Here is a 57,212-nt window from a genome sequence, read left to right on the forward strand (position 1 = left end):
ACCCGCCTGAAGCCCCGCCCCGACGGCTCGTACACCCTGACCGGCACCAAGAACTACGCCACCGGCGCCCTGTTCGCCCACTGGATCCCGGTCTTCGCCCTCGCCCCGGACGACAGCCTCACCGCGGCGTTCGTCCCGTACGACGCCCCCGGGGTCACGGTCGTCGACGACTGGGACGGCATCGGGCAGCGCGGCACCGCGAGCGGGACCGTGCGCTTCACGGACGTGCATGTTCCGGCCGACCGGGTGGTGCCCCATCACCTCACCTTCGAACGGCCCGAGGTCTTCGGCGCCTTCGGCCAGTTCATCCACGCTGCCGTCGACACCGGCATCGCCCGCGGGGCCCTGGAGGAGGGCGGCGAGCTGATCCGGGACATCGCCCGGCCGTGGGGCGAGTCGGGCGCCGACCGGGCGAACGAAGAACCACTGGTGATCAACAAGTTCGGCGAGCTGGCCCTGGTCGTACGCGCCGCCGAGGCCCTCCTCGACCGGGCCGGAGCCGCCCTCGACGCCGCTCGTGGTGCCCCCGGCGACGCGGGCCTCGCGGCCGAGGCCTCCGTGGCCGTGGCCGCCGCCCGCGCCCAGGCCGACACCGCCGCGCTGACCGTGGCGAACGACGTCTTCGCGCTCATCGGCACCCGGTCCGTGACCGGTGGCCGGGGCCTGGACCGGCACTGGCGCAACGCCCGCACCCACACCCTGCACGACCCGCGCCGCTGGAAGATCCAGCACCTCGGCAACCACGCCCTGAACGGGGTCGCCCCGCCCGCCAACGGAATCGTCTGAGGACCCCATGACCACGACCGACTGGATCGCGACCGCCCGCGCCGTGGCCGCCGACCTCGCCCAGGACGCCGCCCAGCGCGACAAGGCCAACAAGCCGCCCTTCGAGGAGGCCGAACGGCTGCGTGCCGCCGGGCTGCTGACGCTGCTGGTCCCCGCCGAGTACGGCGGTGGGGGAGCGGACTGGCGCACCGCCTACGCCGTCATCCGCGAGATCGCCGCCGGGGACGGCTCGATCGGGCAACTCCTCGGCTACCACTACCTGCTGTCCTGGAACCCGCGCTTCTTCGGAGAGCCCGCCACCGCCGAGCGGCTGGAGCGCGCGGCGGCCGAGGGGCAGTGGCTGTGGGGCGGGGCGTTCAACCCCCGGGACCCGGACGTCACCCTGACCCCCGAGGGCGACGGCTTCCGGCTCGACGGGCGCAAGAGCTTCGCGACCGGCGCCCGCGTGGCCGACCGGCTCGTAGCCGGTGCCACCAGCACCGACACCGGAGAACCCGTAGTCGTCTTCGTCGACCCGGCCCACCCCGGAGTCGTACGCCACGACGACTGGGACAACTTCGGGCAGCGGCTCTCGGCCAGCGGCAGCGTGGAGTTCCACGCCGTGCCGGTGGCGGCGGACGACATCATCGGGTCCCTCTCCGAGGAGGCCGGCACCCTCACCCCGTTCGCCACCCTCGTCACCCCCGCGATCCAGCTGGTCTTCGTCCACTTCTACCTGGGCATCGCCGAGGGCGCGCTCGCCGCGGCCGCCGACTACACCCGCGACACCACCCGCCCCTGGCCGCTGTCGGGCGTCGACTCCGCCACCCAGGACCCCTACACCCTGGCCACCTACGGCGAACTCGCCGTGTCCGCACGCTCGGTGCGGCTCCTCGCCGACCACGCCGCCGAAGCCGTCCAGCGCGGCATCGACCGCGGCCAGGACCTCACCGCCGAGGAGCGCGGCGAGATCGCCGTCACCGTCGCCGCCGCCAAGGTCGCCTCGACCAAGGCCGCCCTCGACATCACCGCCCGGATCCTCGAGGTCACCGGCGCGAGGGCGACGGCGTCCGCGCACGGCTTCGACCGCTTCTGGCGCAACGTGCGCACCCACACCCTGCACGACCCCGTCGCCTACAAGCTCCGCGAGGTCGGCGACCACTTCCTGAACGGCGCCCACGCGCCTTTCACCCTCTACACCTGAGAACTCTCTCCACCCAAGAGCAGGTAAGAAGAAGCCAGGAGAACCACCCCATGACCCCGCCCCCGCGCCTCCCGCGTTCCCCGCTCTCCCGCAGACACCTGCTGCGCGCCGCCGGCGGTGCGGCGGCCCTCGCCGCGGCCGGCCCGCTCCTGACCGCCTGCGGCTCCTCCGAGGCCGCCGCGCTCGACCCGACCGCCAAGCCCGACCTCGACGGGGTCACCCTCAAGATCCTCGCCAACCAGCCGAACGCCCTGTCGTTCAAGTACCTGAGCAAGCCCTTCGAGGAGGCCACCGGCGCCAAGCTGTCGGTGACACCCGTGCCGTACGACAAGCTCACGGCGAAGGCCGTGCTCGACGTGCAGTCCGGGGCGGGCCAGTTCGACGTCTTCATGTACTGGTACGCGGCCGTCGGCACCCTCGCCGAGGGCGGCGTCATCGAGGACCTCACCGCGTACATCAAGGCGCACAAGGACATCGAGGAGAGCGACTTCCTGCCGTCCCTGTACGACACCTACACCCGCTACGACGGCAAGCGCTGGGGCCTGCCCTACGACGGCGACACCCACATCCTCTTCTACAACACCGAGATCTTCGAACGGCACAAGGTCGAGGCACCCCGCACCTGGGCGGAGTACAACGACATCGCCGCGAAGATCACCAAGGACGCCAAGGGCAAGTACTACGGCACCATCATCGAGGCCCAGCAGGTCCCCGTGATCCTCGGCTGCGCCTTCGCCAACCGCCTCGCCGGGTACGGCGGTTCGTTCCTCGACGCGTCGGGCGCGCCCACCCTCGACACCCCGGAGGCGATCGAGGCCGCGCAGGTGCTGTTCGACGCCGCGCCCAGCGCGCTGCCCACCCCGCTGCAGATCGGCTTCGACCAGGCGCTGCCCGCCTTCCTCGACGGCAAGGGCGCCATGCTCGACTTCTGGACCGACTTCGCCAAGCGCGCCCAGGACCCGGGGCAGTCGAAGGTCGTCGACAAGTGGGCCGTCACCACGCTCCCGGTCGGCGGCGACAACACCAAGCCCCGTACCTCGCTCGACGCGGGCTTCGGACTGGCGGTGTCCACGGCGTCGAAGCAGAAGGAGGCCGCCGCCGCCTTCATCAAGTGGGCCACCGCCGCACAGCAGAACCTCCTCGTGCTCGCCCGGCCCGACGCGGGCGCCGACCCGATCCGCACCAGCACCCTCAGCTCCTCGGCGTTCCGCAAGAACTCGCCCGACTCCTACGAGGCCGTCCGCACCGGCCTCGCGGGCGACCCGCTGCCCTGGCCGACCGTACCCAAGGCACCCGACGTGCTCCAGACCCTCGTGGACGAACTCGCGCTCGGCCTGCAGGGCAAGCAGAGCGCGAAGACCGCCCTGGGGAACACGCAGCGCGCCTGGGCCAAGGAACTCAAGGGAGCGTCCGGATGACAGCCAGGCCGGCCGCCCGGGTCCCCGGGGCGCTCGCCGCGCCGTCCGTGGTCTTCCTCGCGGTCTTCGCCGCCTACCCGCTCGTCTACGTCATCGGCCTGGCCTTCACCGACTCCACCCTCGCCCGGCCCCTGCGACGCTGGACCGGGTTCGACAACTTCCGTACCGCGCTGGAGAGCCAGTCGTTCACCGGATCGCTGTGGCGGTCGGTGCTCTTCGCGGTGCTCGCCGCCGCCGTGCAACTGGTGCTGGGCACCGCCCTCGCGCTCCTGCTGCGCGCCCGGGCCACCCGCCCCGGCTTGCTGGGCACCCTTCTGCTGCTGCCGCTGGTCACGCCGCCCGTCATGGTCGGCGTGGCGTGGAAGCTGCTGCTGGCCCCGGTCGGCGGCGCCCTCAACGGCGTCCTGCACGCGCTGGGACTGCCCGGCGTGAACCCGCTCGGCACCAGTACGGGAGCCTTCACCACCCTCGTCGTCATCGACAGCTGGCAGTGGACACCCTTCGTGATGCTGCTCGTGTACGCCGCCCTCCTCGGCGTACCGGACGAGCTGCGCGAGGCCGCCGCCCTCGACGGCGCCGGCCGCTCGCGCACCCTCCGCTCGATCGTCCTGCCGTACATCGAACCGACCCTGCTGTCCGTCCTGCTGCTCAAACTCGTGATCGGCTTCAAGGTCTTCGACATCGTCTACGTCGTGACGGCCGGCGGCCCCGGCTTCTCGACCACCACGAGCACGTACGACATCCAGCGCACCGCGCTGCAGGAGTTCGACGTCGGCGGCGCGGCAGCCGCGACCGTGCTGTTCTCCCTGCTGATCGGCCTGGTCACCAGCCTGGTGGCGATACGCCGCGAGAAGTACGAGGAGGTGGCGGTGTGACCACACTCGAAGCCGTACGGGAAGAGGTGGCGGCCGAACCCGCGCCCCAGAAGCCCCCGCGCCGCACCACCGGACTCACCGCGCTGCTCACGGTGATCGCCCTGCTCATGGCCGTACCGCTGCTGTACGTCGCCTCACTCTCCGTCCGCTCCCGCGACGACGTCCTCAACGGCGGACTGCTGCCCTCCCGCCTGTTCTGGCGGAACTGGCCCGACACCTTCCGGGCCGTCGAGGTCGGCCACTACATCGTCAACTCCTGGACGGTCGCGGCCGGTTCCGTCGTGCTCACGCTGCTGATCGCCGTGCCGGGCGCGTACTTCACCGCGCGGGCCGGACGCCGTGGGGGCCGCCTCGCGACCCTGGTGCTGTCCAGCTACTGCGCGCCGCCCGTCGTGGCCGTCCTGCCGCTGTTCTACCTGCTGCGGAACCTGGAGCTGAACAACACCGTCACCGGGCTCGCCCTGGTGGACGGTCTGGCGAACGTGCCGGTGGCGATCTGGCTGCTGGACGGCTTCGTACGGAAGGTGCCGAAGGAGATCGAGGAGGCCGCCTGGCTCGACGGACTCGGCCCTTGGGCGAGCCTCAGGCGCGTCGTCCTGCCGCTCATCGCGCCGGGTGTCGCGGCCGCCGCGCTGATCTGCTTCTTCCTCAGCTACAACGAGTTCCTCTTCGCCCTCAGCTTCGCCCAGGACAGCAGCGCGCAGACCCTGCCCGTGCTGCTCTCCCTCTTCCAGGGCGACAAGAACGTCGAGTTCGGCCAGCAGGCCGTCGTCTCCCTCATCGGCATCGCGCCCGTCTACGTCCTGGCCGTGGCCGCCCAGCGCCGGCTCGTCGCCGGTCTGTCCTCCGGAGCCCTGAAATGACCCGCCGCATCCATCTGAACGCCTTCGACATGGCCTGCGTCGGCCACCAGTCGCCCGGCCTGTGGCGGCACCCCGACGACCAGGCCCACCGCTACACCGACCTCGCCTACTGGACCGGCCTGGCACGGCTGCTGGAGCGCGGCGGCTTCGACTCGCTCTTCATCGCCGACGTGCTCGGCGCGTACGACGTCTATCAGGGCTCGCGTGACGCCGCTGTCCGCCAAGGCGCGCAGATCCCGCTGTCCGACCCGCTGCCCGCCGTCTCCGCCATGGCCGCGGTGACCGAGCGTCTGGGCTTCGGTGTCACCGTGTCCCTCACCTACGAGCAGCCGTACAAGCTCGCCCGCACCCTCACCACTCTCGATCACCTGACCAAGGGCCGGATCGCGTGGAACGTCGTCACCTCCTACCTCGAGAGCGCCGCCCGCAACCTGGGGCTCGGTGAACAGGTCGGGCACGACGACCGCTACGAGGTCGCCGAGGAGTTCCTCGAGGTCTGCTACAAGCTGTGGGAGTACTCCTGGGACGACGACGCGGTCGTCCGCGACCGGGAACGGGGCGTCTTCACCGACCCCGCCCGCATCCGGGACATCGCCCACAAGGGCCGCCACTTCACCGTGCCGGGCGTGTTCCTGTCCGAGCCGTCCCCGCAGCGCACCCCGGTCGTCTTCCAGGCCGGCGCCTCCCCGCGCGGCCGGGCCTTCGCCGCCCGGCACGGCGAGGGCGTCTTCATCAACGCCGTCAATCCGCAGGCGACCCGCCGCGTCGTCGACGACATCCGGGCCAAGGCCGCCGCCGAGGGCCGCGACCCGTACAGCGTCAAGATCTTCATCCTGCTCACCGCGATCACCGCCCCCACCGACGAGGAGGCCCAGGCCAAGTACGCCGACCTGATCTCCTACGCCTCCTACGAGGGCGCCCTCGCGCTCTACGGCGGCTGGAGCGGCCTCGACCTGTCCGAACTCGCGCCGGACCAGCCCTTGGAGTACGTCGACACCGACGCCGTCCGCTCCGCACTCGCGATCTTCTCCACCGCCGATCCGACCCGTCGCTGGACCCCCGACGACGTAGCCCGCTACCTGGGGATCGGCGGTATCGGCCCGGTGGTGGTGGGGTCCCCGGCCACGGTCGCCGATGAACTGGAACGCTGGGTGGAGGAGGCGGACATCGACGGCTTCAACCTCGCCTACGCCGTGACGCCCGGCACCTTCGCCGACTTCGTCGACCTGGTCGTGCCCGAGCTGCGCGAACGCGGCCGGCTCCCGGACACGCCCACCGGCACCACGCTGCGCGAACGCCTGCACGGCCCGGGCGGCGGACCTCGTGTCCGGGCCGACCACCCGGCGGCCGAGTACCGCGAACTGGCCGCCCGGGAGCGGGAGTCGGCCGCGACCCGCCGGGATTGACGGGTGGTCAGAGGGCCTTGCCGGGGTTGAGGACGTGGTGCGGGTCGAAGGCCGCCTTGACGCGTCGCTGCAGCGCGTGCTGCTCGGCGCCGAGTTCCTGGGCGAGCCAGCGCCGCTTGAGCGTCCCCACTCCGTGCTCGCCGGTGAGCGTGCCGCCCAGGCGCAGCGCGGTGGCGAAGATGTCGCTCGCCGCCTGCCAGGCCGCCTCCGGGACGTCGGGGGAGTCGGGGTCGAGGACGAGGATGGGGTGGAGATTGCCGTCGGCGGCGTGGGCGAAGGTGAAGATCCGTACGTCGTGACGCTCGGCGATGGCCGCGATCTCCCGGACCGCCGGGGCGAGTTGTGCCCTGGGTACCGCGATGTCCTCGATCAGCACCCGGCCCAGGCGTTCCAGGGAGGGCAGGACGAGCCTGCGGGCGGTGAGGAGCCGGTCCGCCTCCACCGGGTCGGTGGTGGTCTCGACGGACGCCGCATGCTTCCGCAGCAGCCGTACCGCCGCCTCAGCCTCCGCTTCCGCGGCCCGCCCGTCGCACTGCAGAAGCAGCAGCGCACCGCCCCGCGACCGCAGGTCCGTGCCCTGGGCCGCGTCCACGGCCGCCAGGACCGGACCGTCCAGCAGCTCGGCCATCGCGGGCTCGACGTGGGCGGCGGTGAGCGCGGACACGGCCTCGGCACCCTCGGCGAAGGTGTCGAAGTACGCGGCGACGGTGGCGGTCGACTCCGGTACCGGCCGCAGCCGTACCGTCGCGGCGGTGATCACACCCAGGGTGCCCTCGGAGCCGGTGAGCAGCGCCGTCAGGTCGTAGCCGGTGACTCCCTTGACGGTGCGCCGACCGGTCCGTATCAGCGTCCCGTCGGCGAGCACCGCGTCCAGCCCGAGGACGGCGTCCCGGGTCACCCCGTACTTGGCGCAGCGCAGCCCGCCCGCGTTGGTCGCGATGTTCCCGCCCACCGTGGAGATCGCCGCGCTCGCCGGGTCGGGCGCGTAGCGCAGTCCAAATTCGCCCGCCGCACGGTCCAGTTCGGCGGTGATGACGCCCGGCTCCACGACGGCGGTCTGTTCCTCGGGGCTCAGTTCGAGGATCCGGTTCATCCGCGACAGGTCGACGACGACACTGCCCGCCCCCGCGTTCGCCCCGCCGGACAGCCCGGTGCCCGCCCCGCGCGGCACGACCGGCACCCGCATCTCGTGCGCGTGCCGCAGCGCGGTCTGTACGTGCTCGGCCCGGGTGGCGTGCACGACCGCCAGCGGCTCCCCGTCCGGGCGGCTGCCCGAGCGGTCGGCGGCGTACGGCGCGGTGGCCTCGGGCCCGATGCCGAGCGCACCCTCGGGCAGTTCGCGGCGGAGCACGGCGAGGAGCCGCGCGGCCGAGGGACCGGTGTGGGGAAGTGGCATGAAACCGTTCTCTCTGCGTACGAGGTGAGGGGCGCCTAGGAGTGGCCGGACCGGCCCGTTTCCAGTGCCCGCGCTCCGATGGCGAGCAGGGCCGTGTCCTCCTGCGGGGCGTGCACCGGGGCGCACTGGACATCCCTGAAGTGGCGCTCCAGGGGGTTGTCGCGGGTCAGCCCCGGGTTGCCGAGCAGCCGCACGGCCAGGGCGACGGCCTCGGTGGCGTGCCGGTCGGCCAGGACGCGGGCGCCCAGGGCCTGTTCGGGCGTATAGGTGTCGTCGGCCGCCTCCACCCGCTCGGCACCGGCGAACACCAGCTGTTCGGCGGAGTCGAGCCGCAGCGCGATCTCGCCCGCGGCGCGACGGAAGCGCTCCGTGCGGGCCACCGGGTGGCCGAGATTGGCGGGGACCCGTTCGTGCGCGAACCGGTGGAAACACTTCTGCGCGGCCCGGGCCACGCCCAGGTAGAGGGCGGCGAGCGGGAGATGGAGGGCGGCGCCGGCCCGGTTGTCCTGCTCCGCGCCCGCTCCGTGCGGGGCGATCTCCACCACGTTCCCGGCCGGGATTTCCACGTCGTGCAGCGTGATGTCGTGGCTGCCGCTGGCCCGCAGCCCCAGATGGTCCCAGCGGTGGGTGATCTCGACGCCGGGGGCCGTGCCGGGCACGGCGAACGTGCCCACGCGCGGGGTGGGTTCGTCCGTGGTCGCCCAGACCAGCAGCCAGTCCAGCCCTTCCACACCGGTGGCGAAGCGTTTGCGGCCGGTGAGGGACCAGCCGGTGGCCGTGCGCCGGGCCACCGTCGCGGGCAGCCCGCCGCGCGCGGGAGAGCCGAGCTCGGGCTCCACCCGTACGTGGTTGAGGAGCACCGGGCGGTGAGCCGCCTCGGACAGCACCTGCCCGTACAGCTCCTCCGGCCAGTGCGGCCGTACGGCCTGGCGGTGGTGGACGGTGAGGCTCATCGCGGCGATCAGCGCCACCGACGGGTCGCCCTCGCCGAGCGCGTGCAGGATCCGGGCAGTGTCCGGGACTCCAAGCCCCGGCCCGCCGTACCGGGCGCCGACGGTGGCCGTGAGGAGCCCCGCCTCGTACGCGGCGCGGATCCCCTCGGCGGGGAAGGTGCCGCCGCGGTCGTGAGCGGCGGCGGTGGCGGCGAGCCGTTCCGTGACCTCGGGCAGGGCTCCCAGGTCGGGGGCGCGGAGCAGCAGACCGGTGGTCATCGGGCGAGCTCCTTCCGCAGCGGGGCGTTCAGCCGGTCGCTCCAGAAGCCGCTCACCTTCAGCCCCTGCTTGAGCGCGCCGAGGTCCAGGAAGGCGTCGGCGACCACCTGCTGGGAGGCGGTGGCCCGGGCACTCACCGGCCGCACCTCGGTCTTCCGCTGCGCCTGCCCCTCGCTGTACTCCTCCAGCGCCTGGTCCACCGGCTGGTGGGTCGCGGTGGCGACGACCTTCGCGTACTCCTTCTCACGCCCGTCGCGGACATACGCGTTCGCCTGGTCGAGCCGGGCGAGCAGATCGGTCAGCGCCTCGCGCTCGGCCTTGTCGCCGAGGGTGTCGTCGGAGGCCGTCCACAGGAAGTTGCCGGAGAGGACGCCCTTGCCGGAGCCGATCGTGCGCGCGCCCTGCTGCCGGGCGGCGATGATCGAGTTCCCGTATCCGGCGAAGGCATCGACGGAGCCGCCGTTGAGTGCGGCGAGCGCCTTGTCCGGCTCCAGCGGGGCGGCGGTGATGTCGTCCCAGCCGAGTCCGGCCCGTTTCAGCAGCTCGTACAGGAAGTAGTGGGCGGTGGTGTTCTTGACGTAGCCGACCTTCTTCCCCTTCAGCTGCGCGATCGAGGTGACCTCGGAGCCCTTGGGAGCCACCACCTCCTGGTTGAGGGTGTTGCCGCGCTGTACGGCGACGACCTTGAAGTTGGGCTTCCCGTCGGCCGCCGCGAAGACCGGCGGGATCTCGCTCGAGCTGGCCACGTCCAGCGCTCCCGCCCGTACGGCCTCCAACTGCTTGTCACCGCCCTGGAACAGGCTCCACTGCACCTCGTACGGCGTGTCGTCCAGGCCGGCGAACCTCAGCAGGGCCTCCTCGCCCTTCCAGCCCGTCGCGCCGACGCGCAGGGTGACGGAGGACCCCTGCCCGTTGCCCTCCGCTCCCGCCGAGCCGCCGCAGCCGGTCAGGGCGGTCACGGACAGGACGACGGTGGCGAGGGCGAGCGCGCGCCCCGCCCGCCTCACGCGGCCGCTCCCGAGACGGCCCGGTGCGCCAGCTCCTGGCGGACCAGCGGAAGGACGTGCCGGGCGTAGTCGATCGCGTCGTTGAGCGGGTCGTAGCCACGGATGGACAGCAGCTCGCAGCCGATGTCGACGTAGTCGAGCAGCGCCTTGGCGACCGTCTCGGGGGAGCCGACCAGTGCCGTGGAGGCGCCGGCGGCGTTGGTGGCCGTGGCCGGCGCGGTCCACAGGCAGCGGTCGTGGACCTCGCCGCGTTCGGCGACGGCCAGCAGCCGCTGCGAACCCACGTTGGCCGGGGTGCCCTGGCCGAGGGCCGGATAGTGGCGCCGCTTGGCCCGCTCCTCGTGGTTCGTGGTGATCGTGCCGAGGACGCGGTGCGCCTTCTCCCACGCCAGCTCGTCGGTGGGCGCGATGATCGGGCGGAAGGAGACCCAGATGCGCGGGCGGGGCCGGCCGGCGGCGTCGGCGTAGGTGTTCACCGCCGCGATCTGCTCGGCGGTCTCCTTCAGCGGCTCGCCCCACAGCCCGAAGATGTCGCCCTGCTGCCCGCCCACCCGGTAGGCGTCCTCCGAGGAGCCGCCCACCGAGATGGGGATCGTGCCGTGGTACGGGGTGACATCGGAGCGGAAGCCCTCGAAGCGGTAGTACGGGCCCTCGTGCGAGACGGGCCCGTCGGCCGCCCACACCTCGCGCAGGATCCGGATGTACTCGTCGGAACGCGCGTACCGCTCGCTCTTGTTCAGGTAGTCGCCCTCGCGGCGCTGCTCCTCGTCGTTGCCGCCGGAGATGATGTGCACCGCCAGACGGCCCTTGCTGATCCGGTCCAGGGTGGCCAGGGCACGGGCCGCGTGGGTCGGGAAGACCACGCCGGGGCGGTGGGCGAGGACGGGCTTGATGCGCTCGGTGTGGTTCGCCACGAACTGCGCCAGCTGCAGCGCGTCGGGCGAGGCCGAGTGGTAGGTGACGAGGGTGTAGTCGAAGCCGCCGTCGTCCAGGGCGCGGGCGTAGCGGCGGGCGTAGTCGACGTCGATGCCCGTGCCCGCGGTGGGGTCGCCCTCGGTGGCGGGGTTGGGGTGGACGGCGCTGATGAACTCGACGGGCATGGCGGGGCTCATTCCTTGACGAGGCTGGAGTCGACGTGGTCGGCGACGGTCGGGTTCGGGGTGAGGACACCGATGCCGTGCATGGTGTCGCCGACCTTCTGCACGGCGTCGACGACCTGCGAATTCACCGGCAGCAGCTCGCCGTTGGCCTGGCTCACCAGCGTCTTCGCGATCGCGGGGGAGGCCCCGTTGTTGCGCTGGATCGCCTTGGCGTAGTCGTCCGGGTGCTTCCGCGACCAGGCCAGGGCCTTGTCGAGGCGACGCAGGTAGTCGGCGATGGCGGCCTTCTTGCCCTTGTCGGCCAGGGCCTTCTCGGAGGCGCCGATGAAGCCGTAGCCGCTCACCCGCCCGTCGGCGCCGTTGACCAGGAGGCGGCCGCCCTGCTGCTCGGCGACGGCCTTGTAGACCCCGAAGGTCGCCCAGGCCTCGATCTTGCCGGAGGTGAACGCGGCCTGGGCGTCGGTCGGCAGCAGGTACTGCACCTTGACGTCGGAGTACTTCAGCCCGGCCTGCTGCAGCACGTGCGCGAGCAGGTACTCGGCGATGGACCCCTTGGCCGAGGAGACCACGACCTTCTTGCCCTTGAGGTCCTTGACGCTCTTCACCGACGAGTTCCCGCGGACCACGATCCCGGTGTGCGTGCCGTCGTTGCGCAGCGCGCCCACCGCCTTCACCGGCACACCCCCCGACAGCGCCTGGAGCGTGGGCAGATCGGCGGCGTACGAGGTGTCGGCGGCCCCGGCCTGCACGGCCTGGAAGAGCGGCGCTGCCCCCTCGAACTCGGCCCACTTGACCTTGTACGACGTCCCTTCGAGGGCGCCGGAGGCGTTGAACAGGGTCTGCAGGTTCTTGGCCTGGTCGCCGATGGTGAGGGTCTGCGAGCCGCTCCCGTCGGAGGCGGCCTCACTGTTGCCGCCGCAGGCGGTGGTGGCGAGCAGGGCGGTCAGGGAGAGGGCGGCGCCGAGGGCGCGGCGTGTGATCGTGCGGGTCATGAGGTGGGTGCCGTTCCTGTCGGTCATGTCGTGGCCTCTTCGCGAGGCGCCGAGGCGTCGTGGACGCCGAGCCGGTGCAGCAGTTCGCCGCGCAGCCGTACGAAGTCAGGGGAACCGAGCGCGCGGGGCCGCTCCAGGCCGACCTCGGCCTCGTAGGCGATCCGCCCGCCGTCCATCACCAGGACCCGGTCGGCCAGCAGCAGCGCCTCCTCCACGTCGTGGGTGACCAGCAGCACCGAGCAGCCGTGCCGCTGCCACAGGTCGGCCACCAGCCGCTGCGCCCGGCCGCGGGTGAGGGCGTCCAGGGCGCCGAACGGCTCGTCCAGCAGGAGCAGTTCGGGCTCGCGGACCAGCGCCCGGGCCAGCGACACGCGCTGCGCCTGCCCGCCGGAGAGGGTCTTGGGCCAGCGGCCCGCGTACTCCTCGATGCCGACCTCGGCCAGATAGCGCTCGGCGAGCGACCGGTCCTTGGAGCGGGGCAGGCCGAGCACCACGTTGCGCCACACCCGCAGCCAGGGCATCAGCCGCGGCGACTGGAAGGCCACCGAGCGGCGTTCGGGCACGGTCACCTCGCCCTCGGTCTCGCTGTCCAGCCCGGCGAGGATCTTCAGCAGGGTCGACTTCCCGCAGCCGCTGTGCCCGAGCAGGGCGACGAACTCGCCCTGGCGGATGCTGAGATCGAGATCGTCGATGACGGTCTTGTCGTCGAAGGCGCGGCTCAGGCCGCGTACCTCCACCGGTGTGCTCACAGTCGTGCTCATCGCTCTCTCACGCTCCTTCGCCGTCGAACGAGGCCCGCCAGGCCAGCAGCCGCCGCGACAGCAGCCGTACGGCGAAGTCGCACAGCAGCCCCAGCACCGCGTAGACGGCCAGGCACAGGACGATGACGTCGGTCTGGAAGTACTGCTGGGCGTTGCTCATCAGGTAGCCGATGCCGGCGTCCGCGTTGACCTGCTCGGCGAAGACCAGCGCGAGCCAGGCGGTGGACAGCGCGTAGCGCAGGCCGACCAGGGCGCCGGGCAGCGCGGACGGCAGGATCACGTACCGGATCAGACCGATGCGGCCGAGCCCCGCCATGCGTCCGGCCTCGATGAGCTGGGAGTCGGCGGAGCGGATGCCGCCGTAGATGTTGAAGTACAGCGGGTAGGTGACGCCGAGCGCGACCAGCGCGATCTTCGGGGTCTCGTCGATGCCGAACCAGACGATGAACAGCGGGATCAGGCCCACCCACGGGATGGCCCGGAACATGCCCATCGACGCGTCGATGACGTCCTCGCCGAGCCGGAACAGCCCCGCGGTGAGCGACAGCGCGAGCGCGACGGTCGCACCGATGAGGAACCCGGTCGCGGCGCGGCGGCCGGACGCGGCGATGGCCTGCGGCAGTTCACCGGTGCCGATCAGGTCGGCGGCCCGCTGGACGACGTCCACGGGGGAGGCCAGCACTGACTCGGGCAGTACGCCCGTGGCGCTCGCCAGGAACCAGACCAGCACCAGCCCCAGGGGCCCGGAAGCCCGGCGCACGCCACGCGGTACACGGAAGCGGGACCGCTTGCGCGGGGTTGCGGGGCGGGCGTTTTTCGTGGCGGTGGGGCGAGGCGGCCGCGCCGGTCCGGTGGGCGCCGCGGCTTCCTGTGCGGTGGGTGTCGTCGGTGGTGCGGACCCGTGTGTCGGCGGTGAGGTTTCCGACACGGCGGAGTGCGGGGAGGGCATGCGGCGGCCTCTCGGTCGGGGACGGGGGAGGAGGCGGGGGTCAGCCCGGCTGTTCTCCCTGTGCTGCGGGGCGTGCGGGGTCGGCGGACCAGGCGGACCAGGAGCCGGTGAAGAGGGAGGCCGGGATGCCGGCGTGGGCCAGGGCCGCGACGGTGTGGGCGGCCGTGACGCCGGAGCCGCAGTAGACACCGACCTGGGTCGCGTCGTCGGCGCCCAGCGCCGTGAAGCGCAGCGCGAGGTCCTCGGCGGGACGGAAGGTGCCGTCCGCCGCGAGGTTGTCGCCGGTCGGGGCGGAGCGGGCACCGGGGATGTGTCCGGCACGCGGATCGACCGGCTCGACCTCTCCCCGGTACCGCTCCGCGGCCCGTGCGTCCAGCAGCACGCCGCCGCGGGCGACCTCGGCCGCCGCGTCCGCGTCCAGGACGGGCAACTGCCCCGGGCGGAGCACGATGTCACCGGGCGCGGGCGTCTCCGGCTCGCCGCTCGCCGTCGGCAGCCCCGCCCCACGCCAGGCGTCCAGGGCCCCGTCCAGCAGGAGCACCTGCTCGACCCCGGCCCAGCGCAGCAGCCACCAGGCGCGGGCGGCCGCGGTGTTGCCGTTGTCGTCGTAGACCACCACCGGACGCCCGGCGGAGAGCCCCCAGCGGCGCGCCGCGGCCTGCAGCGACGCCGGGTCCGGCAGCGGATGCCGGCCACCCTCCGGTGTCGCGGGAGCGGCGAGCTCGGTGTCGAGGTCGACGTAGAGGGCGCCGGGGACGTGCTCCTTGAGGTAGTGCTCGCGGCCGTGCGGATCGCCGAGCCTCCACCGCACGTCGAGGACGACCGGGGCCGGGTCACCGGTGCGCACGAGGAGGTCCAGTTCGGCGGCGGTGGTCAGCACGGGGAGGCTCTCGAACGCGGTCACGCGATGTCCTCGGCGACGGCGATGGGCGCCAGGTCGGAGGAGAGCCGCAGCCGCTCCAGGAAGAGCACGACGGTGGCGGCGGCGGTGCGGTGGGTGACGTCGTTGAGGACGTCGTGGCGGGTCCCGGCCAGGCTCACCAGCTCCGCTTCCGGGAGCGCGCTGTAGACGCGACGGGCCTCTTCGAGGGGGCTGATGCCGTCGTCGGCGCCGTGCAGACCGAGCACCGGCAGGGAGATCCGGTCCGGCGCGGGCAGTTCCTGTGCCGCGGGCTCTTCCAGAGCACCCCGCCGGAAGGCGCTGTCGGCGGTCAGCCGGCCCCGGTGCGTGGGGCAGGCGGTGCGCTGCTCCAGTTCGCCTTCCCAGTCAGGCGCCGTGGTGCCCGCGTCGGTACCCGTCGGCAGACCGGCGAGGATCAGCGCGTCCAGGCCGGGGGTGTCGCGGGCGGCCAGCGTCGCGGCGTACGACGCGCCGGTGTCGGAGCCGACCAGCACCCGCGGACCGGGCAGCGTCTCGTCGCGCAGCAGCTTGGCCGCGGCGTCGATGACGGCCGCCGGGTCCAGGGAGGCGTCTCCCAGGGCCCGTACGCGGTACCCGTCGGCGGCGATACGGCGGCCGAACCGCTCGTACACACCGCCGTGTTCACCCCGGCCGGGGAGGACGACGAGGGTGCCGCGCGGGGCGATTCCTTCGGGTTCGTCCCAGGAGTGGACAGGCTGAGAAGAGCTCATGGTGACTCGATTCATCGACAGCGGCGACGCCCGGGCAGGGCGTGGCGGTGCGGTGGGCGGGAGGGGAGAAGCGGCGCACGGCGGTACGGAGCCCGCACGGCGGTTGGGAGCCGGTACGGCGGTACGGAGGCCGCGCGGAGGGCGCGGCATCGCTCGAGTGGCGAAGCGGGGCGCGCTCGAAGGGAGGCGAAGGGGTCAGCGACAGCGCATGGCGCCGCTGCGGCCGAAGTCGACCACGCGCCGTTGCGTCAGCCAGGCGCCCGCGCCGCAGCGCGCCGCCGACCCGGTGGCCGACGGCCAGGGTCCGATGCGGTGGGCGCGCGGCCGGCGGGCCGTCACGAGGGCTGAACGCAGCATGCGCTCAGCATGCACGAGGCAAGAGACCGACGTCCAACGACGATTCGCCATCAAAACCGATCAGGATTCGTCATCGATGGGTGCTAGCCTGCGACCATGCGGCCGGTTCTGGACATCGTGGCACTGCGCAGCCTCATCGCCGTCGCCGACTACGGCGGCTTCCACCGGGCTGCAGGGGAACTCGCGCTCAGCCAGTCCGCGGTCAGCCAGCACGTACGACGCCTGGAGAAGTCCCTCGGACATCCCGTCGTGGAACGCGACGGCCGCAAGACCCGGTTCACCGCCCTCGGCGCCCAACTGCTGGAAGAGGCAAGGCTGATCCTCGGGGCGCACGACGCCGCCGTCCAGCGCCTCCTGGGCGAGGAGGGGGCCACAGCCGCGACCGTCGTCATCGGCGCCACCGAACACGGCGCCGACCAGATCCTCCCGGCGCTCACCGACGCCGTCCGCGAGGTCCGGCCGGACGCCGAGGTGCGGGTGCGGATCGACCGTTCGGCGCGGCTGACCGAGGCGGTCGGACGCGGCGAACTCGACCTCGCCGTCTACGTCACCGAAGCGACCACCACCGAGGGCACCTCCGTCGGAGACCTCCCGCTGCGCTGGTACGCCGCCCCGGGCTGGCAGCCGCCCGCCACCGGGCAGCTGCCCCTGGTCGCCGTCAACGCGCCGTGCGTCATCCGCCGTCGCGCCCTCACCGAACTGGCCGCCTGTCGCATGCCGGCCACCGTGGTCGCCGAGGCCGGATACCTCGCGGGCGTCCTGGACGCGGCCCGTGCCGGGCTCGGCGCCGCCCTGCTCGCCGTCCCCGGCGGGCAGCACCCCGACGGGCTCGTCCCGTACCGGGGCCTCCCCGCGGTCCCACCGGTCCGGCTCAGCGCCCTCGCCCGACGAGGCTCCGACCCCTCCCTGACCGGGGCCGCGGTCCAGGCCGTGCGGGCCCTGCTCGCGTCCTGCGCGACGGACCGGGCGGCGTAGCGCGCCACCGCGCCATCAAGGCCGCGAGTTCCGGCGGCCGGGCCTTGGCTAATCTGCACGGGTGACCACCGACCTGACCCTGCTGCCGCGCGTCGCCTACCGCGGACAGGAGGTCACCGCGCCCCGGCTCCGGGGCCTCCTCGCGCTGCTCGCGGGCGACTTGCGCACCGGCTGCAGCACCGACCGGCTCGTGGCGGGGCTGTGGCCGGACGCGTTGCCGGAGCAGCCGGGAAAGGCGGTGCAGGTCCTCGTGTCCAGGGCGCGGGCCCAGCTGGGCGCCGACGTCATCGCCAGCACGCCGACCGGGTACCGGCTCACCCTCGCCGAGGACCAGGTCGACAGCTCCGCCCTGCTGCGGCACGCCGCCGCCGGCGCGGACCGGGCCAGGGCCGGAGACCACGCGGGATCGCTGGCGGCTGCCGAGGCCGGGCTCGCGCTCTGGGAAGGCACCCCTGTCGAGGCCGACGACGCCGACGACCCTCTGGCCGCGCTGCGCACCGAGCGCGCCCCCGTCCACGGCGCGCTCGTCCGCGCGCGGGCCCTCGCGCTCGCCCGCCTCGGACGGCACGCGGAGGCGGCCGGACCGCTGGCCGCGGCCGCCGCGGAGCATCCGCGCGACGAGGAAGTGCTCGCCGAACTGCTGCGTGGCGAGGCCGCGACGGCCGGCCCGTCCGCCGCGCTGACCCGGTACGAGGCCTACCGCCGCGAGCTGCGTGACGAGCTCGGCACGGATCCCGGCGCCGGGCTCAAGGCCGTACAGCGGGAGCTGCTGCGCGGCGAGGCGCCCGCGGTCAGACACGGCGTGCCGCACGAGCCGAACCCGCTCCTCGGCCGGGACGAGGACATCGCCGCGGTGGAGCGGCTGCTGCGCGCCTCCCGCGCCGTCACCGTCGTCGGGCCGGGCGGCCTCGGCAAGACCCGGCTCTCGCACGCCGTCAGCCGCCGGGCCGAGCAGCGCGTCGTGTACTTCGTGCCGCTCGCCGGTGTCACCGAGGACGCGGACGTGGCCGCCGAGGTGGCCTCCGCGCTCGGCGCGGGCGAGAGGCTGCCCGGCCCTGGTACCAGCAACGACCCGGTGCCCGGCATCCTCGGCGTGCTCGGCCCCGGGCCCGCCCTGCTGGTGCTCGACAACTGCGAGCAGGTCGTCGCCGGCGCCGCCGGCCTCGTACACGCCCTGGTCTCGTCCTCGAAGGACCTGCGGGTGCTCGCCACCAGCCGGGCCCCGCTGGGCCTCACCTCGGAGGCGGTGTACGCGCTGCCGGAGCTCCAACTCACCACCTCCGTCGAGCTGTTCACCCAGCGAGCCAGGGCCGCCAGGTCCGGCGTCGAGCTGCCGCCGGACGCCGTGGCCGGGCTGTGCCGCCACCTCGACGGGCTGCCGCTCGCCGTGGAACTGGCCGCCGCGCGGGTTCGGGTGCTCTCGGTGCCGGAGATCGCCCGCCGCCTCGGCGACCGGTTCGCGCTGCTGCGCGGCGGGGCGCGGGACGTGCCGGAACGCCACCGCACCCTGCACGCCGTCGTGGAATGGAGCTGGAACCTCCTCGACGAGGAGGCCAGGGCGGCGCTGCGCCTGCTGTCCGTCTTCCCCGGCGGCTTCACCGGCGAGACGGCGGAACAGGTCCTGGGCGAGGACGAGGACGCGCTGTTCCTGCTGGAGCAGCTGGCCGACCAGTCGCTGCTCACCGTCGCCGACACCCCGGCCGGTGTGCGGTTCCGGATGCTGGAGACCGTACGGGAGTTCAGCGCGGCCCGGCGCACGGAGGCGGGCGAGGACGAGGAGGCCGTCGGCCGGTTCCTCGCCTGGGCGCGGGACTTCGGGGTCGCGTACCACGACTGGTTCTTCGGCTCGGGACCGCTGTCCGCCTGGGAGCGGATCAGGGCCGAGCAGGACAACCTCGTGCCGGCCCTGCGGCACGCTCTGGCCCGTACGGACGGCCCCACCATCGCCGCCCTCACCGCGGTCCTCACCGCCCTGTGGTCCACCGGCTCCAACTTCACCCGCCTCACCACCCTCGCCGCGGACACCGGCCCGCCCCTGTCGCACTACCACCCCGAGCCCGAGTACGTCGAAGTCGCCCGCGCCGCCGCGGTGTTGTCCACGGCGACCCTGTTCATGGGTTACGGTCCGCACGTCGTACGCCAGCTCGTCACCCTCCGGCGGCTGCCCCCGGCCCCGCCGGACACCCTGGTGCGCGCCATCGCGATCGTGCTGGGCGCGGTCCCCGAGATGCTGCCGCCCGACTACGAGGTGCTGCGCAGGCTCTGCGACAGCGAGCAGCCGCTGCTCGCCGGTATCGCCGAGTGCGTCGCCACCTACGTCTGGGAGTACGAGCACGACATCGACCGCGCGCTCGCCTCGGCCCGCCGGATCGTCACCGCGCTGGGCCCGGTCGACAACCCGTTCCTGCAGGTCATGGGTCATGCTCGGCTGGGCGAACTGTGCCTGAGGACGGAGCAGGGCGAGGCCGCGTACGAGCATCTCAAGGCGGCGCTGGAGGCGCTGCCCCGGCTCGGTGACGAGCACGACTCCATCGGCGTACGCAGTGGCCTCGTCCTCGCCTGCCTGCACCGCGGGGACCCCGACGAGGCCGAGTACTGGCTGCGGCAGGCGGAGGGCCACAACGCCCCGCTGCAGGACGACTTCCACAGCCCCGGCCTCGGCGGGCGCGCCGAGATCGCGCTCGCACGCGGGCTGACGGAAGTCGGGCTCGGCCTGTGGCGCAGCGCCGTGGAGGGGATGGCCGAGGTCGGCCCGGTGGACGGCGGCGATCCCTTCCTCGACCGGTGGGTGCTGCAGATCCAGTCGGCGGCGGTGACGGCGCACGCGCACGTCGGCCGTCTCGAGCTGGTCGCGGACGTGGTCGACCGGCTGCGGCAAGAGCTGCGGACCATGCTCGACGGTCCGGCCGGCTCGCCCATGGAGTTCCGGTACGGGACGGCGCTGCACGCCCTCGGCATGGCGGGGCTGGCTTCCGGCGACGCCTCGGCCGTGCGGATGATCGCGCTGGCCGAACGGCTGCGGGTGCTGCGCGACTACCAGCCGACGATGTCGGCGGCCCGGGCCCGGCGGGCGGCCGAGAAAGCCGACAGGGCGGCCTACGCCGACGCCGTGTCGGAGTACGCCGCCCTGGAGCGGAACGAGTTGCGGGATGCGGCCCGCGCCGTCATGGCGGTTGCCGCTACTTCGGGTCGCGGTTGAACTGTGCCGTCGACCAGCGGTAGCCGAGCGCGCTCAGGCCGACGCACCAGGCGATGGCGATCCAGCCGTTGTTGCCGATCTCGGTACCGAGGAGCAGACCGCGCAGGGTTTCGATGGCGGGGGTGAAGGGCTGGTACTCGGCGATGGGCTGGAACCAGCCGGGCATGGTGTCGGCGGGGATGAAGGCGCTGGAGATGAGCGGGAGAAGGATCAGCGGCATGGCCATGTTGCTGGCCGCCTCGGGGTTGGGACTGGCCATACCCATGCCGACGGCGATCCAGGTGAGGGCGAGGGAGAACAGGGCGAGCAGGCCGAACGCCGCGAGCCATTCCAGCGGGGTGGCGTCGGTGGAGCGGAAACCCATCGCGACGGCGACGGCACTGACCAGGACCAGGCTGGCGAGAACCTGCAGCACGCTGCCGACGACGTGCCCGATGAGCAGGGAGCCCCGGTAGATCGCCATCGTGCGGAAGCGGGCGATGAGGCCCTCGGTCATGTCCATGGAGACGGCGATAGCAGCCCCGATCACGGTGCTGCCGATGGTCATCATCAGCAGGCCCGGGACGATGTAGGCGATGTAGTCGGAGCGGTCGGCGCCGCTGCCGCCGATGCCCGCGCTCATCACGTCGCCGAAGATGTAGACGAAGAGCAGGAGCAGCATGATCGGCGTGAGCAGCAGGTTCAGCGTCATCGACGGATAGCGGCGGGCGTGCAGCAGGTTGCGGCGCAGCATCGTGGACGAGTCGCGGACGGCGAGGGCGAGGGAGCTCATCGGACGTTCTCCTTGGACTGGCTGGGCTGACTGGGGACGGTGGTGGGGCCGGTCAGGGCGAAGAACACGTCGTCGAGGTCGGGGGTGTGCACGGTCAGCTCGTCGGCCTCGACGCCGGCCGTGTCGAGCCAGTCGAGGATGGAGCGCAACTCGCGCTGGCTGCCGTCGCTCGGAATCTGCAGTGCCAGTGCCTCGTCGTCGCGGGTGACCTCGCGCAGCGCGGAGGCGGCCGAGCGGTAGACGTCCGGGTCGGTGAAGCGCAGCCGCACATGCCCGCCGGGGATGAGCCGCTTGAGTTCCTCGGCGCTGCCCTCGGCGGCGATGACGCCGTCGTTCAGCACCGCGATGCGGTCGGCGAGTTCGTCGGCCTCCTCCAGGTACTGGGTGGTGAGGAAGACGGTCGCCCCGTCGGAGACCAGCTCACGGATGATGCGCCACATGTTGTGACGGGAGCGGGGGTCGAGGCCGGTGGTGGGCTCGTCGAGGAAGATGATCCGCGGGTTCCCGACCAGGGTCATGGCGAGGTCGAGGCGGCGTTTCATGCCGCCGGAGTAGGTGGAGGCGGGCTTCTTCGCGGCGTCGGAGAGGTCGAAGCGTTCCAGCAGCTCGGCGGCCACCCGCCGACCCTCCTGCCTGGGCAGGTGGTGCAGGTCCGCCATGAGGAGCATGTTCTCCTCGCCGGTGATCAGCCCGTCGACTGCGGAGAACTGCCCGGTGACACCGATCGAGGCCCGCACGGCCTGCGGGTCGGCGGCCAGGTCGTGTCCGCCCACCCGCAGTTCACCGGCGTCGGCGGTGATGAGGGTGGAGAGGATCTTGACGGCGGTGGTCTTGCCGGCGCCGTTCGGACCGAGCAGGGAGAAGACCGTGCCGGCCGGCACCGCCAGGTCGATGCCGTCGAGGACCGTCTTGTCCCCGTAGGCCTTGCGCAGCCCCTGGGCCGCGATGGCGAGAGAGTGCGATGTCGTCGTGGTCATGCCGCAGAGCTTGCGGCAGGGCGCATTCAGCGCGGTTTCACGACGGTTTCAGCGCCCTGGAACCGAGAGGCGGAGCGAGGTCGCGATCTACGCTGTCACCGGAAGGCCGGGCGGGACAGGCCGGCACGGGCCGAGGGCGGCGGGGGACATCGCGTGGAGTGGGAACTGGGGGCGGCCGGCCTCGCGGTCGGGATGCTGATAGCCGTGGTGACCGCGCCGGTCGGGGTCTCCGGGGCGGTGTTCCTGCTCCCGGTGCAGCTCAGCGTCTTCGCCGTGCCCAACCCGGCTGTCACGCCCACGAACCTGCTCTACAACGTGGTGGCGGGCCCCGGCGCCCTGCTGCGCTACCGGCGCGACGGCTCCCTGGCGGGACCGCTCGTCCGCCGCCTGGTGCTGGGGACCCTGCCCGGTGTCGTCCTGGGAGCGCTCATCCGGGTGTTCGCCCTTCCGGGCCCGAGCGTCTTTCGCCTGCTGGTCGCCGCGCTGATGCTGCCGCTCGGCGGCTGGCTCATCGTCCGGACCCTGCGCCCCGCACGCCCGGAGACCCGGCGCCCCGAGCCCGCGCCCCGGACGGTCACCCGCCTGGCGCTGGCGGTCGGCGTGGTGGGCGGTATCTACGGCATCGGCGGCGGCTCGATCCTCGGCCCCGTCCTGGTCGGGCGCGGTGTCCCCGTCTCCAAGGTCGCCCCGGCCGCGCTCGCCTCCACCTTCGCCACCTCGGTGGTCGGCGCCGCCACCTACGCCCTGCTGTCCCTGGCCCACAGCGGCAGCATCGCCCCCGACTGGTTCCTCGGCCTGTCCTGCGGCCTCGGGGGTCTCCTCGGCGGCTACCTCGGAGCCCGCCTCCAGCCGCGCCTGCCCGAGCCCCTCCTCCGCCTCGTCCTCGGCACCCTGGCGACGGCGCTCGGTGCCCTGTACGCGGTCAACGCGCTTCGCTGATCCGCGCAAGGGAGCCCGGAGACACCCGGCGGGAATCCTCGAACCTCATCCGTCACTCGCGTTTCAGACATCGGTGTTTCGGACAACTCCTGCCGCCCGACGGCGGCTTCAACGCGGCGTTCCCGTGTCCGGGCCCTTGCTGTGTCCGGGGCCGCACGCGTCCGGAATCGCTCGCGTTCGATTCCCGTGCCGGGTCGTTAAGCCGTGCACCGCCGGGCCACCCAGGCGCGGCATCGACCCTGAGGAGGGATGCAGGTGACTGTGACTGACACCTCGACCGACAACGCGGAGACGCCGCCCCCTCCACCGCCGGCCACCATCAGCTTCGAGGGCAAGTTCGGCAAGAATCCGCTGGCAGACGCCGGTTTCGGCGCGATGTGCCGGCGGCTGCCCTCCGTGCTCCTGCACACCGCTCGGATGGCGTGGGCCGTCGACAGGCCCGGCGTCGTTCTGCTCCTCGCCTGCCAGTTGCTGACCGGCACCGCGGCCGCCGTCGTCCTGACCTTCACCGCACAGGCGATGACCCACATCCTCGGCACCGGCACCGTGTCCGAACGCCTGCACGCGGCGCTGCCCGCCCTGATCGTCGTGACGGCGGCCGCCGCCATCGGCCGCGTCAGCGGTGCCCTGTCCTCCTACGCCGACGGGAGGATCACCCCGCTGTTGATGACCGAGGCTGACGTCGCGCTCGTGACCGCCGTGTGCCGCGTGGAGTCGAGCGCCTATGGCGAGGACGGATTCGCCGACCGGCAGGAGGCCGCAGAGATCGGCGTCACCCGCACCCGGCTGATGGTGCAGGACGCCCAGCGGTTCATGTCCGCCCTGATCCGCATGATCGCCGCGAGCGGCGTGGTCACGACACTGCACCCGCTGCTGCTTCCCCTGCTCCTGCTGGCCGTTCTCCCGGCCGGCGCCGGAGCCGTCCTGTCCGCACGCGTCGACTACGAGACCCACTACCTCAACCTCGGCGACCGCAACGTGCGCTCCATGATGCGCTGGTGGGCCACCTACTCCCGCTTCGGCGACGAGGTCCGCGCCAACGGCATGACCGGCTACCTCACCTACTGGTACCGCGCCCTGTCCGACCGGATCGACCAGCGCACCCTGACCGCCGCGCCGCGCATGCTGCACATCACCCTGGGCGCCGGCGCCCTGGGCGGGACCTTCCTGCTGTGCACCTGGTCCACCCTCGCCTGGCTGGCCGCCACCGGCCGTATCGCCCTGCCCGTCGCGGCCACCGCCGTGATCGCCGTCCAGACCACACTGGCCGCCCTCTCCCAGTTCGTCATCCACGGCGCCGCCCTGTTCCACACCTCGCTCTACCTCGCCGACATGCGCTCCTTCCTCGACATGGCACAGGAACGCGCCCCCAGGCGCGGGGAATCGGCCATCCCGGAACGCGTGGACCAGATCCGCCTCGACGAGGTCGTGTTCCAGTACCCGGGCAAGGAGGAGCCCGCCGTCGCGGGCGTATCGCTCACGCTGCGCCGCGGCGAGATCCTGGCCGTCGTCGGCGAGAACGGCTCAGGCAAGTCGACCCTGACCAAACTCATCACCGGCATCCTGCTCGCCGACAAGGGCCGCGTCCTGTGGGACGACATCGACCTCGCCCAGGCCGATCCGGACGCCGTGTGGAACCGCACCGCGCTCGTCCCCCAGAATTTCGCCTGCTGGCCCCTGCGTGCCCGCGAGAACATCACCCTCGGCCAGCCACGGACGCACGACGACGGGCCGGTGTGGGATGTCGTCGACGCCGTCGGCATGCGCGAGGCGATCGAGAGACTGCCCCAGCGACTCGACACCCTTCTCGCCAAAGAACTGTGGGGCGGTGCCGAGTTGTCCGGCGGGCAGTGGCAGCGCCTCGCGTGCGGCCGCGTGCTCTACAGGGAGACCCCGCTCCTGATCCTGGACGAACCGACCTCGCAGATGGACGCCCGCGGTGAGCACGCCATCTTCCTGGAGATCAAGCGCATCGCCGCCGAACGCATGACGATCGTCGTCACCCACCAACTCGAGAACACCAAGCTGGCCGACCGCATCCTCGTCATGGACCAGGGCCGTGTCATCGAACAGGGAACGTACGAGGACCTGGCGAACGCCGGCGGGCTCTTCGCCGAACTCGTCTCCCTGTCTCAGGACCGGTGAGGCCCTCTGCCGTCACACCCTCACGGCCGGGTCGCCGACTCGGTGGCCGGTGAGGCCGTGGTGGAGCGCTTGCCGACGGCAGGAGCGAGGATGATCGCCACGGCGGTGAAGGCGAGGACGACGATCATGGCGAGGCGAAGGCCGTAGTGCTCGCCGAGGAAGCCGAGACCGGGGGGCCCGACGAGGAACGCGACGTAGCCGATCATCGCCACGAGGCTGACACGCGCGGCCGAGTCGGGCCCGGAGTCACCGGCCGCCGAGAGGGTGACCGGGAAGCCGAGCGACGCTCCCAGGCCCCAGAGGAGAACGGCGGCCCCCGCGAGAACGGCCGAGTCGGCGAAGACGACGACGGCGATGCCCAGGGTCGCGCAGACGGCGCTGGCCCGGACGACGGGGGCGCGGCCGAGGCGGTCGATGAGGAGTCCACCGCCGAAACGGCCGGTGGTCATGGCGGCGGCGAAGCCCGTGTAGACGGCGGATCCCAGGGCGGGGTCCATGCCGTGGCCGTCGACCATGAGCAGGGGCAGCCAGTCGTTGGCGGAGCCCTCGGCCAGGGCCATGGCCAGGATGACGCCGCCGATCAGCAGCAGCCGCGGGTCCTTCCAGACCTGGGCTTCGGCCGGCGGGGTGCCGGCGTCAGGCCGCGAGTCGGTGCCCCGGGTCTTGCCCACGGCGTGGGGGATGGCTCGGAAGGCATGGGCGAACATGGCTGCTGTGACGGCGGCCATGGCGGTCAGATGCCATTGCACCGGAAAGGAGAGGGCGGTGCACAGGATGCCGAGCGCGGCTCCCACGACGGTGCCCAGGCTGAAGAACCCGTGGAGTGTGGGCAGTACCGTCCGTCCCGTGATCTGCTCGACGTCGGCGCCGTCGATGTTGATCGCGACCTCCCCGCCGCCCATTCCGGCCCCGAAGAGGAACAGTCCGGCGGTGGTCGCGGGGGCGGAGGAGAGCATCGTCCCGCCGCCGATGACGGCCATGCTGAGGATGATCAGCAGCGTCGCGACGCCCATGACGGGCCGGGTGCCGAACCTGGCCACGAGTGTTCCGGAACTGAGAATGCCGATCATGGAGCCGACGGACAGCCCGAACAGGACGATCCCCATCTGGGCCGTCGAGACGCCGAGTTGGTCCCGGATGTCGGGTGTCCGGGTCACCCACGAGGAGATCGACAGTCCGGGTATGAGGAAGAAGAGGAACAGCGCCGCTCGGCGGCGGCGCGTGGCCAGGTCCATCAAAAGCCAAGCTCTTTCACGTGTGTCGGTGGACTGCTCACAGGATCGCAGCGAGCGAATCCAGTGACGCCAGACAATCGTCGCCCACCGGGGTGAGGACTGCCGTGGTGACGCCCGCGTCGAACAACTCCGTCACCCTGGAACGGGCCTGCCCCGGCGTGCCTGCCACGGCGAGCTGCCCCACCCAATCATCCGGCAGGGCGCGGGCGAAGTCCTGCGGGCTGTCGCAGCGGGAACGCAGGGCGACGAGTTCGTCGTAGAAGGGCAGCGGGGCGATGTGGGGCCGCCAGTCCGGTTCTCCCACCACTTCGAGGGCGGGGCGGACCGCGGTCAGCGCGACGGCGGGGTCCTCGTCGATCGCCGCGACGTTGTAGGCGACCAGACGGTGCGGACGGGTCGGGGCGATGTGCTTGAGGGCCTCTCGTACATAGGCGGGGGTGACCGGCTCCGCGAGGACAGTGCCGTCGGCCGCGTCACCGGAGACGGCCAGGGACTTGGGGCCGCGCACGCCGGCCAGGACGCTGGGGGCCGCCGCGGGTGTCGCGGTCTCGTGCAGTCGCACCCCGTCGACGCGGACGTACTGCCCGTCGTGGTGAACGGGTTCGCCGCTCAGCACTGACTTCAGGACGGTGATGTACTCGCCCAGGAGCGTGAGAGGGCTCTTCGGCCACGCCCCGACGCTGCGCATCCACGAGGGCATGCCGTGGCCGACGGCGATGTCCACGCGGCCGGGATGCAGTTGGACGAGAGTCGCGATCTCCATCGCGGCGAAGGCGACATTGCGGGCGGCGGCCGGCAGCAGGCCGACGCCGACGCGGATCCGCGACGTGGCGGCGAGGACGGTGGCCGCCTGCACCAGCCCACCCCGGTAGCCGAGGTCCTCCACCACCCACAGCTCGTCGAAGCCGTGTTCCTCCGCCCGCCGGGCGAACGTGATGATGTCCCGCGCCGGAATGTCGCGGGGCAAGAGTGCGCCGATCGCGCCGTCCCGTTTCGCCATGGTGATTTCATCCTCCGCAGGTTCACGTCGGCATCGTCCAGCGGGCCGAACAAGGGCATGCCGGATGTTCGATCGTAGTCGTTGGGCGATACACGGGGTACACGGATCGCTTTTCACGCACAAAGATGCGCCAGGTCGTCGTTGACCGGTGCTCGGGGGCAGGGCCAGGGTGAAAGGGACATCGGATTCCGGTCACCTTTTTCCGGTCACCGAATTGCGTGCAGGAGGCCGCGATGCTCCAGACAGAGACCCGGGAAGAAACAGAACTCGGGAAAAGCCTCTTCTTCCAGCGCTGTCTCTGGTGCGGCACTCCGGCCTACCGGCGCTCGTACTGCCGTGCGTGCGGGGCCGTGGCCTTCGGCCGGGAACGCAGCGCGGGTGCCGGAGTCGTGGTCCGCCGCAACGGTCAGGTCCAGCAGAACACGTGGTTCGTCGCGATGGACGAGGGCTTCAACCTGCTCTGCCAGGTCACCGGAACGGCACCGGTCGTCGTGGCGGTGGGCGCCCGGGTGACGGTCGTACGGGCCGTCGCTCCCCACGGCCAGGGCCTTCCCGTGGTTGAACTCATCCACCCGGAAACGCCCTTGCGGCAGTGGTGGTGACGGAACACGGCCCCCGCCGAGCCACGGCCGAGCGGGACGATCAGAGAGGAGGGTGCGTGAGCACCCAGGACAACATGCCGGACGGACGGGGCGCACTGGGCGGTGTGCGCATCGCTGACTTCTCCCGGGTTCTCGCGGGACCCTATGCCACCATGCTCCTCGCCGACCTGGGCGCCGACGTGGTCAAGATCGAGCGGCCGGGCGTCGGGGACGACACCCGGGCCTGGCGGCCTCCCGCGGACCACGACGGTACGTCGACCTATTACCTGAGCGTGAACCGGAACAAGAGGTCGGTCGTCCTGGACCTGGCCACGGACGCCGGCCGCGAACAGGCGCGGTCCCTGGTCGCCGAGTGCGACGTGGTCGTGGAGAACTTCCGGCCCGGCACGATGGAGCGGCTGGGCCTCGGACACGAGGAGCTCCGTGCACGGCACCCGGAGCTGGTCTACTGCTCGATCAGTGGCTTCGGCAGCGGTGCGGGCGCCGCGATCCCCGGATACGACCTGCTCGTGCAGGCCGCCGGAGGCCTGATGAGCGTGACCGGGGAGGCCCACGGGGAGCCGGTGAAGGCAGGTGTGGCCCTCGTCGACGTGATCACCGGGCTGCACGCCTCACTCGGCATCCTCGCCGCCCTCCGGCACCGGGACGCCACCGGCGAGGGGCAGCTCGTGGAGGTGAACCTGCTCAGTTCCCTGCTGTCTGCCATGGTCAACCAGGCCTCGGCGTTCGCCGTCGCCGGTGTGGTCCCGGGCCGCATGGGCAACGCGCACCCGAGCATCGCCCCGTACGAGACCTTCCCCACCGCGGACCGTCCGCTCGCCCTCGCGGTGGGCAACGACAAGCAGTTCGCGGACCTCGCCGAGGCCGTCGGCGAACCCGGTCTCGCTCTCGACGACCGATTCCGCACCAACGCCGACCGGGTCGCCCACCGCACCGAACTGGCGGAGATCCTGACCCGGCTGCTGAGCACCGACGGCGCGGACCACTGGTCGGCGGTCCTGCTGGCCGCCGGAGTACCGGCCGGCCCGGTCAACAACCTGGACGAGGCGTTCACCTTCGCCCACGAACTCGGCCTGCCCGGCGTCGTCGACCTCCCCGCTGCGGCTGTCGGCGCCGAAGGAGACAGGCCCTCCCGTCAGGTCGCCCACCCCCTCGCGCTGAGCGCGACGCCCGCGCGGTACCTGCTGCCCCCGCCTCTGCTGGGACAGCACACCGACGAGATCCTCCGCGGCATCTCCGGCCGCTGACCCGTCTCTCGACACCCCGTCGTTCCCAAGGAGCCCACCATGAGCCGCAAGCCGATGAAGGACCCCCTCGACCTGCTCGACATCACCTCCGTCCTCTCCGACGAGGAGCGTGAGATCCAGTCCACTGTCGCCAGGTTCCTCGCCGACCGGGTGCGCCCGCACATCGGCGAGTGGTTTTACGGCTGGAGTGGCTTCCCCGGCTGGCCGCCGGTGAGGCGATCGGCTGCTTCGGCCTCACCGAGCCCGACTTCGGCAGCAACCCGTCCGGCATGCGCACCCGGGCCGTCCGCGACGGTGACGACTGGGTCCTGAACGGCTCCAAAATGTGGATCACCAACGGCGGCATCGCCGAACTCATCGAACCCGACGGCATGCACGCCACCACGACCGTGGACTACGGGATCGTGCTGACGGGCGAGATCGTCCTCGAACTCGACGACGGCCACCGCACGCCGCTCTCCGCAGGGGACATCGTGATCCAGAACGGCACACGTCACGCCTGGCGCAACCGCAGCGGACGGGCGGCGACCATGGTCTTCGTCCTCATCGGCGCGGAACACGACGACTGACGGACCGAGGAGGATCGCGACTGGGTCGTACCCGGCGCGTCAGGGAGCGCCGTCGAGATCCACCTCGATCTCCTCGGCGTCGGTCCAGAAACCGTCGTCCGCGTCCTGGAGGCGGGCGGCGGCGTGATTCATGTGGAGGCGGGCGGCCGTGCGTGCCGCCTCGGCGTCGCGGGCCTCGATCGCGGCGAGGATGGCGTGGTGCTCCGCCCGGACCGCTTCGATGAAGTCGTTCCGGCGTGCCTCGTTCGCCCGTGTGACGCGGATGCCGCTGCGCGACACATCGCCCAGGTACCGCAGGGTCGAGACCAGCACCGTGTTCCCGGTCGACTCGGCGATGGACCGGTGGAAGGCGAGGTCCTCGTCCACGCCGTCGCCGCCGACCGCGACCGCCGAGTCGATCGCGTCCAGCGCCTGACGCATCCGTGCGAGGTCGAGGGGCGTGGCCCGGGTGGCCGCGAGATGGGCCGCCTCACCCTCCATGGCACGGCGCACCTCCACGATCTGCAGCACCTTCGCCTTGGTATCGGCGGCCTCGAGATCGAGCGGGCGGGTGCGCCGCGGCAGGACGAACACACCGATGCCCTGGCGCGGTTCGATCAGGCCCGCGTTGCGCAACCGCGACAGGGCCTCGCGCACCACCGTGCGGCTGACGCCCAACTGCCTGACCAGTTCGACCTCTGTCGGCAGTCGGTCGCCCTCGGCCAGCCGCCCCGACTCGATCTCCTCCGAGAGGGTCGAGGCGACCTGATCTGCGAGCCGGACGGGACCGCTCACCTTAGAAAACATGGTTTTCAGTCTATAGGCCCGGGTCTCGTCGTTCCGTTTTCCGCTAGGCCTTGACCAGGACCGCGTCGGGGTGGTCGGCGAGGTAGGCCCGCACCACCGATTCGAAGCTCGGGTCGGGCTCCAGCCCGAGCGCGGCGGCACGCGAGTTGTCGAAGACGGAGGGCCACGATCCCACGACGGCCTCGACCTCGGGGTCGGGCGCGACGGTCACCAGATCGGCCGCGGCGTCGCCCGCCACGCGCCGCAGCGTGCTCAGCATCTCGGCGACCGAGACCGTGAGGGCCGGGAGGTTGACGGGCAGCCCGCCGTCGAGCCGGCCCTTCCCGCTGCCGCGCTCGGCTTCCGCGATGCGGAGGATCCCCTCGACCGTGCGCCGTGGTGACGCCAGGGCCACCCGCAGGTCGGGGCGTACGGGGCAGATCGCGGGGAGGCCCGCGAGCGGCTCGCGGACGATGCCCGACAGAAAGCCGGAGGCGGCGGCGTTCGGCTTGCCGGGACGTACGGACACGGTCATCAGCCGGGCGACGCGTCCGTCGATGAAGCCCCGGCGCGTATAGTCCGCGACCAGCTGCTCGCAGACGAGCTTCTGGATCCCATAGCTCGACCGGGGCGTGGGCAGGGTCGACTCGCTGACGACCGGCGGGAGCGGCAGTGCCGGGTCGGAACCGTAGACCGCCACGCTGCTGGAGAACACCAGGCGCGGCACCGGCCCGCCGGCCGCCGACTGGGCCCGGGCGGCTTCGAGGAGGGCGCGGGTGGTGTCCAGGTTGGCGCTCATCCCGAGGTCGAAATCGGCCTCGCACTCGGCCGAGACGGCGGCGGCGAGGTGGATCAGCACATCGACCGGCTCCGCGAACACCTCGTCGAGACACTCGGCCAAGTCACCCCGCACGATCTCCACCAGGGGATCGGCCGCCTGCGGCGCCCCGGGCGGAACGAAACGGTCGGTGAGCACCAGCTGATCGATCGGCGCACCACCGTGCGTCCGGGTCCTCAGCAGGGTGTCGGTGATCTCGCGTCCCAGAAAGCCGAAGCCGCCCGTGATGACGATCCTCATGCGCTGTCTCCTCGGTAGTCGTTCAGCCAGCCGAGGCCCTCACTCGTGCCGGCACGGGGGATGTACTCGCAGCCGATCCACCCGTCGAAGTCCAGGTCGTCGACGACGCCGAACAGATGCCGGATGTCGAGCTCGCCGTTGTCCGGCTCGTGGCGGTCCGGCACGCCGGCGATCTGCAGATGACCGACCCGGCCGGTCGGCAGGTCGCGGCGCAGCGTCGTCGTGAGATCGCCTTCGACGATCTGGCAGTGGTACAGGTCGAGTTGCACCTTGAGATTCGGGGCGCCCACCTCCTGGACCACCGCATGGGCCTCCGCCTGCCTCGACAGGAAGTAGCCCGGCATGTCGCGGCCGTTGATCGGCTCGACCAGGATGTCGACAGCCAGCTCGGCGGCTCGCTCCGCTGCCCATTCCAGGTTGGCCAGGTAGGTGTCGCGGTGCTCGGCCCGCTCCTTCGGAGTCACGTCCGGCGGCACGAGACCGGCCATCACGTGCAACCGCGGGCAGTCCAGCGCGGCGGCGTACTCGAGGGCCCGGGGGAACCCGGAGCGGAGCTCCGCCTCGCGGCCGGGCAGCGCCGCGATCCCGCGTTCTCCGGACTCCCAGGCCCCGGGAGGTGCGTTGAAGAGCACCTGCGTGAGGCCATGGTCATCGAGCCGGTGCCGCAACTCCGCGCTGTCGTAGGCATAGGGGAAGAGGTATTCGACGGCGGTGAAGCCGTCCGCCGAGGCCGCGGCGAAGCGGTCGGGGAAGTCGTGCTCGGGATACATCATGGACAGGTTCGCTGCGAACCTCGGCATGCTGGCTCCTGTGAGGGGACCGGGAGGGGCCGGTCAGCGGTTGACGGTCTGCTTGTCGGTGGTGAGCACCGCGGCGGCGCCGACGACGAGGCTGAGTGCCAGGACGTACATCGGGAGCGATGTCGAGCCGGTGGCGTCCTTCAGCGCGCCGATCATGTACGGACTGACGAAGCCGGCGAGGTTGCCCACCGAGTTGATCGCCGCGAGGCCGACCGCTGCGGCGGTCCCCCCGAGGAACGCGGTGGGGAGCGACCAGAACAGGGGCGCGCAGGTCAGCACCCCGGCGGCGGCGAAGGACAGCGCGGCCAGGGACAGCGCGGTCGATCCGGCCCAGCCGGCCGCCAGCGAGAAGCCGACGGCGCCCATGAGGCTCGGGACGACCAGGTGCCAGCGGCGCTCGCGGTGCTTGTCCGCCGAACGTCCCAGCACGTTCATCGTGACGAGTGCGGCCAGGAACGGCACGGCGCTGAGCGCCCCGATCGCGAGGTTGCCCTCGATGCCGGTGGACTCGATGAACGTGGGCATCCAGAAGGTCAGGGCGTACTGACCCATCACGAAACAGAAGTAGATGAGGCACATCAGCCACACCTTCGGCTCGCGGAAGGCGTCCCAGACCCGGCCGTGCACGGTCTGGTGCGCGGCGTCCTCGGCGATCGCCCGTTCGACGACGTCCTTCTCCTCGTCGGTGAGCCACTTCGCGGCGCGCACGCTGTTGTCGAGGTAGAACAGGGTGGCCACACCGATGAGGACGGCGGGTATCGCCTCCAGCAGGAACATCCACTGCCAGCCCTGCCAGCCCTTCACCCCCTGGAACCGGTCCATGATCCAGCCGGAGAGCGGGTTGCCGAAGATGCCGGCCACCGGGATCGCGGACATGAACATCGCGATCACCCGGGCACGACGCTGCGACGGGAACCAGTACGTGCAGTACAGGATCACCCCCGGGTAGAACCCCGCCTCAGCGGCGCCGAGGAGGAACCTGAGGACGTAGAACGTCGCCTCGTTGCTGACGAACACGAACGACGCCGAGACCAGACCCCAGCTGATCATGATCCGGGCGATCCAGGTGCGGGCGCCGACGCGCTGCAGCATCAGGTTCGACGGCACCTCGAAGAGGAAGTAGCCGATGAAGAACAGGCCGGCGCCGAGGCCGTACGCCGCCTCGCTGAATCCGAGGTCGTCGGACATCTGCAGCTTCGCGAAGCCGACATTGACCCGGTCGAGGTAGGAGACGACGTAACAGAGGACGAGGAAGGGGACGATACGTCGTACGACCTTGCGGAAGACGGCGTTCTCACGGGCGACGTCGGGGACTTGGGACGCCGATTTGGGCATGGACATGGCGATCCTTTGAGCGGCTCAGGGGAATTCTCCGGCAAGGGAGAAGGGGTTCACCACGCGGCGTTGAAGGTGGACCTGAGTTCATCGAGCGCGTGATCGGAAAGCGGCTCGGGGCGACGGTCGGTCAGGAGCCAGAGACGTGCCGTCTCCTCGAGTTCTTCGAGGACGGCGAGAGCGGTGGCCGCGTCGGGGCCCCAGACCACGGGGCCCAGCCGGTCCAGCAGCACCGCCCTGATGGGCGTTCGGCTCGCTGCGCGGTCGGCGACGAGGGCGGTCACCAGGTCGGCCACGCGGGGGTCGCCGGGCCGGTGGTAGGGGATGAGCGGCACGTGCCCGACCTTCATCACGTAGTAGGGCGTGAGGGGCGGAAGCACGTCCGCGGTGCTCCAGACACCGGCCAGCGTGAGCGCGACCAGGTGCGTGGAGTGGGTGTGGACGACGAACCGGGCCGTGGGGTCGGCGGCACAGATGCGCCGATGGAGCGTCAGGGTCTTGCTGGCACGGTCGCCCGCGATCTGCTCACCCCGGGCGTCGACCAGCGCCAGGCGGCCGGGTTCGAGGAACCCCAGGGCCGCGTCGGTGGGCGTGATCAGATGGTGGTCGCCGACTTTGGCACTGATGTTGCCAGCGCTGGCGTGGACGTAGCCCCGGGCGAACAGGCTGGTGCCCACGCGGACGATCTCCTCGCGGGCCAGGTCGACCGCCTCGTCGTGCGCTGTCCCGGCGGCGGTGCTCGGCTGCGGGGTCATGCTGCCTCCTCGTCCAGGAGCGCGAAGGAGCGGGTGAAGAAGTCGGGGCCGCCGAAGTTGCCGGACTTGAGCGTGATGTGGAGCGTGTCTCCGTCGGGAAGAGCCGCCGCGCACCAGGGCACACCGGGGTCGATCTGCGGCCCGATCCGGAGTCCGGTGACACCGAGCGCCTGGACGACCGCCCCCGAGGTCTCGCCTCCCGCGACGACCAGCCGGCGCACGCCATGTGCCACGAGCCCCTGTGCGATGCGGGCCAGCGTCCGCTCCACGAGCTCACCGGCCTCGGCGGCACCGAGCCGGCCCTGGACGGTGCGGACCGTCTCGGCCGACTCGGTGGAGTAGACGAGGACGGGCCCGTCGTCCAGGTGCGACTCGGCGAAGGCCAGGGCCTGCCCGACCACGTCCTCGCCGGCGGCCACGCGCAGCGGGTCCACGCTGAACGCGGGCCGGCCGGTGCGCAGGTACTCGAGGACCTGACGGTTGGTGGCCGTGGAGACCGAGCCCGAGACGACGGCCCGGTGACCGGAAGGGGGCGGCAGCTCCGCTGCGGCGCGGGACGGCTTGAACCCCCAGTTCGCGGGCAGGCCGATCGCCAGCCCCGAACCGGCGGTCACCAGCGGGAACCCCTGGACCGCCGCGCCCAGGCGCACGAGGTCGTCGTTGGAGACGGCGTCGACGATGGCCATCCCGAAGCCGTCCTCCCGCAGGGCGTCGACACGGGCCCGGATCGCCTCGACGCCGTCGGCGACGACCGTGTGGTCGACGAGGCCGACCTCTCGCGTGGTCTGCGCGCCGAGGACGGAGACCAGATTGGAGTCGGTCATCGGGGTGAGCGGGTGGTGGCGCATGCCGCTTTCGCTGAGCAGCACGTCACCGACGAAGAGATGCCCTTTGAAGATCGTGCGCCCGTTGTCGGGAAAGGCCGGCGTCGCGACCGTGAAGTCGGTGCCCAGCGCGTCCATCAGCGCCTCGGTCACCGGCCCGATGTTGCCTGCCGGTGTCGAGTCGAAGGTGGAGCAGTACTTGAAGTAGATCTGCTCGGCGCCCATGGACCGCAACCAGGCCAGTGCCCGCAGCGATGCCTCGACGGCGTCGGCCGCCGGGACGGTCCGCGACTTGAGGGCGATGACCACGGCGTCCGCGTCGATCGCCTGCGCGGCTCCGGCCGGTGGTGTGTCGATCAGCTGGACCACGCGCATGCCCGCGCGCACCAGGTTGTTGGCGAGGTCCGTGGCGCCGGTGAAGTCGTCGGCGATGCATCCGAGACGGATCCCCATGTCAGGCCTCCACCGGCTTGGGCAGGTCGACCCCCGGGAAGATCTTGATGACCGCGCTGTCGTCCTCGGCCCCCAGTCCGGACGCCGACGCCTGGAGGAACATCTGGTGGGCGGTGGCGGCGAGGGGGAGCGGGAACCGTTCCGGCCGGGCGGTGTCCAGCACGAGCCCGAGGTCCTTGACGAAGATGTCGACGGCCGAGAGGGGTGTGTAGTCACCGTCGAGCACATGGGCCATACGGTTCTCGAACATCCAGGAGTTGCCGGCGCTGTGCGTGATGACCTCGTAGAGCGCCTCGGCGGGAACGCCCGCCTTGATACCGAGGGCCATCGCCTCGGCCGCGGCGGCGATGTGCACGCCCGCGAGCAGCTGGTTGACGATCTTGACCTTCGAGCCGAGGCCGGCGCGCTCTCCCAAGCGGTAGACGGTGCCGCTCATGGCTTCGAGCAGTGGGTCGGCGAGGGAGTACGCCTCGGTGGAGCCCGACGTCATCATGGTGAGTTCACCGGCCGCCGCCCGCGCGGCGCCGCCGGAGATGGGCGCGTCCAGGTAGAGCACCCCCCGCTCGGCCAGGCGGCCCTCGAGCGCGGCGGACCAGCCCGGATCGACCGTGGAGCACATGACGAAGACGGCGCCGGGGCGGAGCCGGTCGGCCGCGCCCTCGGCACCGAACAGCACGGTCTCGACCTGCGCGGCGTTCACCACCACGCCGACCAGGACGTCCACCGCGGCTGCCAGCTCGCCACAGGTCCCGAACGCCGTCCCGCCCTCGCGGGCGAAGTCCGCGGCCGTCTCCGGCCGCAGGTCGTGAACGCCGACGTCGTACCCCGCCGCCCGCAGGCTCCGGGCCATCCCGAGGCCCATGGCTCCTAGGCCCACCACGCCCACCCGCGGTCGCGCGGGCTCGTTCTGGTCGCTCATGCCCATCCTCGCGTTGCCGTGCCGTCCGGAGCGGTTGCCTCAACCGTCCCCGGGAGATCAGGTCATATGATGACCTGAGGACAGCGAAATGCGCGGTGTGATGTCCGTCACGCACCCTCGACCGCAGCTGTGCCGGGGGGACTCGGCGAGTACGGCATCGTGAAGATCGCCCGTAACCTGCGAGTCCATCAGATCCTGGAAGGAACCAACGAGATCATGCGCGTCATCGTGGCCCGCGGCCTGACGGAGGAACTCGGATGACCGACGTCCGGTTCCGTACGGCGGGCCGTGCCGCCCACATCGTCCTCGACCGGCCCAAGGCCCTCAACGCCCTCACCCACGCCATGGTGCGCCGCATCGACGAGGCCCTGACCGGCTGGGAGCGGGACCCGGCCGTCGAGACCGTCGTCATCACCGGTGCGGGGGAGCGCGGCCTGTGCGCGGGCGGCGACATCCGCGGCATCCACGACGACGTCCGCGACGGGGACGGCACCGCCTCGGCCGCGTTCTGGCGCGACGAGTACCACCTCAACGCCCGCATCGCCCGCTACCCCAAGCCCTACGTCGCCGTCATGGACGGCATCGTCATGGGCGGTGGCGTCGGCGTCTCCGCGCACGGCAGCGTCCGGATCGTCACCGAGCGGTCGAGGATCGCCATGCCCGAGACCGGCATCGGCTTCGTCCCGGACGTCGGCGGCACCTACCTGCTCGCCCTCGCCCCGGGCGAACTCGGCACCCATCTCGCGCTGACGGGCGCCCAGATCGGAGCCGGGGACGCACTCCTGGCCGGTCTCGCCGACCACTACGTGCCCGCCGAGGCGCTGGGGCGGTTCGTCGACGACCTCGCCGGCACGCCCGTACGGGAGGCCCTGGACCGGCATGTGAAGCCCGCACCGGAAGGGGAACTGGCCGGGCGGCGGGAGTGGATCGACTCCTGCTTCGCTTCCGACACGGTCGAGGAGATCGTCCAACGGCTGCTCGCGCACGGCGACCCGGCAGCGAAGGAGACCGCCGAGACCCTGCTGGCCAAGTCGCCCACCGCCCTCAAGGTCACCCTCACCGCCCTGCGCCGCGCCCGCCGGCTCGGCCCGCTGGAACGGGTGCTGGAGCAGGAGTACCGGGTCTCCTGCGCCGCCCTGAGCACGCCCGACCTGGTCGAGGGCATCCGCGCCCAGGTCATCGACAAGGACCGCGATCCCCGCTGGTCACCGGCGACTCTCGACGAGGTCACCGAAGCCGACGTGGAGCGGTTCTTCGCCCCCCTCGGCGAGCGCGAACTCGGGCTCGCCGGAGCCTCGGCCTGTCCCACCGGGCCCCGTTCGACGTGACCTCCACGGCCTCCGGCCGGCGCTGGGCGCTCATCGCCATCGGAGCCGGAGCCTGTGCACCCGAGCAAAGGTGTGCTGGTCGGCGCCCAGTAGAGTGCGCCTTTGTCGCCCCACGAGAGCTGCCCCCGAATCCCGAGGTACCGCGCAGTGAACCCCGCACGTCCCGCACCGACCGCCGCCGTGACCGTCGTCGGGATCGGGGCCGACGGCTGGGAGGGGCTGACCGACGCCTCTCGTGCCGCGCTGAGCGAGGCCGAGGTCCTGATCGGCGGCCCGCGTCAGCTGGACCTGCTGCCCCCGCGGTGCGCCGGGGAGCGGATCGCCTGGCCCTCGCCCCTGCGCCCCGCGGTCCCCGGCCTGCTCGCGGCTCACGCCGGCCGCCGGATCGCCGTACTGGCCAGCGGGGACCCCATGTTCTACGGCATCGGACGCGCCCTCGCCGAGGAAGTCGGGGAAGCGGGCGCCCTGCGCGTCATGCCCCACCCCTCCTCCGTCTCCTACGCCGCCGCCCGCCTCGGCTGGCCGCTGGAGGACGTCGAGGTCGTCACGCTCGTCGGCCGGCCCGCCGCCCGTCTCGCCGCCGCTCTGTATGACGGCCGGCGGATCCTCGTCCTCAGCGCGGGCGCCGACACGCCCGGCGAGGTCGCCGCCCTGCTGCGGGACCGGGGATTCGGAGCGAGCCGGATGCGGGTCCTGGAGCAACTCGGAGGCGCGCGGGAGCACACGACCGCCGAGGCCACCGCGGACGACTGGCCGGACGCGCGGCCACCCGGCGACCCCCTGAACATCGTCGCCGTCACCTGCCGCCGCGCCCCGGACGCCCCGCGCCTCGGCGCGGCGCCCGGCCTCCCGGACGAGGCCTACGAACACGACGGGCAGCTCACCAAGCGGCACGTCCGCGCCGTCACGCTCGGCACGCTCGCCCCCGCCCCCGGGGAGCTGCTGTGGGACATCGGAGGCGGCTCGGGCTCGATCGCCATCGAGTGGATGCGCACCCACCCCTCATGCCGCGCGGTCACCGTCGAGCGGGACCCGGTGCGCGCCGCACGCATCACCCGCAACGCCGACCGCCTCGGCGTGCCCGGCCTGCGGGTCGTCACGGGAGCCGCGCCCTCGGTCCTGGCCGAACTGCCCCCGCCCGACGCCGTGTTCATCGGCGGCGGCCTCACCGGGCCCGGTCTCCTCGACGCCTGCTGGGAGGCCCTGCCGGCCGGTGGGCGGCTGGTCGCCAACACCGTGACCCTGGAGTCCGAGGCGCTCCTCGCCGACGCCCACCGTCGGCACGGCGGCGAGCTGGTGCGGCTCGCGGTGGCGCACGCCGTGCCCGTGGGCGGCTTCACCGGGTGGCGGCAGGCGATGCCCGTGACCCAGTGGGCCGCACAGAAGACCCTCGACACCCCTTCGGGAGCCAACAGATGACCGTGTACTTCATCGGCGCCGGACCCGGTGCCGCCGATCTGATCACAGTGCGCGGCGCCCGCACCCTCTCGGCCTGCCGGGTCTGCCTGTACGCGGGCAGCCTGGTCCCGCGCGAGCTGCTGGCCGAATGTCCGCCGGACGCCCGGCTGGTGGACACCGCGCAGCTCACCCTGGACGAGATCACCGCCGAGCTGGTCCGCGCCCACGAGGAGGGGCACGACGTGGCGCGGCTGCACTCCGGGGACCCGTCCGTGTTCAGCGCGGTCGCCGAGCAGATGCGACGGCTGGACACGGCCGGAGTGCCCTACGAGGTGGTCCCGGGAGTCCCGGCCTTCGCCGCCGCGGCGGCGTCCCTGAAGCGGGAGCTGACCGTGCCGACCGTCGGCCAGACCGTGATCCTCACCCGCGTCGCCCAGCGTGCCACCGCCATGCCCGACGGGGAGGACCTGGCCACCCTGGGCCGCAGCGGCGCGCTGATCGTGCTGCACCTGGCCGCCGGCTACGTGGACCGCGTGGTCGACGAACTCCTCCCGCACTACGGCGCCGACTGCCCGGCCGCGGTCGTCGCCTACGCCTCCCGCCCGGACGAGGTGATCATCCGCGGCACCCTCGACGAGATCGCCGGGAAGACGAAGGAGGCCGGTGTGCTGCGCACGGCCGTGATCATGGTCGGGCGGACACTGGGGGCGGAGGGGTTCCGGGACAGCCACCTCTACTCGGCGGAGCGGGAGCGTCACGTGTGCTGAGCTGCTCGGGGAGGCGCTTCCGGCGCCCGGGGCCTCAGGCCACCGAGCTGCGCCCCACCACCGTGCCCGCCCGGTCGATGCAGATCACGTCCACCGTCACCGGCGCACCGCGCAGCACGCCCAGTGCCTCGTCGCGAGCGGTCCTGGCGACCAGGTCACCGAGCGGCACACCGGCGGCCATGCACGACTGCAGGGCGGCCAGCCCGGTGTTGGCCTCGGCCACCTCGGCGCGCAGCGCCTCGTCCGCGCCGCCCCGCCGGGCCAGTTCGGCGAGGAAGCCCTTGTCGACCTGGGAGCGGGCGGAGTGCAGGTCGAGGTGGCCGGCGGCGAGCTTGGACAGCTTGGCGAAGCCACCGCAGATCGTCAGCCGGTCGACGGGGTGGCGGCGGATGTACTTCAGCACGGCGCCCGCGAAGTCGCCCATGTCGAGCAGGGCGTCCTCGGGCAGCCCGTACTCGGCGACGACCGTCTTCTCCGACGTCGACCCGGTGCACCCGGCGACATGCGTACGGCCCGCGGCCCGCGCCACGTCCACACCCCGGCGGATGGAGTCGATCCACGCCGAGCAGGAGTACGGCACCACGATCCCGGTGGTGCCGAGGATGGACAGGCCGCCCAGGATGCCCAGCCGCGGGTTCCAGGTGGAGCGGGCGATCTCCTCGCCGTGGTCGACGGAGACGGTGATCTCGACGTCGCCGGTGCCACCGTACCGGGCGGCGACCTCGGCGACGTGCTCGCGCATCATCCGGCGGGGGACGGGGTTCACGGCGGGCTCGCCGACGGGCAGCGGCAGGCCGGGGCGGGTGATCGTCCCGACCCCGGGCCCGGCCCTGAAGACCACCCCGGCCCCGGCGGGCAGCCGCCGTACCGTGGCCCGGACCAGCGCGCCGTGCGTGACATCGGGGTCGTCGCCCGCGTCCTTGACGACGCCCGCCATCGCGTATCCGTCGCCCAGTTCCTCGGCCGCCAGCGCGAACGACGGTGTCTGCCCCTTGGGCAGGGTGATCGTCACCGGGTCGGGGTACTCCCCGGTCAGCAGCGCCGTGTACGCGGCCGTCGTGGCCGCCGTCGCACAGGCGCCGGTGGTCCACCCGTGCCGCAGGCCGGTGTGCTCCAGCTGGGCCCTGCGGCCACCCTTCACTTCGCTGCTCATGAACGGACCTGAACTTCCATGCACGTACTGATACTCGGCGGGACCACGGAAGCCCGCCGTCTTGCCGAACTGCTCCACGACACACCCGGTCTGACCGTGACCAGCTCCCTCGCCGGGCGGGTGGCCGGCCCCCGGCTGCCCCCGGGCGAGGTCCGGATCGGCGGCTTCGGCGGCGTGGAGGGGCTGACCGCGTGGCTCGCCGAGCACGCGGTGAACGTGCTCATCGACGCCACCCACCCTTTCGCCGGGACGATCAGTTTCCACGCGGCACGTGCCGCAGCCACCGCCCATGTTCCCCTGCTCGCGGTGCGGCGCCCCGGCTGGGTCCCGGTCGCCGGCGACGACTGGCACGAGGCCGGCTCCCTGGAGGAGGCCGCGGAGCTGCTGCCCGCCCTCGGCAGGCGGGTGTTCCTCACCACCGGACGCATGGGCCTGGCCGCGTTCGCCGGTCTGGACGCCCTGTGGTTCCTCGTACGCTCCGTGGACGCGCCCGAGGCCCCGCACCCCGCCCGCATGGAGGTGCTCCTCGACCGCGGTCCCTTCACCCTCGACGGAGAGCGCGAACTCCTGCACCGCCATCGCATCGACGTCCTGGTGACGAAGGACAGCGGCGGAGCCGCCACCGCTCCGAAACTCACGGCCGCGCGGGAGGCGGGAGTGCCCGTGGTCGTGGTCCGCCGGCCGCCGGTTCCCGAACACGTGCCCGCCGTGGCCGGCCCGGAAGAGGCGGCCCGATGGATCGGGGAACTTCCGCACCGGCGCGCTGTCCCGGCAGCTGACTGAAACCTGGCACGGGCTTTGCCACACCTGGCTTGTACCTGCAAACACCACGCAGAAGCCTTGAGGGCGCGGCTGAGAACAGCCGTTCCTCGACCCGTGAGGCCTGTGCCCCCATGACCACCGCTCCCGGCTCCGCCCGGCACCGCATCCGCACGTCGATGACCCGGAAGGAGTGGGCGGGCATCGGCGGGATGGCCGCGTTCATCCTGGCCCTGCACCTCATCGGCTGGTTCACGCTCGTCGTGATCGTCGCCCCGGAGCACTACACCCTGGGGGCGAAGACCTTCGGCATCGGCATCGGCGTCACGGCCTACACGCTCGGCCTGCGCCACGCCTTCGACGCCGACCACATCGCGGCGATCGACAACACCACGCGGAAACTGATGAGCGAGGGACAGCGCCCGCTGTCGGTCGGCTTCTGGTTCTCGCTGGGCCACTCGAGCATCGTGTTCGCCCTGACCTTCCTGCTCTCCCTCGGCGTCAGGGCACTGTCCGGGCCGGTCGCCGACGACGACTCCGAACTGCACAGCGTCACCGGCTGGATCGGGACGACCGTCTCGGGAACCTTCCTCTACGTCATCGCCATCATCAACATCGTGATCATGGCGGGCATTTGGAAGGTCTTCCGCAGGATGCGCACCGGCGACTTCGACGAGGCTGCCCTGGAGGAACAGCTCGACAAGCGCGGCTTCATGAACCGGCTCCTGGGCCGCCTGATGAAGTCGATCACCAAGCCGTGGCAGATGTACCCCCTGGGGCTGCTCTTCGGTCTCGGCTTCGACACGGCGACGGAGGTCGCCCTGCTGGTGCTCGCCGGTTCGGGCGCCGCGTCCGGCCTGCCCTGGTACGCGATCCTGTGCCTGCCGGTCCTGTTCGCGGCCGGCATGTCGCTGCTCGACACCATCGACGGCTCGTTCATGAACTTCGCCTATGGCTGGGCCTTCTCCAAGCCGGTGCGCAAGGTCTACTACAACCTCACCATCACCGGCCTGTCCGTCGCCGTGGCGCTGCTCATCGGCACGGTCGAACTGCTGGGCCTGATCGCCGAGCAGGCGGACCTGCACGGTCCGTTCTGGGACTGGGTGTCCGGCCTCGACCTGAACGTCATCGGCTACGTCGTCGTAGGCCTGTTCGTGGCCACCTGGGCGGTGGCCCTGCTGGTGTGGAAGGCCGGCCGGATCGAGGAGAAGTGGACGAAGGGCCTGGCCGAGCCCGCCCCGGCCCCCGTTTCGGTGGCCGGGGAGAGCTGAACCGGGCCCCACGTGCCTACGCCTCGGGATACCGGCGCGGAGTCCAGACGATCTCCTCGCCGTCCCCACGCCGGACGGCCCGCGTCTGCGAGGACCCGACCAGCAGGATCGTGCGCATGTCGACCTCGGCCGGGTCCAGATCGGCCAGCCGCACGATCCGTACCCGCTCACCGGAGCCGCCCACGTCCCGTGCCATCACCACCGGGGTGTCCGGCGCTCGGTGCTCCAGCAGCAGCTCACGAGCCTTGCCCACCTGCCAGGTGCGGCTGCGGGACCCGGGGTTGTACAGGGCCAGCACCAGGTCGGCGGAGGCGGCCGCGCTCAGCCGCTCGGCGATGACCTCCCACGGCTTGAGCCGGTCGGAGAGCGAGAGGGCGGCGTAGTCGTGCCCGAGCGGGGCGCCCGCGCGGGCCGCCGCGGCGTTGGCGGCGGTCACACCCGGCAGCACCCGCACCGGGACGTCCGCGTACTCCTTCTGCGACGCGACCTCCAGAACGGCCGTCGCCATGGCGAAGACGCCCGGGTCGCCGCCCGAGACGACCGCGACCCGCCGCCCGCGCCGGGCCAGATCGAGGGCGAACTCGGCGCGCTCCGACTCGACCCGGTTGTCCGAGCCGTGCCGGACCTGCCCCGCCCGCTGCGGCACCCGGTCCAGATAGGTGGTGTAGCCGACCAGGTCGTCGGCGGCGGCCAGCGCACCCCGCGTCTCGGGCGTCAGCCACAGCGGACCGGCCGGCCCGGTCCCGACCACCACGACCTCGCCCCGTTCCCGGGCCTCGGGCCGCTCGGCGTCGACCTGGCTGGGCAGCACGGCCACCGAGAAGTACGGCACCGACTCCGCGTCCACGTCCGCCAGTTCGGCGAGCCGTTCCCCGGCCATGGTGGCCCGCTCGACATAGCGGGCCTCGCCGAGCCGCCCCGAACTCTCCAGCGCGCTGCGCACCTTGGTGAAGGTCCGCCCCAGCTTCATCACCACGGCCACATCGGTCGCGGCGAGCCGTGCGGTCAGCTCCTCCTCGGGCAGCGTGCCCGGCAGGATCGTCAGCACCTCCTCACCCTCGGCGAGCGGGGTGCCCAGCCGGGCGGCGGCGGCCGACACGGACGTGACGCCGGGGATGACCTCGGTGTCGTAGCGGTCGGTGAGCCGCTTGTGCATGTGCATGTAGGAGCCGTAGAAGAGCGGGTCGCCCTCGGCGAGGACCGCGACCGTCCGTCCCGCGTCCAGGTGCGCGGCGAGCCGGGCCGACGCCTCGGTGTAGAACTCCTCCATCGCGCCCTTGTAGCCGCCGGGGTGGTCGGTGGTCTCGGTCGTGACCGGGTAGACCAGCCGCTCCTCGATGTGGTCGGCGCGGATGTGCTTCGCCGCGATCGAGCGCGCGATGGAACGACCGTGCCGCGCACTGTGGTACGCGATCACGTCCGCCTCGGCGATGGCCTCCACGGCCCGTACGGTCATCAGGGACGGGTCACCGGGGCCGAGCCCCACCCCGTACAGCTTGCCGCTCACTCTTCCTCACTCGCGATCGCGTTGAGCGCGGCGGCGGCGATGGCACTGCCCCCGCGACGGCCGCGCACGACCAGGTGCTCCAGGCCCGACGGGTGCGCGGCCAGAGCGTCCTTGGACTCGGCGGCCCCGACGAAACCGACCGGGACGCCGATGACGGCGGCAGGCCGGGGCGCCCCCTCCTCGATCATCTCCAGCAGCCGGAACAGGGCGGTGGGCGCGTTGCCGACGGCGACGACCGAGCCCTCCAGCCGGTCCCGCCACAGCTCCAGCGCGGCGGCGCTGCGCGTGGTGCCCAGCTTCGCCGCGAGCTCCGGCACGGACGGGTCGGAGAGCGTGCACAGCACGTCGTTGTCGGCGGGCAGCCGCTTGCGCGTCACGCCGCTGGCCACCATCTGCACGTCGGTGAAGATGGGAGCGCCGGCGCGCAGGGCCTCGCGGGCGCGGGCGACGACGGCCGGGGTGTAGGCCACGTCCCGTACGAGGTCGACCATCCCGCAGGCGTGGATCATCCGGACCGTGACCTGGCTGACGTCGGCGGGCAGGGCCGCGAGGTCCGCCTCCGCGCGGATGGTGGCGAAGGACTGGCGGTAGATGGCCGGGCCGTCCTTCTCGTAGTCGTACGTGGTCACGGTGTTCTTCTCGCTACCTTCGGTCGTCGTAGGGGTCATGAGGTGATCGCCGCCAGGGCGGTGGCGAGTCGGGCGGGGTCGTCCATCGAGGCGGTCCGGGGTTTTTGGCCGCTCACGGCGGTGGAGAGCAGGTAGCCGCCTCCCGGAGCGGCGACCACGTCGACGCGGTCGCCCCGGGGGTGTCCGCAGCGGCGTTCGCACCCGGACCAGTACAAGGGGAGGCCGTTCGGCTCGATCGCGTCGAGGGCCTCGGCCGCGTCGGTCCGTACGTCCTCCCGTGACTTGGCGCATCCGGGCCTGCCGATACAGGCACCCACGCGGAGCCAGGGGGAGCCGGGGTCGGTGACCAGGCCGGTGGCGGCGAGGCGGGTGAGGGATTCGTCCGGGTCCGTTCCGTGTGTGGGAAGAACCACACCGCGCCACGGGGTGAGACGCAGTTCACCGGCGGCGACGTGCGTCAGTTCCCGCCACTGGTGCGCCGAGAGCCGTCCCAGCGGAACGTGCACGGAGAGGCCGGCACCGAGGACTCCCGGGGGCGGGCCTGCCGTGCGGCCGGTCGCCCGGTCCCGCCGCTCGTGCCGGATGCCCTCGGTCCGCAGCCGCCGACCGACCGCATCGAGCAACTCGTCGCCGGAAAGGGACAGTTCATCCACGCGCCAGACGCGGTCCCCGCTCGTCCGCGCCGCCTCCAGGAAGGCCTCCGCGGCCACCAGCGCGGCCCGGGCCGCTTCCGCGACACCGACGTGCAGCGCTTGCCCGGCCGCTCCGAGGGCGAGTTCCGCGACGCCGTCCGCCGTCGCCCGTACCGTCACATCGGCATCGAGCCCGGCCACGTCGCCGCGTCCGTCGTCGAGCGCGAACAGGAAACGTCCCGACAGGGCCCGCGCCGCCTCGCTCGCGCACAGCGCCGCGTCGAGGGCCGTCAGCCAGGGGCGTACGTCCAGCAGGCCCCGCCCGTCGAGACCGGACAGCGGCGAGGCCACGATGTTGCGCACTCGCTCGTGCCCGCGCGAGGGCAGCAGCCCGGCCGCGTCCAGCAACTCGGCCAGCTCCCCGGCGCATCCGTCGGGCAGACCCCGCACCTGCGCGTTGCCGCGCGAGGTCAGATGCAGGTCTCCGTCGCCCAGCCGCTCCGCCACGTCCACGAGCGTCCGCGCCTGCCGCACGGTCAGCACACCACCGGGAAGCCGGACGCGGGCCAGCGCTCCGTCGTCCGCCGCGTGCAGCCGCAGCGTCCCCGGACAGGCGTCACCGCGGTCTCGTGGGACCGCTGTGGCCTGGGTCGATGAGCGCGGGACAGCCGTGGACATGGCGGCGAGCATACCTACCATCACACCTGGTGTATGCCGTGCCCTCTTCCCCTGGCACTTACTATGATCGCGGCGGATCATCCGGTCCGCCATCGCCACGACGGCGACAGGGGAGGAAGCCGGTGTGAGTCCGGCGCGGTCCCGCCACTGTGAGTCCGGCCCTTGCGGCCGGGCGAGTCAGGAACTCCCTTCCCCGAGCGCTCGGCATCGCCCGAGCAGGGGAGACCCGTTTCGAACCACCCGGGGCGCGGACACCCCGAGGAAGGCCGACGCCGCATGATCCTTCTCCTGTCGACGTCCGACACCGATCTGCTGAGCGCCCGCGCGGCCGCGGGTCCGGTGTCCTACCGCTTCGCCAACCCCTCACGTCTCGCCCTCGACGATCTCCCCGGCCTTCTCGACGGGGTCGACCTGGTCGTGGTACGCCTCCTCGGCGGCATCCGGGCCTGGCAGGACGGCCTCGACCTGCTGCTGGCCGACGGCCGCCCGGTGGTCGTCCTCACCGGCGAACAGGCCCCGGACGCCCAGCTGATGGAAGCCTCCACCGTCCCCGTCGGCATCGCCGCCGAGGCGCACGCCTACCTCGCCCACGGCGGCCCGGCCAACCTGGAGCAGCTCGCCCGCTTCCTCTCCGACACGGTCCTGCTGACCGGCCACGGCTTCGAGGCACCGGCGGCGGCACCCAGCTGGGGCCCGCTGGAGCGCACGCCCCGCGACGGCGCCGACGGTCCGACCGTCGCCGTGCTCTACTACCGGGCCCACCACATGAGCGGCAACACCGCGTTCGTCGCCGCCCTGTGCGACGCGATCGAGGACGGGGGTGCCCGGGCCCTGCCCCTGTACGTCGCCTCCCTGCGCGCCCCCGAGCCCGAGCTCATCGAGGAACTCCGCGCCGCCGACGTGATCATCACCACGGTCCTCGCCGCGGGCGGCACCAAGCCCGCCGAGGCATCGGCCGGCGGTGACGACGAGTCCTGGGACGCCGGTGCGCTCACCGAGTTGGACGTCCCGATCCTCCAGGCCCTGTGCCTCACGGGTTCGCGTGCCGCCTGGGAGGAGAACGACGAGGGCGTCTCCCCGCTCGACGCGGCCAGCCAGATCGCCGTCCCCGAGTTCGACGGCCGCCTCATCACCGTCCCGTTCTCCTTCAAGGAGATCGACGAGGACGGCCTCCCGGCCTATGTCGCCGACCCCGAGCGCGCGGCCCGCGTCGCCGGAATCGCCGTACGCCACGCCCGGCTCCGCCACATCCGGCCCGCCGACAAGCGCCTCGCGCTGGTCCTCTCCGCCTACCCGACCAAGCACTCCCGCATCGGCAACGCGGTCGGCCTCGACACCCCCGCCAGCGCGGTGGCCCTGCTGCGGCGCCTGCGCGAGGAGGGCTACGACTTCGGCACGGACGCCGAGGTGCCGGGCCTGGCCTCCGGCGACGGCGACGAGCTGATCCGCGCGCTGATCGAGGCGGGCGGCCACGACCAGGACTGGCTCACCGAGGAGCAGCTGGCCCGCAACCCGGTGCGTATCCCGGCGGCCGACTACCGCCGCTGGTACGCCACGCTCCCCGAGGAACTGCGCACGGCGGTGGAGGAGCACTGGGGTCCGGCGCCGGGCGAGATGTTCGTCGACCGCAGCCGCAACCCGGAGGGCGACATCGTCCTCGCGGCCCTCCGCTTCGGCAACCTGCTGATCCTCATCCAGCCCCCGCGCGGCTTCGGCGAGAACCCCATCGCCATCTACCACGACCCGGACCTTCCGCCGTCCCACCACTACCTGGCCGCCTACCGCTGGATCGCCGCGCGTGCCGAGGACGGCGGTTTCGGCGCCGACGCGATGATCCACCTCGGCAAGCACGGCAACCTGGAGTGGCTGCCCGGCAAGAACGCCGGCCTGTCCGCCGCCTGCGGCCCCGACGCCGCCCTCGGCGACCTTCCCCTGATCTACCCGTTCCTGGTCAACGACCCCGGCGAGGGCACCCAGGCCAAGCGCCGCGTCCACGCCACCCTCGTCGACCACCTCGTACCGCCCATGGCCCGCGCCGACTCCTACGGCGACATCGCGCGCCTGGAGCAACTGCTCGACGAGTACGCCCAGATCTCGTCCATGGACCCCGCCAAGCTCCCGGCGATCCGCGCCCAGATCTGGACCCTCATCCAGGCCGCGAAGCTCGACCACGACCTCGGCATGGACGACCGCCCCGACGACGACGGCTTCGACGACTTCCTGCTCCACGTCGACGGCTGGCTCTGCGAGGTCAAGGACGCCCAGATCCGCGACGGTCTGCACGTCCTCGGCAACCCGCCCACCGGTGGCGACCACGTCAACCTGGTCCTAGCCGTCCTCCGGGCCCGCCAGATCTGGGGCGGCACCACGGCCCTGCCCGGCCTGCGCGAGGCGCTGGGCCTCGACGAGTCCGCCGCCACCCGCACGACCGCCGACGCGGCGGAGGAGAAGGCCCGCGCCCTGGTCCAGGCGATGGAGGACGCGGGCTGGGACCCGGCCGCCGTTCCCACCGAGCACGGCGAACAGGTCGCCGCCATCCTGGAGTTCGCGGCCCGCGAGGTCGTGCCGCGCCTCGCCGGGACCACCGCCGAGATCGACCACACGGTGCACGCGCTGGGCGGCGGCTTCGTCCCGGCCGGCCCGTCCGGCTCCCCACTGCGCGGCCTGGTCAACGTCCTGCCGACCGGCCGCAACTTCTACTCCGTCGACCCCAAGGCCGTCCCCTCCCGCCTCGCCTGGGAGACCGGCCAGGCCCTCGCGGACTCCCTGCTGGAGCGCTACCGCACCGACAACGGCGAATGGCCCACCTCCGTGGGGCTGTCGTTGTGGGGCACGAGCGCCATGCGCACGGCGGGCGACGATGTGGCCGAGGCCCTCGCCCTGCTCGGCATCCGCCCGGTCTGGGACGACGCCTCCCGCCGCGTGACCGGGCTGGAGCCCGTCCCCGCCGAGGAGCTGGGCCGCCCCCGCATCGACGTCACCCTGCGCATCTCGGGCTTCTTCCGGGACGCCTTCCCGCACACGATCGGGCTGCTGGACGACGCCGTACGCCTGGCGGCGTCGCTGGACGAGCCGGCCTCGGTGAACCACGTCCGGGCCCACGTCAAGGCCGACTTGGCCGAGCACGGGGACGAACGCCGCGCCACCACCCGTATCTTCGGCTCCCGCCCCGGCACCTACGGCGCCGGTCTGCTCCAGCTCATCGACTCCCGCGACTGGCGCACCGACGCCGACCTCGCCGAGGTCTACACCGTCTGGGGCGGCTACGCCTACGGCCGTGAACTCGACGGCCGCCCGGCCCGTGAGGAGATGGAGACGGCGTACAAGCGCATCGAGGTCGCCGCGAAGAACACGGACACGCGCGAGCACGACATCGCCGACTCCGACGACTACTTCCAGTACCACGGCGGCATGGTCGCCACGGTCCGCGCCCTGCGGGGCACGGCGCCCGAGGCGTACATCGGCGACTCGACCCGCCCCGAGACGGTCCGCACCCGCACCCTCGTCGAGGAGACCTCGCGCGTCTTCCGCGCCCGCGTGGTCAACCCCAAGTGGATCGAGGCGATGCGCCGCCACGGCTACAAGGGCGCCTTCGAACTGGCCGCCACGGTGGACTACCTGTTCGGCTACGACGCCACGACCGGCGTGATCGCCGACTGGATGTACGACAAGCTCACCGAGACCTACGTCCTGGACGAGACCAACCGCGAGTTCCTCCAGCAGGCCAACCCCTGGGCCCTGCACGGCATCGCCGAGCGGCTGCTGGAGGCCGAGTCGCGGGGGATGTGGGAGAAGCCCGACCCGGCGGTGCTGGAGGGGCTGCGGCAGGTGTACCTGGAGACGGAGGGGAACCTCGAGGGCGAGGACTGACCGCTCCGGCTCCGGGTTCTCGTTGCGACCGCCGGGTGCGGGACGTCGTCCCGCACCCCGGTCGAGCGCATCGCTCCCGTTCACCCCGCGACACGGCCATCCCCGCCGAGGCGCCCTACACCTCGATCTGTGAGCCCATGATGACCGTGCGGTCGCGGGGCAGGCCGAAGTACTCGGCGGCGTCGGCCGTGATGTAGGAGGTGGCGATGAACAGCCGCTTGCGCCAGGGCGCCATCGTCGGGGCCTTCCCGCGCCGGAGCTCGATCTTCGACAGGAAGTAGGACGCCTGGTCGATCTGCAGCGGCCCTTCGGTGTCGGCCGGGTCGAGCAGGGCCAGGGTGCCGGGCACGTCCGGTGTCTCCATGTAGCCGAACCGGGCGGTGACGTGGATGATCCCGTCGTCGGCGTACCCCAGGCCGTCGACGGCGATCCGCTGGTCGGCCCGGACCCGGGGCACGGGCTCGGTCCTGATGGCCAGGATCACGACATGGTCGTGCCGCACGTGGTTGTGCTCGACGTTGGCCACCATCGCCAGGGGCGCGGTCTCCTTCCCCCGGTTCAGGAAGACGGCCGTGCCGGGTGCCCGGACCGTCGGCTCCTGCCCCTCCCGGAGGTGTTCGATGAACTCGGGCAGCGGGCCTTCCTGGCGCGCCCGTTCCGCGGTGACCAGTTCCCGGCCGCGTTGCCAGGTCGTCATGACGGTGAACGCGGTGAGCCCGATCAGCAGCGGCAGCCACGCGCCGTGGACGAGCTTGGTCATGTTGGCCGCCACGAACAGCAGGTCCACGAAGAGGAGCACGCCCGCGCCGACGGCGAGCAGCCAGCGGGGTGTGCCCCACTTCGCGCGGGCGACGTAGAAGAACAGCAGGGTGGTGATGGTGATGGTGCCGGTGACCGCCATGCCGAACGCGTAGGCCAGCGCCTCGGAGGCGCGGAAGGCGAAGACCAGGGTGAGGACCGAGACCATCAGGAGCCAGTTGATCCAGGGGACGTAGATCTGGCCGATGGTGGATTCGGAGGTGTGCGCGATGCGCAGCCTCGGCAGATAGCCCAGCTGGGCCGCCTGGGAGGCGACCGAGTACGCGCCGGTGATGACCGCCTGGGAGGCGATCACGGTCGCGGCCGTGGCGAGCAGGACCATCGGCCAGCGTCCCCAGCCGGGCACGAGCAGGAAGAACGGGCTGCTGATGTTGTCCGCGTCGTCGAGGATCAGCGCGCCCTGGCCCAGATAGCTCAGAACGCAGGCGGGCAGGACGAGGAACAGCCAGCCCCGGGTGATCGCCCGGCGGCCGAAGTGCCCCATGTCGGCGTAGAGCGCCTCGGCCCCGGTGACCGCGAGGACGATCGCGGCCAGGGCGAAGAAGGCGGTACCCCAGTGGCCGAACAGGAAGCCCAACGCGTACGTCGGTGACAGCGCCTTGAGAATGTCCGGGTGGTCGGCGATGCCCACGACGCCGCACGCGCCGATGGCCACGAACCAGGCGATCATGATCGGGCCGAACACCCGGCCCACCGCCGCGGTTCCCCTGCGCTGCACCAGGAACAGAAGCACGATGATCACCGCGGTGATGGGCACGACCGCGTCTTCGAGTGACGGCTGGACGACCTTGAGGCCCTCGACCGCGGACAGCACCGAGATCGCCGGGGTGATCATGCTGTCGCCGAAGAACAGCGACGCACCGAAGATGCCGAGCGCGGCCAGTGCGGCGGCGGCCCGGCGCCCACGCTGTGAACTCAACCGTCGCAGCAGGGTGATCAACGCCATGATGCCGCCCTCGCCGTCGTTGTCGGCGCGCGTCGCCAGCAGCACATAGGTGACCGTGACGATGATCATCACCGACCAGAAAACCAGGGACACCACCCCGTACACGTTGTCCGTGCTGACCGGAACCGGGTGCGGGTCGCTCGGATTGAACACCGTCTGGAGGGTGTAGATCGGGCTGGTCCCGATGTCGCCGAAGACCACACCGAGAGCACCGATGACCACCGCGAGCCGCACCGTGTCGTGCGTACTCGCCCGACGGGCCTCGAGTGCCGGCGACGCGGACCCGTCCTCCGACGCGTTTCCCTGCCGGCGATCGGCCATGGTGCTCCTCCTCGTGCGGGCGGTCGAGCCGCGGACCCGGGGCATCGGGGCGGACGATACCGATCCCCTGGAGCAACCGCAGGTAGGGGCGCCGCGTCGTTTCGCGCGGCGTCCGGCGGCGGTGCCGGCCGGAGTCCCGGGCGAATCGCGTCCCGGGCGATTACCGGAAGGCTTGTCGGTCGACCTTCGGCCGTTGTCGGGTGACAATACTTGCCGGAATCAAATCGGGGGCCGGCCGGGCCATACGATGAGACCGTTCGTGGCTGCCGGTGGGGGCGAGAGTTCCGGCAGTTGACGGCAGGTCCGCATGTCGGTGCGAATGCCGCGGGGCGTTCGGGGAGAGGGAGAGCATGGACAAGGCGGGTACCGCGATCCAGGAGCCGAGCGCAGTGCCGGGGGAGCCGGAGCTACGGCGGTTGCTGGCCGGGCTGACGGCGGTACGCGACGGCGACTTCGGCACCCGGCTGCCGGAAGAGGCCGGCGGCCTGCTCGGCGAGATCGCGTCCGTGTTCAACGGCATGGTCGACCAGTTGTCGCTGTTCACCTCCGAGGTGACCCGGGTGGCACGCGAGGTCGGTACCGAGGGCACGCTGGGCGGCCAGGCCCAGGTACCCGGGGTTTCCGGAACCTGGGCCGACCTGACCGACTCGGTCAACGCCATGGCCGGCAACTTGACCACCCAGGTGCGTGACATCGCCCAGGTGGCCACCGCCGTCGCCAAGGGCGACCTGTCGCAGAAGATCGACGTCGACGCCCGGGGCGAGATTCTGGAGTTGAAGAACACCATCAACACGATGGTCGATCAGCTTTCGGCGTTCGCGGACGAGGTCACGCGTGTGGCGCGGGAGGTGGGGACCGAGGGCCGGCTGGGCGGGCAGGCCGATGTCAAGGGTGTGCGGGGTACCTGGCGGGACCTGACGGACTCGGTGAACTTCATGGCGGGGAACCTGACCGGTCAGGTGCGCTCCATCGCCCAGGTGGCCACCGCGGTCGCCAAGGGGGATCTGTCCCAGAAGATCACCGTCGACGCCCGGGGCGAGATTCTGGAGTTGAAGAACACCATCAACACGATGGTCGATCAGCTTTCGGCGTTCGCGGACGAGGTCACGCGTGTGGCGCGGGAGGTGGGGACCGAGGGCCGGCTGGGCGGGCAGGCCGATGTCAAGGGTGTGCGGGGTACCTGGCGGGACCTGACGGACTCGGTGAACTTCATGGCGGACAACCTGACCGCCCAGGTCCGCTCCATCGCCGAGGTGACCACGGCCGTGGCACAGGGCGATCTGTCGCAGAAGATCCGCGTGGACGCGCGGGGCGAGATCCTGAAGTTGAAGGAGACCATCAACACGATGGTCGACCAGCTGTCGTCCTTCGCCGACGAGGTCACCAGGGTCTCCAGGGAGGTCGGCACCGAGGGCAACCTCGGCGGCCAGGCCACCGTGCGCGGAGTGTCGGGCACCTGGAAGGACCTCACCGACAACGTCAACGTGATGGCCTCCAACCTGACCGGGCAGGTCCGCTCCATCGCCCAGGTGGCCACGGCCGTGGCCCGCGGTGACCTGTCACAGAAGATCACTGTGGAGGCCAAGGGCGAGGTCGCCGCGCTGGCCGGCACGATCAACACGATGGTCGACACCCTGTCCGCCTTCGCCGACGAGGTGACCCGCGTGGCCCGGGAGGTCGGCACCGAGGGACGCCTCGGAGGCCAGGCCCATGTGCCCAACGTCGCCGGCACGTGGAAGGACCTCACCGACAACGTCAACTCGATGGCGAACAACCTGACCGGGCAGGTCCGCAACATCGCGCTGGTGACCACGGCTGTCGCCAACGGCGACCTGTCCAAGAAGATCGACGTCGACGCGCGCGGCGAGATCCTGGAACTCAAGACCACGATCAACACGATGGTCGACCAACTGTCCTCGTTCGCCGCCGAGGTCACCCGCGTGGCGCGGGAGGTGGGCAGCGAGGGCCGGCTCGGTGGTCAGGCCGAGGTCGAAGGTGTCTCGGGTACCTGGAAGCGGCTCACCGAGAACGTGAACGAACTGGCCGGCAACCTGACCCGGCAGGTGCGGGCGATCGCCGAGGTGGCCAGTGCCGTCGCCGAGGGCGACCTCACCCGGTCGATCACGGTGGACGCCTCCGGCGAGGTGGCCGAGCTCAAGGACAACATCAACGCGATGGTGGAGTCCCTGCGGGACACGACGCAGGCGAACCAGGAACAGGACTGGCTGAAGTCCAACCTGGCCCGGGTGTCCTCCCTCATGCAGGGGCACCGGGACCTGGACGTCGTGGCCGAGCTCATCATGGACGAGCTGACGCCGCTGGTCTCCGCGCAGTACGGGGCGTTCTACCTGGCCGAGGAGACCGGTACCGGCGTGGAGCTGCGGCTCATCGGCTCCTACGGCTACCCCGCCGACGGCGACCGCCTCGAGCGCATCCCCCTCGGGCACACCCTGATCGGCCAGGCGGCACGCAGCCGCCGCACCATCACCGTGGACGAGCTCCCGGCCGACTACGTGACCATCTCGTCCGGGCTCGGCAGGACGACTCCGACCTCGTTGACGGTGCTGCCCCTCACCGTCGAGGAACAGGTGCTCGGCGTCATCGAGCTGGCCTCGGTCACCCGGTTCACCCAGATCCACCAGGACTTCCTTGAGCAGCTCAGGGAGACCATCGGCGTCAACGTCAACACCATCCTCGCCAACGCCCGCACCGACGAACTGCTCGGCGAGTCCCAGCGGCTGGCCGAGGAACTGCGGGTCCGCTCCGACGAGTTGCAGGTCCGCCAGGGCGAGCTGCAGCGGTCCAACGCGGAGCTGGAGGAGAAGGCCACCCTGCTGGCCACGCAGAACCGGGACATCGAGGCGAAGAACCTGCAGATCGAACAGGCCCGCCAAGAGCTGGAGGACCGGGCCAAGCAACTGTCGCTGGCCTCGAAGTACAAGTCGGAGTTCCTGGCCAACATGAGCCACGAACTGCGCACCCCGCTGAACAGCCTGCTCATCCTCGCCCAGTTGCTCGCCCAGAACCCCTCCCGGAACCTGACGCCGAAGCAGGTGGAGTACGCGGGCATCATCCACTCCGCCGGCTCCGACCTGCTGCAGCTCATCAACGACATCCTCGACCTGTCGAAGGTCGAGGCGGGGAAGATGGACATCGCCCCGGAACGCGTGCCGCTGCGGCGCCTCCTGGACTACGTCGAGGCCACCTTCCGGCCGATGACCACCCAGAAGGGCCTGACCTTCGCCATCACCAGGGCTCCGGGCGCGCCCGCCGACCTGGTCACGGACGACGCGCGGTTGCGCCAGGTGCTGCGCAATCTGCTGTCCAACGCGGTGAAGTTCACCGAGCGAGGCGGCGTCGAGCTGCGCATCGAGCCGGCGGCCGACGACGATGTACCCGAGATCGTGTACCGCGGCGGCCCCGTGGTGGCCTTCCGTGTCGAGGACACGGGCATCGGCATTCCCGAACAGCAGCTGGAGACCATCTTCGGCGCCTTCCAGCAGGCGGACGGCACCATGAGCCGCAAGTACGGGGGCACCGGTCTGGGCCTGTCCATCACCCGGGAGATCGCCCACCTGCTGGGCGGCGCGGTGACCGTGGACAGCAATCCGGGGCAGGGCAGCACCTTCACGCTCTATCTTCCGGTGGCGCGCGCCGACTTCGAGGAGCTCTCCGCCGCACCGCGGCTGGACGGAACGCAGGACGACGACAGCGCCGTCGAGCCGGCCGAGGGCCGGCGCCCGGGTACGGCTCCCGCACTCCCGGTGCCGCACACGCGGCGGCTGCTGATCGTCGAGGAGCGCGTGCGCGGGCTGCTCTCCGTGGTCGCGGAGAGCGCCGTCGCCGACCTGGACCACAGCCGTGCCGCGCGGGATCAGCATGACGCCGTGGAGATCGTCACCGCGATGGACGCCCAGGAGGCGGCCTCCGCCCTGGCCGCCGGTCCGTGCCACTGCGTCGTCCTCAGCATGGATCTGCCCGACGGCGAGGGCCCGCGGCTGCTCGAGGCCGTGGACGGTGACACCGCGCTGGCCACCGTTCCGGTCCTCGTCCACAACAACCACCGTCCGAGCGCGGCTCAGGAGGCCGCCCTGCAGGCCCGGGCGGACAACCGCCCCCTGGAGGTGCTGTCGAGCCTGGACGAGCTGAAGGAACGGATCACCCTGCACCTGTCGGCCGAGCAACCCGGGGACGTGGTGCCGCTCGTCCGGATGGAGGAGAGCCTGGGCACGGCGCCGGAGGTCGACATCACCCTGGCGGGACACACGGTGCTCGTCGTCGACGACGACGCCCGCAACCTCTTCGCCCTCAGCGGCATCCTCGAACTGCACGGCCTGCGGGTGCTGCACGCGGAGAACGGCCGCAAGAGCATCGACATCCTCACCGCGCACCCCGAGATCCGTCTCGTGCTGATGGACGTGATGATGCCGGAGATGGACGGGTACGCCGCGACCGCCGAGATCAGGAAGATGCCCGAGTACCGGGGCCTGCCGATCGTCGCGGTCACCGCCAAGGCCATGCCGGGCGACCGGGAGAAGAGCCTGGCGGCCGGCGCCAGCGACTACGTGACGAAGCCCGTCGACGCGAACGACCTCATCGCCTGCGTGCG

46 protein-coding genes, 2 pseudogenes and 1 riboswitch (2 of these 49 cut by a window edge) are annotated in these 57,212 nt (G+C 72.0%); of the genes and pseudogenes, 22 read left to right on the forward strand and 26 right to left on the reverse strand.

Translation table 11 applies throughout. The features are described 5' to 3' along the window. The 6 genes in view from OHU35_RS39795 to OHU35_RS39820 are tightly spaced (at most 50 nt apart) and all read left to right on the forward strand, a layout consistent with a single transcriptional unit that may run on beyond the window. On the forward strand, positions 1-786 hold the 3' portion of the coding sequence (locus OHU35_RS39795; RefSeq protein WP_189727556.1) for an SfnB family sulfur acquisition oxidoreductase. 399 nt of this gene lie to the left of the window's left edge; 786 of the gene's 1,185 nt are visible here — the last part of the coding sequence; its start codon lies beyond the left edge, outside the window; it ends in the stop codon at positions 784-786. A gap of 7 nt (positions 787-793) precedes the next feature. Further along, a complete protein-coding gene (locus OHU35_RS39800; protein WP_189727555.1) occupies positions 794-1,969 on the forward strand; it encodes an acyl-CoA dehydrogenase family protein in 1,176 nt (391 codons plus the stop codon). 50 nt (positions 1,970-2,019) lie between these two features. Next, positions 2,020-3,387, forward strand: a complete 1,368-nt coding sequence (locus tag OHU35_RS39805; RefSeq protein WP_405508846.1) for an ABC transporter substrate-binding protein — start codon at positions 2,020-2,022, stop codon at positions 3,385-3,387. Continuing rightward, entirely contained in the window at positions 3,384-4,262 is an 879-nt protein-coding gene (locus OHU35_RS39810; RefSeq protein WP_405508848.1) for a carbohydrate ABC transporter permease, read from the forward strand. The genes OHU35_RS39805 and OHU35_RS39810 overlap by 4 nt, the downstream gene beginning before the upstream one ends. Beyond that, on the forward strand, positions 4,259-5,125 hold the full coding sequence (locus OHU35_RS39815; protein WP_405508850.1) for a carbohydrate ABC transporter permease: 867 nt from the start codon (positions 4,259-4,261) through the stop codon (positions 5,123-5,125). The genes OHU35_RS39810 and OHU35_RS39815 overlap by 4 nt, the downstream gene beginning before the upstream one ends. After that, positions 5,122-6,531, forward strand: a complete 1,410-nt coding sequence (locus OHU35_RS39820; RefSeq protein ID WP_405508852.1) for an LLM class flavin-dependent oxidoreductase — start codon at positions 5,122-5,124, stop codon at positions 6,529-6,531. Before OHU35_RS39815 ends, OHU35_RS39820 begins: the two co-directional genes overlap by 4 nt. A 7-nt stretch (positions 6,532-6,538) precedes the next feature. On the opposite strand, the gene OHU35_RS39825 is transcribed toward OHU35_RS39820, so the two are convergent. From OHU35_RS39825 to OHU35_RS39870, 10 genes are all read right to left on the reverse strand, one after another. Beyond that, a complete protein-coding gene (locus OHU35_RS39825; RefSeq protein WP_405508854.1) occupies positions 6,539-7,927 on the reverse strand; it encodes an FAD-binding oxidoreductase in 1,389 nt (462 codons plus the stop codon). Between the two features lie 35 nt (positions 7,928-7,962). After that, the gene (locus OHU35_RS39830) at positions 7,963-9,138 is read right to left on the reverse strand and encodes an acyl-CoA dehydrogenase family protein (RefSeq protein WP_405508856.1); all 1,176 of its coding nucleotides are present in this window, start codon (positions 9,136-9,138) and stop codon (positions 7,963-7,965) included. Further along, positions 9,135-10,145: an ABC transporter substrate-binding protein gene (locus OHU35_RS39835; RefSeq protein ID WP_405508858.1), complete on the reverse strand. Its 1,011-nt coding sequence runs from the start codon at positions 10,143-10,145 to the stop codon at positions 9,135-9,137. The genes OHU35_RS39830 and OHU35_RS39835 overlap by 4 nt, the downstream gene beginning before the upstream one ends. Further along, positions 10,142-11,245 carry an LLM class flavin-dependent oxidoreductase gene (locus OHU35_RS39840; RefSeq protein ID WP_405508859.1) on the reverse strand — a complete coding sequence of 368 codons (1,104 nt, stop codon included), beginning with the start codon at positions 11,243-11,245 and terminating at the stop codon, positions 10,142-10,144. The genes OHU35_RS39835 and OHU35_RS39840 overlap by 4 nt, the downstream gene beginning before the upstream one ends. 8 nt (positions 11,246-11,253) lie before the next feature. After that, positions 11,254-12,264: an ABC transporter substrate-binding protein gene (locus OHU35_RS39845; protein ID WP_359892452.1), complete on the reverse strand. Its 1,011-nt coding sequence runs from the start codon at positions 12,262-12,264 to the stop codon at positions 11,254-11,256. Continuing rightward, positions 12,261-12,998 carry an ABC transporter ATP-binding protein gene (locus OHU35_RS39850; protein ID WP_405508861.1) on the reverse strand — a complete coding sequence of 246 codons (738 nt, stop codon included), beginning with the start codon at positions 12,996-12,998 and terminating at the stop codon, positions 12,261-12,263. Before OHU35_RS39850 ends, OHU35_RS39845 begins: the two co-directional genes overlap by 4 nt. A gap of 7 nt (positions 12,999-13,005) precedes the next feature. Further along, a complete protein-coding gene (locus tag OHU35_RS39855) occupies positions 13,006-13,947 on the reverse strand; it encodes an ABC transporter permease (protein WP_189727546.1) in 942 nt (313 codons plus the stop codon). A gap of 40 nt (positions 13,948-13,987) precedes the next feature. Then, positions 13,988-14,851: a sulfurtransferase gene (locus tag OHU35_RS39860; RefSeq protein ID WP_359892449.1), complete on the reverse strand. Its 864-nt coding sequence runs from the start codon at positions 14,849-14,851 to the stop codon at positions 13,988-13,990. Next, on the reverse strand, positions 14,848-15,579 hold the full coding sequence (locus tag OHU35_RS39865; protein ID WP_405508863.1) for an alpha/beta hydrolase: 732 nt from the start codon (positions 15,577-15,579) through the stop codon (positions 14,848-14,850). The genes OHU35_RS39860 and OHU35_RS39865 overlap by 4 nt, the downstream gene beginning before the upstream one ends. A 195-nt stretch (positions 15,580-15,774) precedes the next feature. Then, entirely contained in the window at positions 15,775-15,936 is a 162-nt protein-coding gene (locus OHU35_RS39870) for a hypothetical protein (RefSeq protein ID WP_184586773.1), read from the reverse strand. A gap of 96 nt (positions 15,937-16,032) precedes the next feature. On the opposite strand from OHU35_RS39870, the gene OHU35_RS39875 reads away from it, so the two are divergent. Together OHU35_RS39875 and OHU35_RS39880 are read left to right on the forward strand one after the other, a co-directional pair. Next, positions 16,033-16,911: a LysR family transcriptional regulator gene (locus OHU35_RS39875; RefSeq protein ID WP_189727543.1), complete on the forward strand. Its 879-nt coding sequence runs from the start codon at positions 16,033-16,035 to the stop codon at positions 16,909-16,911. A gap of 61 nt (positions 16,912-16,972) precedes the next feature. Continuing rightward, positions 16,973-20,110 carry an ATP-binding protein gene (locus OHU35_RS39880; protein WP_405508865.1) on the forward strand — a complete coding sequence of 1,046 codons (3,138 nt, stop codon included), beginning with the start codon at positions 16,973-16,975 and terminating at the stop codon, positions 20,108-20,110. Here OHU35_RS39880 and OHU35_RS39885 read toward each other — a convergent pair. Further along, complete coding sequence (locus OHU35_RS39885) at positions 20,091-20,882, reverse strand: ABC transporter permease (RefSeq protein ID WP_359892439.1); 792 nt, start codon at positions 20,880-20,882, stop codon at positions 20,091-20,093. The two genes, OHU35_RS39880 and OHU35_RS39885, sit on opposite strands and share 20 nt — an antisense overlap. After that, complete coding sequence (locus OHU35_RS39890; protein ID WP_189727540.1) at positions 20,879-21,859, reverse strand: ATP-binding cassette domain-containing protein; 981 nt, start codon at positions 21,857-21,859, stop codon at positions 20,879-20,881. Before OHU35_RS39890 ends, OHU35_RS39885 begins: the two co-directional genes overlap by 4 nt. A 192-nt stretch (positions 21,860-22,051) precedes the next feature. On the opposite strand from OHU35_RS39890, the gene OHU35_RS39895 reads away from it, so the two are divergent. Both OHU35_RS39895 and OHU35_RS39900 read left to right on the forward strand, forming a co-directional pair. Next, a complete protein-coding gene (locus OHU35_RS39895; RefSeq protein ID WP_405509416.1) occupies positions 22,052-22,798 on the forward strand; it encodes a TSUP family transporter in 747 nt (248 codons plus the stop codon). A gap of 255 nt (positions 22,799-23,053) precedes the next feature. Further along, entirely contained in the window at positions 23,054-24,943 is a 1,890-nt protein-coding gene (locus tag OHU35_RS39900; protein WP_405508867.1) for an ATP-binding cassette domain-containing protein, read from the forward strand. A gap of 20 nt (positions 24,944-24,963) precedes the next feature. Here the strand turns inward: OHU35_RS39900 and OHU35_RS39905 are convergent, their stop codons facing one another. Together OHU35_RS39905 and OHU35_RS39910 are read right to left on the reverse strand one after the other, a co-directional pair. Next, positions 24,964-26,178, reverse strand: a complete 1,215-nt coding sequence (locus OHU35_RS39905; protein ID WP_405508868.1) for an MFS transporter — start codon at positions 26,176-26,178, stop codon at positions 24,964-24,966. Between the two features lie 37 nt (positions 26,179-26,215). After that, on the reverse strand, positions 26,216-27,178 hold the full coding sequence (locus tag OHU35_RS39910) for an LLM class flavin-dependent oxidoreductase (RefSeq protein WP_189727537.1): 963 nt from the start codon (positions 27,176-27,178) through the stop codon (positions 26,216-26,218). A 233-nt stretch (positions 27,179-27,411) separates the two neighbouring features. Here OHU35_RS39910 and OHU35_RS39915 point away from each other — a divergent pair, with 233 nt between their 5' ends. The 4 genes and pseudogenes from OHU35_RS39915 (at position 27,412) to OHU35_RS39930 (ending at position 29,596) form a co-directional block, all read left to right on the forward strand. Continuing rightward, positions 27,412-27,780 carry a hypothetical protein gene (locus tag OHU35_RS39915; protein ID WP_359892428.1) on the forward strand — a complete coding sequence of 123 codons (369 nt, stop codon included), beginning with the start codon at positions 27,412-27,414 and terminating at the stop codon, positions 27,778-27,780. Between the two features lie 74 nt (positions 27,781-27,854). Then, the gene (locus OHU35_RS39920) at positions 27,855-29,027 is read left to right on the forward strand and encodes a CaiB/BaiF CoA-transferase family protein (RefSeq protein ID WP_189727684.1); all 1,173 of its coding nucleotides are present in this window, start codon (positions 27,855-27,857) and stop codon (positions 29,025-29,027) included. Between the two features lie 39 nt (positions 29,028-29,066). Further along, positions 29,067-29,377: pseudogene (locus tag OHU35_RS39925) on the forward strand (acyl-CoA dehydrogenase family protein); the annotation flags it as partial. Continuing rightward, the gene (locus OHU35_RS39930) at positions 29,351-29,596 is read left to right on the forward strand and encodes a cupin domain-containing protein (protein ID WP_372498804.1); all 246 of its coding nucleotides are present in this window, start codon (positions 29,351-29,353) and stop codon (positions 29,594-29,596) included. The pseudogene OHU35_RS39925 and the gene OHU35_RS39930, both read left to right, overlap by 27 nt. A 39-nt stretch (positions 29,597-29,635) precedes the next feature. On the opposite strand, the gene OHU35_RS39935 is transcribed toward OHU35_RS39930, so the two are convergent. The 7 genes from OHU35_RS39935 to ltnD are packed head-to-tail and all read right to left on the reverse strand — an operon-like array spanning position 29,636 to position 36,525. Further along, positions 29,636-30,370, reverse strand: coding sequence for a FadR/GntR family transcriptional regulator (locus OHU35_RS39935; RefSeq protein WP_405508870.1), 735 nt, complete (start codon positions 30,368-30,370; stop codon positions 29,636-29,638). A gap of 55 nt (positions 30,371-30,425) precedes the next feature. Then, positions 30,426-31,439, reverse strand: a complete 1,014-nt coding sequence (gene denD / locus OHU35_RS39940; protein ID WP_189727534.1) for a D-erythronate dehydrogenase — start codon at positions 31,437-31,439, stop codon at positions 30,426-30,428. After that, on the reverse strand, positions 31,436-32,239 hold the full coding sequence (otnI, locus tag OHU35_RS39945) for a 2-oxo-tetronate isomerase (protein WP_405508873.1): 804 nt from the start codon (positions 32,237-32,239) through the stop codon (positions 31,436-31,438). The genes denD and otnI overlap by 4 nt, the downstream gene beginning before the upstream one ends. Positions 32,240-32,272: 33 nt before the next feature. Further along, on the reverse strand, positions 32,273-33,580 hold the full coding sequence (locus tag OHU35_RS39950) for an MFS transporter (protein ID WP_189727532.1): 1,308 nt from the start codon (positions 33,578-33,580) through the stop codon (positions 32,273-32,275). A gap of 50 nt (positions 33,581-33,630) precedes the next feature. Continuing rightward, on the reverse strand, positions 33,631-34,329 hold the full coding sequence (locus OHU35_RS39955) for an aldolase (RefSeq protein WP_189727531.1): 699 nt from the start codon (positions 34,327-34,329) through the stop codon (positions 33,631-33,633). Then, positions 34,326-35,606 carry a 3-oxo-tetronate kinase gene (gene otnK, locus OHU35_RS39960; protein ID WP_405508876.1) on the reverse strand — a complete coding sequence of 427 codons (1,281 nt, stop codon included), beginning with the start codon at positions 35,604-35,606 and terminating at the stop codon, positions 34,326-34,328. The genes OHU35_RS39955 and otnK overlap by 4 nt, the downstream gene beginning before the upstream one ends. Position 35,607: 1 nt before the next feature. Continuing rightward, positions 35,608-36,525, reverse strand: coding sequence for an L-threonate dehydrogenase (gene ltnD / locus OHU35_RS39965; protein WP_405508878.1), 918 nt, complete (start codon positions 36,523-36,525; stop codon positions 35,608-35,610). A 135-nt stretch (positions 36,526-36,660) separates the two neighbouring features. On the opposite strand from ltnD, the pseudogene OHU35_RS39970 reads away from it, so the two are divergent. The 4 genes and pseudogenes from OHU35_RS39970 to cobM all read left to right on the forward strand — a co-directional run. Then, positions 36,661-36,786: pseudogene (locus OHU35_RS39970) on the forward strand (acyl-CoA dehydrogenase family protein); the annotation flags it as partial. After that, a complete protein-coding gene (locus OHU35_RS39975; RefSeq protein WP_405508880.1) occupies positions 36,783-37,853 on the forward strand; it encodes an enoyl-CoA hydratase/isomerase family protein in 1,071 nt (356 codons plus the stop codon). The pseudogene OHU35_RS39970 and the gene OHU35_RS39975, both read left to right, overlap by 4 nt. Positions 37,854-38,000: 147 nt before the next feature. Then, on the forward strand, positions 38,001-39,272 hold the full coding sequence (gene cbiE / locus OHU35_RS39980) for a precorrin-6y C5,15-methyltransferase (decarboxylating) subunit CbiE (RefSeq protein ID WP_405508881.1): 1,272 nt from the start codon (positions 38,001-38,003) through the stop codon (positions 39,270-39,272). Continuing rightward, the gene (gene cobM / locus OHU35_RS39985) at positions 39,269-40,018 is read left to right on the forward strand and encodes a precorrin-4 C(11)-methyltransferase (protein WP_405508883.1); all 750 of its coding nucleotides are present in this window, start codon (positions 39,269-39,271) and stop codon (positions 40,016-40,018) included. Before cbiE ends, cobM begins: the two co-directional genes overlap by 4 nt. A gap of 34 nt (positions 40,019-40,052) precedes the next feature. Here the strand turns inward: cobM and OHU35_RS39990 are convergent, their stop codons facing one another. Further along, positions 40,053-41,171: a cobalt-precorrin-5B (C(1))-methyltransferase gene (locus tag OHU35_RS39990; protein WP_405508885.1), complete on the reverse strand. Its 1,119-nt coding sequence runs from the start codon at positions 41,169-41,171 to the stop codon at positions 40,053-40,055. An 18-nt stretch (positions 41,172-41,189) separates the two neighbouring features. Between OHU35_RS39990 and OHU35_RS39995 the strand changes: the two genes are divergently transcribed. Together OHU35_RS39995 and OHU35_RS40000 are read left to right on the forward strand one after the other, a co-directional pair. Next, the gene (locus OHU35_RS39995) at positions 41,190-41,954 is read left to right on the forward strand and encodes a cobalt-precorrin-6A reductase (RefSeq protein ID WP_405508887.1); all 765 of its coding nucleotides are present in this window, start codon (positions 41,190-41,192) and stop codon (positions 41,952-41,954) included. A gap of 155 nt (positions 41,955-42,109) precedes the next feature. Beyond that, a complete protein-coding gene (locus tag OHU35_RS40000) occupies positions 42,110-43,201 on the forward strand; it encodes a HoxN/HupN/NixA family nickel/cobalt transporter (protein WP_405509418.1) in 1,092 nt (363 codons plus the stop codon). 16 nt (positions 43,202-43,217) lie between these two features. Here OHU35_RS40000 and OHU35_RS40005 read toward each other — a convergent pair whose 3' ends face one another. From OHU35_RS40005 to cobG, 3 genes are read right to left on the reverse strand one after another with little or no spacing between them, the layout of a single operon-like run. Beyond that, a complete protein-coding gene (locus tag OHU35_RS40005; protein WP_189727523.1) occupies positions 43,218-44,708 on the reverse strand; it encodes a precorrin-2 C(20)-methyltransferase in 1,491 nt (496 codons plus the stop codon). Further along, positions 44,705-45,376 carry a precorrin-8X methylmutase gene (locus OHU35_RS40010; RefSeq protein ID WP_189727522.1) on the reverse strand — a complete coding sequence of 224 codons (672 nt, stop codon included), beginning with the start codon at positions 45,374-45,376 and terminating at the stop codon, positions 44,705-44,707. The genes OHU35_RS40005 and OHU35_RS40010 overlap by 4 nt, the downstream gene beginning before the upstream one ends. Next, positions 45,373-46,659 (reverse strand): precorrin-3B synthase, encoded by a 1,287-nt coding sequence (gene cobG, locus OHU35_RS40015; protein WP_359892985.1) that lies wholly within the window; start codon positions 46,657-46,659, stop codon positions 45,373-45,375. Before cobG ends, OHU35_RS40010 begins: the two co-directional genes overlap by 4 nt. Positions 46,660-46,759: 100 nt before the next feature. Further along, a riboswitch (cobalamin riboswitch) is annotated at positions 46,760-46,834 on the forward strand. An 89-nt stretch (positions 46,835-46,923) separates the two neighbouring features. Between cobG and cobN the strand changes: the two genes are divergently transcribed. Continuing rightward, positions 46,924-50,517 (forward strand): cobaltochelatase subunit CobN, encoded by a 3,594-nt coding sequence (gene cobN / locus OHU35_RS40020; protein ID WP_189727520.1) that lies wholly within the window; start codon positions 46,924-46,926, stop codon positions 50,515-50,517. Between the two features lie 115 nt (positions 50,518-50,632). Here the strand turns inward: cobN and OHU35_RS40025 are convergent, their stop codons facing one another. Then, positions 50,633-52,603 carry a potassium transporter Kup gene (locus OHU35_RS40025; RefSeq protein WP_189727519.1) on the reverse strand — a complete coding sequence of 657 codons (1,971 nt, stop codon included), beginning with the start codon at positions 52,601-52,603 and terminating at the stop codon, positions 50,633-50,635. Between the two features lie 350 nt (positions 52,604-52,953). Between OHU35_RS40025 and OHU35_RS40030 the strand changes: the two genes are divergently transcribed. Then, positions 52,954-57,212: the 5' portion of a HAMP domain-containing protein gene (locus OHU35_RS40030; protein WP_405508891.1), read on the forward strand. It continues 19 nt past the right edge of the window; 4,259 of the gene's 4,278 nt are visible here — the first part of the coding sequence; its start codon is at positions 52,954-52,956; its stop codon lies off the right edge, out of view.

It is taken from the genome of Streptomyces purpurascens, assembly GCF_045040895.1.
Lineage (GTDB): Bacteria > Actinomycetota > Actinomycetes > Streptomycetales > Streptomycetaceae > Streptomyces > Streptomyces purpurascens.

What these genes read in the sequence shown, in the direction of transcription:
- OHU35_RS39800 (WP_189727555.1), top strand. Translation starts at nt 794, where the DNA reads ATGACCACGACCGACTGGATCGCGACCGCCCGCGCCGTGGCCGCCGAC.
- OHU35_RS39805 (WP_405508846.1), top strand. Translation starts at nt 2,020, where the DNA reads ATGACCCCGCCCCCGCGCCTCCCGCGTTCCCCGCTCTCCCGCAGACAC.
- OHU35_RS39810 (WP_405508848.1), top strand. Translation starts at nt 3,384, where the DNA reads ATGACAGCCAGGCCGGCCGCCCGGGTCCCCGGGGCGCTCGCCGCGCCG.
- OHU35_RS39820 (WP_405508852.1), top strand. Translation starts at nt 5,122, where the DNA reads ATGACCCGCCGCATCCATCTGAACGCCTTCGACATGGCCTGCGTCGGC.
- OHU35_RS39825 (WP_405508854.1), bottom strand. Translation starts at nt 7,927, where the DNA reads ATGCCACTTCCCCACACCGGTCCCTCGGCCGCGCGGCTCCTCGCCGTG.
- OHU35_RS39830 (WP_405508856.1), bottom strand. Translation starts at nt 9,138, where the DNA reads ATGACCACCGGTCTGCTGCTCCGCGCCCCCGACCTGGGAGCCCTGCCC.
- OHU35_RS39840 (WP_405508859.1), bottom strand. Translation starts at nt 11,245, where the DNA reads ATGCCCGTCGAGTTCATCAGCGCCGTCCACCCCAACCCCGCCACCGAG.
- OHU35_RS39845 (WP_359892452.1), bottom strand. Translation starts at nt 12,264, where the DNA reads ATGACCGACAGGAACGGCACCCACCTCATGACCCGCACGATCACACGC.
- OHU35_RS39850 (WP_405508861.1), bottom strand. Translation starts at nt 12,998, where the DNA reads ATGAGCACGACTGTGAGCACACCGGTGGAGGTACGCGGCCTGAGCCGC.
- OHU35_RS39855 (WP_189727546.1), bottom strand. Translation starts at nt 13,947, where the DNA reads ATGCCCTCCCCGCACTCCGCCGTGTCGGAAACCTCACCGCCGACACAC.
- OHU35_RS39865 (WP_405508863.1), bottom strand. Translation starts at nt 15,579, where the DNA reads ATGAGCTCTTCTCAGCCTGTCCACTCCTGGGACGAACCCGAAGGAATC.
- OHU35_RS39870 (WP_184586773.1), bottom strand. Translation starts at nt 15,936, where the DNA reads ATGCTGCGTTCAGCCCTCGTGACGGCCCGCCGGCCGCGCGCCCACCGC.
- OHU35_RS39875 (WP_189727543.1), top strand. Translation starts at nt 16,033, where the DNA reads ATGCGGCCGGTTCTGGACATCGTGGCACTGCGCAGCCTCATCGCCGTC.
- OHU35_RS39885 (WP_359892439.1), bottom strand. Translation starts at nt 20,882, where the DNA reads ATGAGCTCCCTCGCCCTCGCCGTCCGCGACTCGTCCACGATGCTGCGC.
- OHU35_RS39890 (WP_189727540.1), bottom strand. Translation starts at nt 21,859, where the DNA reads ATGACCACGACGACATCGCACTCTCTCGCCATCGCGGCCCAGGGGCTG.
- OHU35_RS39895 (WP_405509416.1), top strand. Translation starts at nt 22,052, where the DNA reads ATGCTGATAGCCGTGGTGACCGCGCCGGTCGGGGTCTCCGGGGCGGTG.
- OHU35_RS39905 (WP_405508868.1), bottom strand. Translation starts at nt 26,178, where the DNA reads ATGGACCTGGCCACGCGCCGCCGCCGAGCGGCGCTGTTCCTCTTCTTC.
- OHU35_RS39910 (WP_189727537.1), bottom strand. Translation starts at nt 27,178, where the DNA reads ATGGCGAAACGGGACGGCGCGATCGGCGCACTCTTGCCCCGCGACATT.
- OHU35_RS39915 (WP_359892428.1), top strand. Translation starts at nt 27,412, where the DNA reads ATGCTCCAGACAGAGACCCGGGAAGAAACAGAACTCGGGAAAAGCCTC.
- OHU35_RS39920 (WP_189727684.1), top strand. Translation starts at nt 27,855, where the DNA reads ATGCCGGACGGACGGGGCGCACTGGGCGGTGTGCGCATCGCTGACTTC.
- OHU35_RS39930 (WP_372498804.1), top strand. Translation starts at nt 29,351, where the DNA reads ATGTGGATCACCAACGGCGGCATCGCCGAACTCATCGAACCCGACGGC.
- denD (WP_189727534.1), bottom strand. Translation starts at nt 31,439, where the DNA reads ATGAGGATCGTCATCACGGGCGGCTTCGGCTTTCTGGGACGCGAGATC.
- otnI (WP_405508873.1), bottom strand. Translation starts at nt 32,239, where the DNA reads ATGCCGAGGTTCGCAGCGAACCTGTCCATGATGTATCCCGAGCACGAC.
- OHU35_RS39950 (WP_189727532.1), bottom strand. Translation starts at nt 33,580, where the DNA reads ATGTCCATGCCCAAATCGGCGTCCCAAGTCCCCGACGTCGCCCGTGAG.
- OHU35_RS39955 (WP_189727531.1), bottom strand. Translation starts at nt 34,329, where the DNA reads ATGACCCCGCAGCCGAGCACCGCCGCCGGGACAGCGCACGACGAGGCG.
- otnK (WP_405508876.1), bottom strand. Translation starts at nt 35,606, where the DNA reads ATGGGGATCCGTCTCGGATGCATCGCCGACGACTTCACCGGCGCCACG.
- ltnD (WP_405508878.1), bottom strand. Translation starts at nt 36,525, where the DNA reads ATGAGCGACCAGAACGAGCCCGCGCGACCGCGGGTGGGCGTGGTGGGC.
- OHU35_RS39975 (WP_405508880.1), top strand. Translation starts at nt 36,783, where the DNA reads ATGACCGACGTCCGGTTCCGTACGGCGGGCCGTGCCGCCCACATCGTC.
- cobM (WP_405508883.1), top strand. Translation starts at nt 39,269, where the DNA reads ATGACCGTGTACTTCATCGGCGCCGGACCCGGTGCCGCCGATCTGATC.
- OHU35_RS39990 (WP_405508885.1), bottom strand. Translation starts at nt 41,171, where the DNA reads ATGAGCAGCGAAGTGAAGGGTGGCCGCAGGGCCCAGCTGGAGCACACC.
- OHU35_RS39995 (WP_405508887.1), top strand. Translation starts at nt 41,190, where the DNA reads ATGCACGTACTGATACTCGGCGGGACCACGGAAGCCCGCCGTCTTGCC.
- OHU35_RS40000 (WP_405509418.1), top strand. Translation starts at nt 42,110, where the DNA reads ATGACCCGGAAGGAGTGGGCGGGCATCGGCGGGATGGCCGCGTTCATC.
- OHU35_RS40010 (WP_189727522.1), bottom strand. Translation starts at nt 45,376, where the DNA reads ATGACCCCTACGACGACCGAAGGTAGCGAGAAGAACACCGTGACCACG.
- cobG (WP_359892985.1), bottom strand. Translation starts at nt 46,659, where the DNA reads ATGCTCGCCGCCATGTCCACGGCTGTCCCGCGCTCATCGACCCAGGCC.
- cobN (WP_189727520.1), top strand. Translation starts at nt 46,924, where the DNA reads ATGATCCTTCTCCTGTCGACGTCCGACACCGATCTGCTGAGCGCCCGC.
- OHU35_RS40025 (WP_189727519.1), bottom strand. Translation starts at nt 52,603, where the DNA reads ATGGCCGATCGCCGGCAGGGAAACGCGTCGGAGGACGGGTCCGCGTCG.